This is a genomic window from Bacillus cereus group sp. BfR-BA-01349, from assembly GCF_022663795.1.
Taxonomy (GTDB): Bacteria; Bacillota; Bacilli; order Bacillales; family Bacillaceae_G; genus Bacillus_A; species Bacillus_A cereus.
Window position 1 is genome coordinate 1 of record NZ_JAKUGE010000041.1, and the last position, 48,728, is coordinate 48,728.

A 48,728-nucleotide genomic window follows, 5' to 3' on the forward strand; every position below is an offset into this window, starting at 1 on the left:
TCTTTAGGCTTTACTATTTCTTGCACTTTCGCTTCTTCTTTGACTTTTGCCTCTTCTTTAGGCTTTACTATTTCTTGCGCTTTTACTTCTTCTTTGACTTTTGCTTCTTCTTTAGGCTTTACTATTTCTTGCACTTTCGCTTCTTCTTTGACTTTTACCTCTTCTTTAGGCTTTACTATTTCTTGTGCTTTCGTTGTTTCTTTCGCTTTTGCTACTTTCTGCGTCTTTACTTCTTTCTTTTCTTTAACTGATTTGTGTACTTTCGCTACTTGCTTCGTTTTCTCTTCAGTTTTCTTTTCAGTTGGTGCTGTACTTGATAGGAAAGAAACGTTTGCATAAGCAATTTTTCCTTTATACTCAAATTGCAGCCATCCGTCTTTTACTTGATGCGTTGATTCAATTACATCATCTTTTTTTAGTCTGCCAAGAATTTCTGAATCCGTGTTTGCTTCAGTACGTACATTTAACAAATTCGCCGTTACATGATACACATCTTTTGTAAACTCCGAACTTACAAACACTTCTTTACCGTTCAATTCAATTTTTGACCAGCCATCTTCGGTATTTATGACTTTTAACTCTTGCCCATTCTTTACTTTTTCGACCACTTTTGATTCTGTAGTCGGTTTTTCACGTACGTTAAGTACATCTGCTGTTACGATTGTTTCTGCGGTAGCAGTTGAGGTAAACGCCCCCAATCCAAAAATAGTTGCTGTTGCTGCGCCAATTACTTTTTTCATATTAGCCTCCATTATATTTTTTCGAATTTTATCAAATGTCTCCGTAAAATAGTATAATTTTACATAATATCAAAACATTTGCAACGGTATATTAATATTGTTTAATATACCGCTATTAAAACTCCTTACTCCAATACTATCAAATTCTCATTTCTAATTCTATATATTATAAATCTCCTTATCTTTTATAAAAGCTCCATGCTCTTCTTCACACTAAATAGTTGTAGCAATTCCCGCCAAAAATAAACTTACGATTGCTAAAATTTGAGTAGCGACAATAGCCCCTCTTAAATGAAACTTATAATCTTTATATCCTTTCATACCTTCCGTACTAGGAATCACAACAAACCTTGGAGTAATCCAGCAAAAAATTAGCCAATCAATTATAAGTAAATCTACTAAATTGAAAATCATTAAAATACCAAAATTGTGTAAATAGGCATCCATATACATTAACTTTTCATGCTTATGTAGTATATATGTAGAAACGAAAGGACTACCGAAAAGAATAGTATTATATACAATATTAAAATAAATGCTTTGCTTTTTTTCATGAATCGATTTTGGAAAAACTACTTTTTGAATATCTTTCGGATAATCAGTTAACGAAAGTCGAGGATTATAATATAAGGACCCTAAAATCATTACAGATAGTACAATAGACATGATGACACCAACGTACATCATTTGTTCAAATTGATTCATATACTGTATTCACCCTTTTCTGTAATTACTATGATGGTCATTCACTTAATTACATATTGTATGTACGTACACAATCAAAAATTAACAACTAGCTTTAATAGCAAAGCAAAATTGTTGCAATGCAAATGCAAATTTAATACAGTGGAAGCCTAATTGATACAGATAGGATTGGTGAAACCTATGAAAATTGAACATATTGCAATTTGGGTAAATGACTTAAAATGTATGCGTGATTTTTATATAAAATACTTTAATGGTAAAGCAAACTCGTTATACCATAGTGAAATGAAACAATTTGAATCTTATTTTATTACGTTCGAATCTGGAGCAAGGCTTGAACTTATGCGTAAAAAAGGGATTGAAAATAAGCCTAATTTAAACATAACCGGCTATGCTCATATGGCTTTTTCTGTCGGTAGTGAAGAACGTGTGAATGAACTAACAAAGGTGATAAAAGATGCTGGTTATCCTTTATTAAATGGACCACGTTTTACTGGAGATGGCTATTATGAAAGTGTAATAGGCGATCCAGAAGGCAATCAAATAGAAATTACGATTTAACTTACCCTTTTCCACCACCTCCGTATTTTTCCACGGATTAGGCGGTGCTGTTGCTGAGGTGCCAAATGAGCAACTGCTTACTTTTACCGAAAAGCACTATCAAACATATCAATATTCGCTACTTGGGAGCAACCAGAAGGTGCTGGTGGAAGTATTCGATGGGTGAAGACTTCCGTTTGGCAATACTCCCCTTTACAAAAGGTGTCTATGTTAATACTCCTGACCTATCCATTAAAAATTGGCCAGATGCATACTTCAGTTGCAACTTTGACCGATTAATGGAAGTAAAAGCGGAATACTTTGCGAAAAATGTCTTTAACTTTCCGCAAAGTATTCCGCTTTTTTAAACTATATATTCCACCTAATATATCAAAATATAAAACATCCATTTTTTATGGGTGTTTTACAAAAAGAATTTACATAATATAATTATTAGTTGCTTTTTTTACTAAATATCTATTCAGCAATCGAAAGTAACACTTTCTCAAGGTCTTTTTTAGATAACATACTTTCGTTTATATAGCCATTCTTTTAATTGTACTTCATCCAAAGCTCCGTTCCCCTCTCATAATCCTTCACACTATATTCGCTCGTTTTTCACAAAAGGTTCATTTTACATGAAAATTTATTTATTACAATAAAAATATAAGGTATATTTTTATGAAAAGGAGGAATTCAATAATGAATACAGAGGATAAAATTCACGCTGAAAAAGTGTTAAAAAATCTATTCATCGGATCACAAGTTGATGGATTACAATTTGGTATTTCTCCAGGCGCTATAAAGATTCATTTCACAAACTTTCACGACTCAGTTGATTATGACGGACAATTATATATCAATATCGAATCCAAATGGTGTTTATTTAATAAACCTCAAAAAAGCTACCCATTAAATGAAGATGAATTTGAAGTTTATTCTGAGAAAGAAGAATATGAAAGAATATGTAAGATAAGAAGACAAAAAGTTACCGATATACAACTTGGCTTAGAAAGCCCTCATTTAATTATTACATTAGAGAGTGGACAAATTATTTTTTTAAATGGTTTTCATGATTATTATGAATGTTGGCAAGCTGGTGTCCTATGTGAGCAATGGCTTGTAGTCGCTGCACCTGGGAATGAAATCGCCACTTGGGCTCCCGATGAGTTTACCGATAAGTAAACTGTCTTCACGAAGAAGAAACGAAGATATTTTATGAAGTACTATACTAATGAACTACATAATCATTTCTATTACACGTAAACAAAATGACGATTTTACTTCTCAAAAAAATTACGAAGATTATACACCAGAGAAATATCATTGTATATCTGTTGATGATGATATTATCAGTAGTTTAAATCAAAATTTATCAATTATGAAAACCTACTTCCATACAGTCAAAAATCAGAAATACGGTTTAGCTTATTGTGGTATTACAATTATCCCGCCTGAATCATTAGCAATTTTCTATGAAACAGTTACATCCTCAAAGTTCTTCAGAAAATCTGATGAGCTGAATGAGTTAGCTTCAAAAATTGTACAAGCTGCAGCAGAACAGAAGTACATGATCCATTATGGGGTTTAAATGTAATTCAAAAAATGCTTAGGATTTCTCCGAAGCATTTTTTGTATGTTACTAATACATTTATTCCTTAACCATTTAGTCAATGCTTGAGCCTATGGTCCCTTCTTTTACAAGTGAGGGCGCCCCTATTAATCTAAATAAGCGTCTCGTTTCCAATCTTCCAGCTAAACCATCTCCCGTGTCCTTCTGTTTCTCCAACCGTTTCACGATATTCGTTTCCGTTAATATAATAATCAATATGAAGGTCACGATCCCACATATTGTTATACAGGTGGAATACATCACGTTTTGCGCCGATTTCTTGTATTTGTTTTTCTAATTTATGTTTAACTTGTTCTGGTATTTGATTTGCGACGTGTGTATGGAAAATACAAATAACAGCTTCTTCACTTATTTGTTCAATAATAGATGATAATAGCTCTACACCGTCTCCTTCTATTAATTGGACAGATTCATTTTTCACTAAAGATGCAGCTTGATCAAACATCTCAAGCCTTTCTTTATGTTCTGGCCAAATTAAAGCACGTAACCATAAATAATCTTCCTCATTATGTAAATCATTCACATGTAAGTCCAGTCCGATTCTTTCTACGACAGATGGGCTTTCTTTTAGAAAATGCGGTACATTCTCCCCTCTTATTTCAGAAGTTACATGCACATTTGAATTTATATTTCCGTACATTTCATCCGTCCCGTACGAATAACGATATTGGTCCCAGAACAGTTGCAACCCAGAACTTGTCCCAATTTCAATTAACGCTAACGGCTTCTTCACTTTGTTAAATATGTAGCAGAAACTTGGGTATAAGTATGCGCACCGTCTTACTTCATTTGTTTGAACGAGTTTCGTTTGTAACAAAGTAATGATTTCTTCTCGGTACTCTTTACAGAAATCTTTAAAATGATTAAAAGCTTTATCTAAATTTGTATCAGCATTTTCAACTAAACTACTATAATACGTTTTTAAATGATGTTCTTTCCCTGCTAGCAATAAATAATGTACTGCACCCAATAGTAAGTTTGGGACTGGTTGACCTACCTGAGCATAGGACGATAGTGTAAGTACTTCCTCATCTTCAGCAATTTTCATTGATAAATATTCATATAAATCACTTGACCCTTTACATTCCTTTATTGAAAAGTTTCGAAATAAGTTTGAAATTTGTTCTTTTGTACACATTAGAGTCCCTCCTTTTTATTTTTCAGAATAATCTTACCATTACAGAAAGAATAATCCCATAAAAAGGTACTCGATTTAGTCACTTAAGGATACGTAAGCTTTTTCGAGATAATTTCAAACTGTATTTTTTTTTCATTTACCACCTTAAAAGAGCTTGTTAAATAAGATTTTTAGCGAATAAAACGTTAAATAGTTTAAAATTATCAGATAACACTAGATATTTTAGTCTATTAATTATTATAATAGAGTATGAGATGGTTATATAATTGAGACAAAAAAGTATACACCTAGGTGGGGCCTAGGCGGTGTTTCTCTTTTACGGCTTAGACATAGAAAACACCTACACTTTTTTGCCAATATAGGGGATGGAGAGATTATCATGAGCAACATGCAGCAAAAAACAGACGTTATCTTAATTGGTGCAGGAATTATGAGTGCAACGTTAGGCTCATTACTAAAAGAATTAGCACCAGAATGGGAAATTAAAGTTTTTGAAAAACTCGCAAGTGCCGGGGAAGAAAGCTCTAACGAATGGAATAATGCAGGTACAGGGCATTCTGCGCTATGCGAACTGAACTATACTTCCGAAAAAGCTGACGGATCTATAGATATTAGTAAAGCTGTAAAAGTGAATGAGCAATTCCAGCTTTCAAGACAATTTTGGGCATATCTTGTAAAGAGCAAATTAATTCGTAATCCACAAGATTTTATTATGCCACTACCTCATATGAGTTTAGTACAAGGGGAAAAAAATGTTGAGTTTCTAAAAAACCGTTTTGAAGCGCTTTCAAAAAATCCACTGTTTCAAGGAATGGAATTTTCTGATGCTCCTGAAACATTAAAAAAATGGCTTCCACTCATTATGGAAGGTCGCACATCTAATGAACCGATGGCGGCAACGAAGATTGACTCTGGAACAGATGTTAACTTCGGTGCATTAACACGTATGTTGTTTGATTACTTAAAAACAAAAAATGTCGAGCTAAACTACAAGCATAGTGTCGAAAATATTAAGCGCACGAAAAATGGTTTGTGGGAAGTAAAAGTACACGATATGAATAGTGGTAAAATTGAGCATCATACTGCTAAATTCGTCTTTATTGGCGGCGGTGGCGGTAGCCTACCTCTACTTCAAAAGACTGGTATCCCTGAATCAAAGCATATCGGTGGCTTCCCAGTAAGTGGACTATTTATGGTATGTAAAAACCAAAAAGTTGTAGAGCAGCATCATGCGAAAGTGTACGGTAAAGCTAAAGTTGGCGCTCCGCCAATGTCTGTACCTCATCTAGATACGAGATATATAGACAATAAAAAAGCTTTACTGTTTGGACCATTCGCAGGCTTCTCACCTAAATTCTTAAAAACTGGCTCAAATCTTGACTTAATCGGTTCTGTAAAACCGAATAACGTCTTAACGATGTTAGCCGCTGGTGTAAAAGAAATGGGACTTACAAAATACTTAATTCAGCAAGTTATGTTATCACATGAAAAACGTATGGAAGAATTACGCGAATTCATTCCGAACGCGAAAAGTGAAGATTGGGATATTGTAGTTGCTGGACAACGTGTACAAGTAATTAAAGATACTGATGCTGGCGGTAAAGGAACACTTCAATTTGGTACAGAAGTAGTAAGTGCAGCTGACGGCTCAATCGCCGCATTACTAGGCGCATCACCAGGTGCTTCTACTGCTGTTCACGTCATGCTTGAAGTATTAGAAAAATGTTTCCCAAGCCGCATGGTAGAATGGGAAGAAAAAATAAAAGAAATGATTCCTTCATATGGCATTTCACTAACTGAAAATCCAAGATTGTTCCAAGACCTTCACACTTCTACTGGTCGTACACTTGGATTAAACGAAAAAGAAACTGTTCATAATTAATGCAGAAATAAAAAAACGTCCGATATATTCGGACGTTTTTTTGTCTACTAAAAATTATACTTATCAATATTATCTTTCGTAAATACAACTCGTTCTGGTAATACGATAATTCCGTTCCCTTCTGCCTCATAATCATATCCTTGAATGGAGTTTGGCTCTACTTTCACTTTTCCAATTCCTTTTACTTCGAAGCTATCCCCTACTTTTAACTTCTTACCTTTTACAACAATTTCATTTGCTACATACGTTGCGAGAGCACCTTGTTGTTTTACATCCCATAAACCAAATTGTTGTACTGTTCCTCGTTTTACATAATCACGCATAACGTTCGGTGTAGAAAATCCAGTTACCACTACTTTTTTATCCATTTTTAAGTTTTCAGCTGCCTGCGCCATTGCTGGGAGTGCTGTTGCATCTGAACAAATAACTGCGTTAATATCTGGATACGTTTTTAATATGCTCTCCCCTACGGATAAAGATTTTTGTGCATTATTTTCACCGTACTGCGTCGTTACAATTTCCCAGTTCGGATATTTCTTTTTAATAATTTCTTTCGCTTTCGTTACCCATTGGTTTTGATCCGTTACTGTCGGGCTAGAATAAAAGAATGCTACTTTTCCTTTATCTCCAATTTGCTTAGAAGTCATTTCTATTAATAAGTTAGCAAGTTGGTCTGGTGTTCCTTGGCTTATATAAAAAGAACGATCTTTCGGATTCACATCAGAATCCCATGTTAAGACGGTCATTCCTTTTTTCTTAGCACGTTGTAGTGATTGCGATAAACCATCAACTGATGTAGAGGAAACCATAAGTGCATCATAGTTTTGGTTAATAAAATTATTTATATACTTTACTTGCCCTGATACACTCGCTTCAGACGGCCCATCATATTTCACTTGTACGCCTAGCTTCTCTCCCATCTCCTCTGCTCCTTCACCTCCCGATGTGAAGAAACCAATTCCTGTTAATTTCGGAATAAATGCAAATTTCACATCATCAGCCTTTTTCTTATCTGCCGTTTGGCTAGAACACGCAATTAAACCGATTAAACAAATACATACAATCAATACAATCCCTAGTTTTCTCTTCATGACATTTCCCCCTTATGCAAACTCTGTCTTTTCCCCGCTAAAAATTGATGTAATTTGAAATGTCTCATAATAACTGAAAGAATAAGGATAATACCTATTACTACATTGGATTGTTCATTTGTTAAACCCGTCATTTGCAAGCCATACTGCATGAGCCCAATGAAAATACTCGCCAGTACAGTACCGAAAATACTTCCTTTTCCACCTGTAATAAGTGTCCCGCCTAATACTACTGCTGTAATGATTGGTAATATTGTTTCGCTTCCTATATCAGCACGTGCAGAACCGAAATATGCAGTTAAGAAAGCTCCTCCTAATCCACCTCCTAACCCAGAAAGTATGTAAGCAATGATTACTACTTTCTTCGTCTTAATCCCGGTGTATTTTGCTGCATTTTCATTCGCGCCTGTTAATTTTACGTGGCGCCCATATATCGTTCGGTGAAACAAAATCGTGCATACAATTGTTAATAAAATAAGTAGCCATAATAAATTGGGTATTCCTATAAAACTACCATTTGCTAGTTGTACATAAGTATCAGGTAAACCGCTTATCCCTTCATATCCAGAAGCACCTGCCCCTCCTGAAATAACGAGTGCAATTCCTCCGTATAAAAACATCGTTCCGAGTGTAACGACTAGTGGTTCTACATCTGTCAATTTTATAATAAGCCCATTTAAAGCTCCTGCTAAGCAACTGACTATAAGTGCCATTATTACTGCTAGTAAAATATGAATCCCATTCATCCAAAACACACCAATTAAAATCGAGGTTAGCCCCATAATTGATCCTACAGATACGTCAATTCCTCCTGTTACAATAACGAAAGTCATTGGAATTGCCGCGATTGCTATGAATAGAAAATCATTTGTACTAAAAAGGAGATTACTAATATTTAAGAAATTGCTGTTTATAAAACTAAAGAGAATGAATTCTATAAGAAGTAATATGATTAACACACCTTCCCATCTGTAAAAATACTTCATAGATTCATTCTCCTTTCTGCTTTCCACTTCTTCATGACGCTATCTAATATGATAATAAGTAATAGTAAAAAACCTGAAATAGCATTATTCCAAAATGCTGGTATTTTTAAAAAGATAAGTGAACTGCTTATCACTTCTAAAAACAATGCTCCTAGTGCAGCTCCAAATATAGAACCTGTTCCTCCTTTTAGATGAATTCCTCCTAGCACAGCAGCTGCAATCACCTGTAGTTCCATTCCTGTACCAGTTTGATTTGGAACGAACCCGATATTCATAACAAATATGCAACCAGCGAGCGCAGCGCTTATGCCTGAAATCATAAACGCATATATCTTCACTTTATTAACAGGTATACCAATAAGCCTCGCGCCATCTTCATTATCACCTACCGCATAAAAGTATCTTCCCAATGGCACTTTTCTTAAAAAGAAGTATAGTAGTAGTAAAATAATAAGAACGAACCATACAGTTATAGGTAAACCAAGAATGATGATAGATGACAGCTGCTTAAAATCGTTTGGAATATCTTCAATCCACTTCCCGCCTGTGAAAATTAACATTGCACCTCTAACAATTCCTAACATGCCTAATGTCATAATAATGGCTGGTACCCGAAACTTCGCAACTCCAATACCATTTACGAAACCGATAATGGCCCCAAGTATAATAGCTACAAATATCGACAAGAATGCACTATACCCATTCGTTAACATCATTCCGCAAACTGCTGCACTTAATCCCATGCTTGAACCAACTGATACATCTATATTTTTCGTAAATAAGACGAACGATTGACCGATTGCTAGCACGACTAAAATAACGCTTGATTTCATCAGTAAAGATAACGAGGTAAATTGAATAAAACTAGGGTTTATCATCCCTACAATAGCTATATAAATTAGTAGTAACATTATGATAGACGTTTCGTGCATTTTATACATACGTTTCATTCCGTTACACCTCCGTATGCAAGGCGTGTAACTTCATTCACACTCAGTTGTTCTTTTTCCATATGAGAAACAAATCGCCCATTTCTCATTACATATACACGGTTTACTAATTGGATAATTTCTTCAACATCTGAAGAGATTAATAAAATTGCGAGTCCTTCCCTTTTCATTTTTTTTATCGTCTCATACACTTCAAGCCTTGCTTTCGCATCAATTCCGCGAGTCGGCTCATCAAGAATAATAATTTTAGGATTACATGCAAGATACTTCGCAAGCACGACCTTCTGCTGATTACCTCCTGATAAAGATGCCAATTCTTTATTCATATTCTGTACAACAATTCGGAACTGTTCTATAAACGAATTAACTAAAGCGCTTTCTTTTTCTTGATTTATAAAAAAGCGATTATTTTGATATAAACTTGCTGCTGCAATATTTTCTTTAACAGAAGCAATTGAGAAAATTCCATTCCTCGCCCTATCCTCTGGCACATAAACTAGGCCTTCGTCTAGCCTTTTATGCAAAGAACACGTATCAATTGATTTTCCACCCAATAAGATAGACCCTGATTTTATAGTTTTCAATCCAAATATCGCTTCTGCTAATTCCGTTCTGCCAGATCCTATAATGCCAGCAACACCTACAACCTCACCCGCATGTACAGTGAATGATATATTTTCGAATGCGTGACCATTTATATCAACCACTTCTAATATTTTTTTCGTCTTTGCTGTCTCTTGAACTACTTCTATTTTCTCTTTCTGTTTATATCCTTTTGGCAATAGTCCCTCCATCAGCATGTCATATGTATAGTCACATACATCACCTTGGCTTACAACCATTCCATCACGTAGTATTGCTACTTTGTTGGCAATTTCAAATATTTCTGGAAAACGATGCGTAATATAAATCATCCCAATTCCTTTTTCTTGTAAACTTTTCATCAACACAAAAAGACTCTTAATTTCGTGTGTTGTTAATGTCGATGTTGGCTCATCTAGAATAAGAATCTCAGCTTCTCTTATTAATCCTCTAACGATTTCTACTAACTGTTGTTGCGCAATCGATAATGTTCCTCCTAGTTTATTAAGGTCAATATCCCATCCTAAGCTGCTAATCAATTGCTGAATCTGTACTTTTAGTTTCTTTTTCTTTTCTTTTAACCCGATACATATATTTTCTTCAATAGTCATATGCGGAAAAATGAGTGGTTCTTGCGGTATTAAATAAATACCTTTTCGGTGTGCTTCTGATGGATTTGAAAACTGTTGCTTCTTTCCTTTTACATACATCTCTCCATCATCATACGAATATAACCCCGTTAATATTTTCATTAATGTCGATTTCCCGGCGCCATTTCCACCAACTAAAGCGTATATATCACCATGCTCTACTTGTAAGTTCACTTCCTTTAGCACAAGTTGATTCGAAAACGCCTTACTCATTTTCTTCACTTGTAATAAGGGCACATTCTCCACATGATGTCACCTGCCTTTACCCAGAACATTTTTTGAGAAAATGATTATTTGTTCTACTTGTTTTGTAGCATTGTATATTCCTTTTTTTATATCTAGAACACTTTTTTCTACGTACTATTAATCGTTCCAACTGGAATAAACAAAATATATGGTACATATGTTTAAGCTGTGGTCAATTGTTGAAAGGGATGAAGAGTATGACTCAGCTGAACTTTGAAGAAAATTTATTAACTAAAGTAGCTTGGTACTATTATAAAGACCAATTAACACAACAGGAGATCGCGTCGCTTCTTCATATTTCAAGAAATAAAGTCGTCCGGTTATTAGATAAAGCGCGCAGTGAAGGTATCGTTACATTTCACGTAAAAGGAACCGGTTTGCATTGCTTGAGCATTGAACGTGACTTAATGAAAAAGTTCCACTTAAAAGATGCTTTCATTATCCCTACTCCAATAAACAATTATGCTACTTCTCTCGGAAAAGCCGCTGCACAATATTTAGAGACTCATCTCCAACAAGGTGATTTACTCGGCATCGGCTGGGGTGAAACGATAAGTAAAATGCTAGAAAACATTCATTTTGAAAGTTCTATCAACCTTTCAATCGTAACGCTAACAGGCGGGGTAAATCACTATCTCCCGAGAAAACAAAACTATTTACACTACATGCAAGGCGAACTTCACATTATCCCTACGCCGTTTCTAGCGTCTACAACCGAAATGGCACAAAGTATTCTATCAGAACCGAGTGTAAAAGATATGCTTCAAGTCGCTTCACTTGCTCATACGGCTGTTGTCGGTATTGGGGGATTATCTCAAGACGCTACGATTGTAAAAGAAGAAAAATTAACACTACGTGAGATGACATATATTCGTAGTCAAAACGGTGCTGGCGATATTTTAGGACAGTTTTATAATACAAATGGCGATTTATTAGAGCTCTCGCATCACAATCGTCTAATTGGCACGCCCCTCTCTATTTTGCGCAATATGAATCATGTCGTCGGTGTTGCTGGAGGTACTGAAAAGATAGATGCAATTTATGGTGCCTTAAAAGGAAAGTTTATTCATTCATTAATTACCGATGAGGAAACTGCCCTCTCCTTATTACGAAAGGATGGTGATTGTTAATGTCCCATTTATTAGCTTTCGATGCTGGTACAGGGAGCATTCGAGCAGTTCTTTTTGATTTACATGGTAATCAAATTGCAGTAAGTCAAAAAGAATGGATTCACAAATCTGACCCTCGTTATCCAGGCTCTATGAACTTTGATGTAATAGAAAATTGGAAGCTAGTACAAGAATGCACGAAAGAGGTTCTTCAAAAAAGCAATACCCCTGCCTCTTCTATTCTTGCTATTAGCGCTACAAGTATGCGAGAAGGTTTTGTTTTATATGATAAACATGGGCAAGAAATATGGGCATGTGCAAATGTTGATGGCCGTGCATCCGCTGAAGTTAGTGAGCTAAAAGAAATCCGCTCACATCTTGAAAAAGATTTATACAGAAAATCTGGGCAAACTTTTTCATTGGGTGCTTTACCACGTCTACTTTGGATTAAAAAACATGAACCAGACGTCTATAGCAATATTCACTCCTTTACGATGTTAAATGATTGGATTTTGTATAAATTAAGCGGCGTACTGCAAATCGACCCTTCCAACGGTTGTACGTCCGGAATCTTTGATTTACAAAATAGGAATTGGGATAACGATGTCGCTAAAGAGTGTGGTATAAATTTGCCATTTTCACCAAAAGTAAATGAAGCTGGCACTGTGATTGGTAATGTTTCAAAAGAGTGTGCAACACTAACTGGTTTACTTGAAGGGATTCCTGTCGTCGCTGGCGGCGGTGATGCTCAAATGGCAGCACTCGGGACTGGAGTCGTAAACCCAAATCAAACTTTAATATGCGGCGGCAGCTTTTGGCAACAAGAAGTGAATGTTACTGAGCCAATAACAGATCCACATGCTGCAATTCGAGTAAATTGTCACGTCGTTCCGAACCTATGGCAATATGAAACAATCGCCTTTTTCCCAGGTCTCGTTATGCGCTGGTTTCGAGACGCTTTTTGCCAAGAAGAAAAGAAACTTGCTGACAAACTCGGTGTAGATGCTTATGAATTATTAGAAGAACAAGCGAAAGACGTACCTGTCGGTTCATATGGTATTATCCCTACTTTTTCAAACGTTATGAACTACATTTCTTGGCGTCATGCCGCACCTTCTTTTTTAAATTTAAGTTTAGACGCTGACAAATGCGGAAAAAAAGAACTGTTTCGTGCTATTGAAGAAAATGCTGCCTTCGTTACACTTGGTAACTTAAAATTAATAGAAAATCTCACAGGAACATTCCCTTCTGAAGTCATTTTTGCTGGCGGTGCTGCTAAAGGAAAACTATGGCCACAAATTCTAGCGGACGTCCTTGGTATTCCTGTAAAAGTACCCGTTGTGAAAGAAGCAGCTTCTTTAGGAACTGCGATTGCTGCTGGAGTTGGCGCTGGAATATATACATCTCTGGAAGAGACTGCCGAACAATTTGTACAGTGGGAAAATACATTTGAACCAATCACTGAAAATCACGAGCTATACAAGGAATTCTATGAAACATGGAAAACCGTGTATAGCAGTCAACTCGTATTAGCTGATAAAGGACTTACAACACATATGTGGATTGCGCCTGGTGCACTGTAACACATTTACATAAAGGAGTGAACTGTATGTTAAAAGCGAATGAAAATGATTTCTCCTATCGCTTCGGTGATAACGGGCCGAAATATTTAATACAAGGCCCGAGTATTGATCTTGGTCTTGTTGTCATTCAGCCTGGGCAAGAGTTTCAAAATCATTACCATACAACGTGTGAAGAAGTTTTTTATGCGTTAGAAGGTGAAATAGACTTCTATGTAAATAACGAAAGAGTTCCGATTAAACAAGGTGATGTCCTGCAAGTTCGCCCTCATGAATCTCACTATCTGATTAACCATTCTGACAAACCTTTTAAAGCTGTTTTTATAAAGTCACCACATTTACCAAATAAAGATACAGTACAAACGGAAAATCCAACATTAACGAAGGAGTGATTTGGAATGACTTGGGGATTTAAAAATCGATTAAATACAATTTTACCTGATGGCAGAGCGGTAATGTTAGCGATAGATCACGGCTACTTTTTAGGGCCAATTCACGGGCTTGAACAGCCACTTGAAACTGTTAAAAACTTACTTCCTTACACGGATTCTCTCTTTTTAACGCGTGGTGTACTTAGCTCCTGTATTCCTGAAAACTGCAGCACACCGATGGTTATGCGTGTATCTGGCGGCGCTACTGTCGTCGGTAAAGATTTAGCGAATGAAACAATTGTTACACCTGTGAAAGAAGCAGTAAAACAAAACGCAATTGGCGTCGGCGTTTCTGTTTTCATTGGATCAGACTATGAAACACAAACTGTTACAAATCTCGCAAATGTAGTTTCTGAAGCTCATGATTACGGCCTGCCAGTACTCGGCATTACCGCAGTCGCAAAAGAATTACAAAAACGTGAAGCTCGCTTTCTAGCACTTGCTTCCCGCGTATGTGTTGAAATGGGTGCTGATATCATTAAAACGTATTACTGCGAAGGATTCGAAAAAATAACGAGCACATGCCCTGCCCCAGTAGTCATCGCGGGCGGCCCCAAACTAGATTCAATTGAAGACGCATTAAACATTACGTACAATGCGTTGCAAGAAGGCGCAATTGGAGTAGACATGGGCCGAAACATATGGCAATCCGAGCACCCAGCTGCGATGATCCAAGCAATACATGGCATTGTAAAAAATGGATTGAATGTGAAAGAGGCACTCCAATTATTCGAAGATGTAAAAAATTAAGCTAAAATATAAACAAAATCAATATTTACCATAAAGAAAAGCCCATATGTTAGATTACTTAGTAATCTAACATATGGGCTTTCTTGTATATTTTTTATCGTTCCGAATTTGATCAGATTTCTACAGGTAGCGCACATTCCAAACAATCTCACCGCGTTCGCCAAACGTACGTACTATGATGCCGCTTAAAGCCTATCTTTTCTAACACCCGAAAAGACGCAGTATTCCAAGCACCTACAGTAGACCAAAGTCTTTGGCGCGCCGTAGCAATCGCTGCCTCTAGCACTGCTGATGCTGCCTCTGTCGCATAACCTTTGCGATGAGCATGTTGAAACAACTCATATGCAATCTCTGGCTCTTCAAGCGTGGAACGACCAATGATTAAGCCACAGTATCCGATAAAATCCCCTTCTTCTCGCCTACGTATAGTAAGAAGAGAAATGCCATTTTCAGTTGCTTTCTTGCGCATTTCGATAAGAGAGCTACGAACAGATTCAATGGTTGGCATGTCCACCCCACGTTCACCAATTAATTTTCTCAGCCAGACTGCATCAGATTCCTCCCACATATTCAGATCGAGTCGTTCCGTTTTTAACTGGAACGCCATATCTTTAAAAACAGCTGTCATAGCGGTAACCTCCTATTTATATCACTGTACTACTTATAATAGTTTCGTACTTTACCATATGGGAAACCTGCTTGATTCATACATTATTATTATTTTATGCATAAGCAATTTCTTTGCAAAATAGAACTTGTTTTCAAACTTCATTTTAAGTCTATAACATTTGATTTACACTTAATATTTAAAAATGTATTGCCCTTTCTTTTTTGCTAAAATAAAGAAAAGGAGGAATGATTATGCAACGAATGAATTTTGAACGCCCTACTGATTATTACGATGAAAGATTATATACTATCGATGAAAAAATTTGTGCCCTATTAAAAGAACGGAAAGAACTTTCAGGTGGTGATCCAGGTTTTCCACATGATGAAGCTATTTATAAATGGGCAAAGCAATACGGATTTTATCCAAACTATTTAAATTCACTGTTCTCTTCTATGATGGACGAAGGTGAATTTAAACCTCGCGTCGAACCAACTACATTCAAAAAACATATACCTGTTTTTAAAACGTATGAACATAAAGGTATCATGTATACCGTAACTTTTATTCGGCAATATGCAAATGCTAGTGTAGTTTATTTATATAGCGATTGGGATTCTACGAATGATGCTTTTAATGAAAATAAGCCTCATAGTTTCTTTCAATTATCAATAGATGATACATATGACTGCTGGTCAGAAGGTGGTGGCGGCACTGATGGACATTTTAGTCATCATTTCGTTATATCTCCTGCCCTTCCTGATAATTTGTCTGGAATAAGCTTACGATTTAAAGAACTCAATATGCCGTTTAGAAAAGATCAAGCTGTACTTGAGTTTGAAATTCAATTGGATTAAAAAGAGCGTAATCTAGCTGGAAATTAGACTAGATTACGCTCTTTTAGTTGCTAGTTATGTAGTATATGAAATTTATATCAACGATTTTTCCAATATATCGGATCTTAGAAACGAGATATCGATTTACCAACAACATTAGACACTATTATTTATGTAACACCCACTCCATTAACACGATTGCCGATTCAATACGTTCTTTCGTATCGCCTAAAAATAATTTATGAAGTAATGCTTCCAAATGAATTGGCTTATTCGGCAACGTTTGAATATATCTTAAAACAGATCCAGCTGGCGGTGTAGGTTTGTTATTAATGGCCCATATCCCTTCTAACAATGTCCAAATTGACGTATAAACGATGTATGAAGCCTTTAACTCATCATTTGCTTTCAAAGCAGACTGAATTTTAATGAGCGAACTATGTAACCAATGAGAAATACCTTTCACTTTGTCGCTAGAAACACGATAGTTTTCAAATTCATATGCAGCTATTTCCTTTAACTTTTTTAACTCACCGCTTTTATCAAACAAAATTTCCCCTTCTAAAAATGAGTATAGTTCCATTGGATTATTTTTAAAGTTTACTAGTATTTGATTAACGTCTGCATACTTATATTCAACTAAAATATCTTCTCTCGTTTCAGAATGAAATTTCTTCTTTTGTCCGTCCTCTAACAGAATATATAAGTCTAAATCCGACTCAGGATATGCATCACCTCTTGCGACAGAACCGATAAGCATACATCCAGTTACCTTATCTATTGATAAGATTTCAGCTACTATTGCTTGCACTAATTTTTTATGTTGCTCATGTTTAATAGATGTTTGTGCTTCTAACATTTGTAACCTCCAAACATTTTTTTCACTTCATTTCCCTCCATTTATAACGAAACAATAAAACATATGTCACATCCATATTTTACCACACATCAAAAAAAGAGGATATTCGTTTATTACTAAACAAATATCCTCTACCTTACATATATATTACGATTGTTGATAAGCCGCTTTCGATGATTTTACATAATAAACGGCGTGATCCACGTTAATGATATGATCTGGTTTTGGTTTACCACGACTCGCTCTATGACCTGCTAAATGTTCTTCGCTTGTTTCCCAGTTTTTCCATGCTTCTTCAGATTCCCAGCGAATCATAACGACAACTTCTTCGTCGCCGCGTCTTACTTTTTTCACAAGAACACTTAAATCGATGAAGCCTTCAAATTTTTCAATAATACCTTCGCCAGTGAAACGTTCTACAACTATATTTGATGTACCTTCTTTTACTGTAAATGTTTTCGTTTCAATAAACATATATCCCACTCCCTCTTTATAATACGAATACTACTATTCTTCCATTATAATTGATTATGATAATTATTTTCAATTATAAAGTTTGCATTATGCTGTTTTCTCTTTAACCGCTTCATCTAAAAATTTGAAATATGGAAGTAATAGTCCTATTAAAGAAGTAATACATATAATCGCACAGATGATAAAGTAAAGTGATCTTACTCCCCACATTTCACTTAGTATGCCTCCTAATAACACACCTAACGGCATAGCGGATCTTATGAAAAATAAACGCACTGAAAATATTTGTCCTATCATATTGTTTGGTACTGTTTGTTGGCATATTGTTGTGTTATGAACATTGAAAAATGAAATACAAATACCTGCAACAACTTCAATGGACACCGCAATTACTATACTATGATTGAACGCTAGAGAAATGTATGTGAGTCCTCCTATAAACAATCCACCAAGCATAAGTATACGCCGGCTTTTATATGTTACTTTTCCAACTAGTATAGATCCAACTACATAGCCAAACGGGAAACCAGCCATAAAATAACCAAACTCTGCATACCCTGCTGACAGCTCATCTTTTATATAAGGAAGGTTTGTAACTAGCGTAACCCCAACTCCAAATGGCACGAAAGTAAGAAAGACACTGAGCCAAACGATAACTGGTTTTGTGAAAAAATATGTAAAGCCGTGAAGAAACTGTTCTAGCCACGTTTTCCGAATGAATTGTGTTGTTCTCTTTTCTTTTATATTCCTCCCTTTATGTACATTCCCGTTGTTAATTATCTATTCAAAAACATATCTAATTCTTTCGCTAAAGACTGTACTGCTTTCTTTCTTAATACATATTTTCCGTCATGTATATCAACTAACTTCGCTGCACGTAACAATTTCAAATGATGGTGTACAGTCGATTTACCAAGCTGTAATCTTTCCGTTATTTCCTGTAATGTACGTTCTTTTTCAAACAACATTTTTACAATTCGCAATCTCGCTTCATCTCCAAGAGCCTTATGTTTTTGAACTAAAAAATAATTCGGTTCATACGGATCTTCAGGATGAATACTTTCATTCGCAACTGGATAATGAAATACTTTTGTATCATCAATATCCGCTTCAATATTCCACGGTCTGTACGTCATTTGCGGGATAAGAAGCACGTGATGAACACTTGGTTCTGGCATATAGTTAATGCCACCAGTAGCCCACTCAACAAACTCTTCTGGTTTCATCTTTTTATTCATTTCATTTTTTGCTTCATAATCTCGTTTTAATATAGAAAGTATTTGTTCTTCCTCTCTTTTAATAACACTCTCATACCAACCTGTCATAACAGCGATTAAATGCGATTTCAGCACTTGTACATCTACATTACATATAAAGCTAATATAAGTAGAAAAAAACTGATGATTATCTGTTAGTTCCTTTAGTTCGTGTATTGCACATACAACTCCCGTTGCAGCTAAACGTCTTTTCTCTTCATACTTCTTTCCTAAAAACGGTAAACATATAAATTTCAAATCTTCTTCTGAAAGTGAATCAATTTTAAACTTAAACTGCGATAAATCTTGAAAATCCTCTTCATACAATAACTGGAGTAATGCTTTCCACGTATTATGTTCTTCTACAAACTGTAAGTGTTCTCTCATTTCTTCTGTTAATGCTTCCTTAATTTCTTCCCATTCACTTTGAGTCTTTTCAAGTGTATCAATTAACCTTTTATGAGTAATCGCAGCAATGCCAAGTGCACATTCGAAAAGTATCGAATATTTCACCTGAACGTTGTATGTTTCCCTTTTTCTGCTCGTTATGTGATAGACCTCCATTTTTATCCCCTCCTTGTTTGCTATATAACATATTCTATTTTTATCGAATTTTACCTTCTATATTTTTAGAACCGTTTTGCAATTTTAAAAAAACTTTGATCAATGAGCAAACAGAAAAAGGTTCATACTCTTTTCATTCTGACTCAATGAAAGCCTTGATTATTAAATATCATATTAAAAATGAGATTTTTTAATGGCTCAATTATACGTTGTATTTCACTCTCTTGTTCAACTATAGAGAAGGTTTATTGAAGAGAAAAGCGAATTGATTTTATTAAGAAAAATGAACAGGAGGCTATAAGAATGGGAAGAAAAGAAATGTTGCAAAATGGAGTCCAACAAGTTTTTTACGAGGAAGAATGGTACCCACCGATATCTGAAGCGTTAAAAAATCTTACTGCTGAACAAGCATGTTGGAAACCAGAAGGTGCTGCCAGTAATACGATTTGGGAAAATGTGAACCATTTATTAATTTTTAAAGAGCGCTTACTTTCCCGCTTACATGAAGATAATACATTTGTTGCTCCACAAAATAATGATGAAACCTTTATCCAAGGTGAGCCTAATGATGATAACGCTTGGCAACAAACAGTAAAGCGAACACTTCAAGTACATGATGCCTTACAATCTTCATTAACCGCCCTTCAAGAAGCAGAACTAGATCAACTAAGTCCTTCTCTACCAGTTTGGCAACAATATATGAATATCCTTTTGCATGATGCTTATCATACAGGACAAATTATACAGCTTCGGAAACTTCAAGGTTCATGGCCAACTCACCGTTCTTATTTATAAAGTGAAACTTTAATCAGCTCTTACCAATCGGGATTTTGCGGGCAGCCCACTCCCACCTAACTTCTTTGCTTTCCCTGAATTTTGAGGTAAAAGTCTTACTGCCCGTTAATCCGAGATAAACGATGTTTAAAATCGCATACGTTTAATATCCAACAAAGCAATTGAAAATAGCTACTTGTTTTGTAATTACTGCGATTGCTCAAAATACAGCAAAATAAAATACGTGAATCCCAAACATCATTTACCCTCTTCATAACTTCTGATCATAATCCAAATTTGGAAGAATAGAGGCTTTTTTATATACAAATAATAAGCCTCAAGGAGTTGTTGACATGTATTTCATATTGAATATGTTAGGGATTTTCGTTGTCATATTAATCGTTTTCTTATGTTCGCCTAATAAAAAACATATAAAATGGAGACCAATTGTAATTCTCATCCTATTGGAGCTTTTTATTACATGGTTTATGTTAGGCACAAAGCTCGGCAGTATTATCATTAATAAAATTGCGTCATTTTTCAGTTGGCTACTAGCATGTGCGAATGAAGGTATTCGATTTGCATTTCCTTCAGCTATGGAAAGTCAGCACATTGATTTCTTCTTTAGTGCGTTACTTCCTATCATTTTTGTTATTACTTTTTTCGATATTCTATCTTATTTCGGAATCTTAACTTGGATTATTGATAAAGTAGGTGCAGTTATTTCAAAGATTTCTCGTTTACCAAAGTTAGAAAGTTTCTTTTCGATTCAAATGATGTTTTTAGGAAACACCGAAGCACTTGCGGTTGTTCGTGATCAATTATCTGTGTTAAAAGAAAATCGATTATTAACTTTTGGAATTATGAGTATGAGTAGCGTTAGCGGATCCATTCTTGGCGCTTATTTATCAATGGTGCCAGCAACATATATTTTCAGCGCCATTCCATTAAATTGTATTAACGCATTAATTTTAGCCAATGTATTAAATCCTGTGGAAGTTTCGAAAGAAGAAGACGTTGTTTACACACCTTCAAAACATGAAAAAAAGGATTTCTTTTCTACTATTTCAAACAGTATGTTAGTTGGGATGAATATGGTTATCGTTATTTTAGCTATGGTAATTGGTTATGTAGCTTTAACAGCATGTTTAAATGGGATTTTAGGATTTTTTGTAACGGGGTTAACAATTCAAAAAATCTTCTCCATTATCTTTAGTCCTTTTGCATTTTTACTCGGTTTATCAGGCAGTGATGCTATGTATGTAGCTGAATTAATGGGGATCAAAATAACGACGAATGAATTTGTTGCAATGATGGATTTAAAATCAAACTTAAAGTCGTTACAACCGCATACGGTTGCGGTTGCAACGACATTTCTAGCTTCTTTTGCTAACTTTAGTACAGTAGGTATGATTTACGGAACTTACAATTCATTATTTGGCGGAGAAAAATCATCAGTCATCGGTAAAAATGTTTGGAAGCTTCTTGTTAGCGGGATGGCTGTTTCTTTATTAAGTGCTATGCTCGTTGGGCTATTTGTATGGTAAATAATTTTTATAATAAAAGACACCCAAGCCAATTGAGTGTCTTTTATTATTATTTTCGAATTTGCCCATTTCCACGAATCACATATTTTGTAGAAGTTAATGCTGGAAGCCCCATTGGTCCTCTTACGTGTAACTTTTGTGTACTGATACCAATTTCCGCTCCGAATCCAAATTCGGATCCATCTGTAAAACGAGTCGATGCATTATGATAAAGTGCCGCGGCATCTACAGAAGTAAAAAACTTGCTGACGTTTTCCTCGTTTTCAGTAATAATTGCTTCAGAATGCATAGATCCATACGTATTTATATGATGAATCGCTTCTTCAACAGTGGAAACCACTTTCACTGCTAGTGTGAGAGATAAAAACTCAGTTTCCCAGTCTTCTTCTGTCGCAAGTAAGATAGAAGGATCAATCTCCACTGCTTTATTATCACCACGTAGCTCCACTCCTCTTTCCTTCAAGGAAGAAAACAACTCGCTACCATATTGCTCTGCCCACTTCTCATGAAGTACAATCGTTTCAATTGCATTACATACAGATGGACGCTGCGTTTTTGCGTTTATAATAATATCAAATGCCATTTGTTTATCCGCTGTTTCATCAATGAAAATATGACAATTCCCCGCACCTGTTTCAAGTACTGGAACAGACGCTTCCCTCACAACAGTATCGATTAATTGTTTGCCACCTCTTGGAATAAGAACGTCTAGATAATCATTCATTGTAAACAACTGCTTCGCGCTATCTCGCGTTGTATCTTCTATAAGCTGTACACTTTCTTGAGGTAAGCTTGTTTGTTTGAGCGCTCTGTGAATAACGGCAACGATGGCTTTATTAGAATGAATAGCAGAAGAACTACCACGTAATATGACTGCGTTTCCTGTCTTCAAACAAATTGTAGCAGCATCCACTGTTACATTCGGTCTTGCCTCGTAAATCATCCCAACAACACCAAGTGGTACGCGCATTTCCTGAATAGATAGTCCATTTGGCCTTTCCCATGCACTTACACATTCTCCTACAGGATCACGTAATTTAATTAGCTGCTTAATCCCTTCTGTCATATCAACAATACGCTGTTCATTCAGCATAAGGCGATCAAGGAGTGAATGAGAAAATCCTTTCTCCTTACCTTCTTCAATATCCCGTTTGTTTTCTTCTAAAATATAAGCTGTTTCTACTATCAGCTGATTAGCAATTGCAGCAAGTGCTTCATTTTTTTGATCTGTAGTTTTAAGCACAAGTTCTCTAGCAACCTCTTTTGCTTTTATCCCCTTTGCCAACACTTCATTCATTTTTATTTCCTCCTTTTTAAAGTGAAACCCAATGATCCCTATGGATGACTTCATAACTATGTCTCTCGCCTCTTACTTGAATATGTTGGCTTTGCATACCTTTTACATCTCTTAGTTCCTCTGCACTATATGTGCATTGTCCTTTTCCTATTACGCGCCCTTGTTGCGTTACAACCTCTACAACTTCACCCACTTGGAAAAATCCTGATACATTCGTAACACCAGCTGGAAGTAAACTCTTCCCATGCTGAATGATGGCAGTAGCTGCCCCAGCATCTACTTCGATTTGTCCGCTAACAAGCGAATGCAAGGCAATCCATTGCTTGTTCATCTTCATTTCTTTTTGAGGAGCATTACCAACATACGTTCCATCACCCTTACCCTTCAAAACATCTACAAACTTTTCCTGTCCACGTCCTGTTCCGATAAATACACTCACACCAAGAGAGAGTGCTGTCTTTGCAGCATCGATTTTTGATTTCATACCGCCAGTCCCAAGTTTTGAGCCAGCATCTCCTGCAAGAGAAGAAATTTCTTCCGTAACTTCAGGAAGAAAATAATATTTTTTTGCATCCGCATTTTTCTGAGGATTTTTGTCATATAACCCGTTCACATCCGTAAAGATCATAAGCATATCCGCCGAAACAAGCCCGCTTACTAAAGCTGACAGCATATCATTATCACCGAACGTTAGCTCCTCTAAAGAGATGGAATCATTCTCATTAATAATTGGAAGAGCGGAACGGTTTAATAATTCTCCTAACGTAGCGTAAGCATTACTATATTGTTCTTTTCTAGAAAAATCACTTCTCGTCAGCAAAAGTTGCGCAGTAACGATGCCATATTTACGGAATTCCTCCGTGTACGCCTGCATTAACAAACTTTGTCCGACAGCTGCTGCAGCCTGTTTCCCTTTAATCGTTACAGGTCTGCTAGGATATCCTAGCGCTGAAAAACCTGCAGCGACGGCTCCAGATGTAATTAACACAACCTCGTGCCCATCTTCTTTCAACCGAGCCAATGCGGCAACGTGATCTGAAAGCTGTTCTGTAGAGATGCCTCCGTGACTATCTGCCAAGGAACTACTCCCAATCTTTACAACAACTCGTTGTTTTTTCACTTTTTTATCCCCCAAGTCTAAAATCAAAGTTTTTTATAAATTACACTTCATTCACTTTGTAACTATATCTATTCTCATCAATGCTGCACTGAAGTATTTAAGCGCAAAATAAAAATGACCGCCTCGCCCTTAATAAAATAAAAAGGACGAAACGGTCATTGTTCCGCGGTACCACCTTAATTGATATACATAGATATCCACTTGGTGCCTATAACGCAGGCGAACGCCTAAACTTTCATTTAAGACTCAGGGATAGGTTCGATATATTCTATACGAGGAATCTTTCAGCCGGTGAATTCCACTCTCTTTCGCAAGAAGACATATGTACTAATTCCCTTCAACGATTTTCAATCTAATTTTTTTATATTATGCGATATAGTTCGATTCGGTGTCAAGAGGTATTTTTAAAAATAAATAGAGCCACAAGTTATTTGTATGAAATTATTGCCCTACTGAATGAAAATACAAAATGATATAAGTTTAACTCATATTCATAAACATAAAACCTTACATTATAGTGTATATATTTACATAATGTCGAATATAATTAATTTTTATCTTTTAGTGTTGCAAAAAGGAATATATTCTCTTAAAATGTTTCTTTATATTGCACAGGGATGTTATTCTTATTCTAAGAAAATAATATCAAACCGATATAATTGATTATAAAAGGAGCAAGATTGAGTTATTATGGATAAACAAATTGGATTCATCGGTTGCGGAAATATGGGAATGGCTATGATTGGCGGAATGATAAACAAAAATATAGTGTCTTCAAATCAAATTATTTGTTCAGATTTAAACACTGCTAATTTAAAAAATGCTAGTGAAAAATATGGGCTAACTACAACTACCGACAACAATAAAGTAGCTAAAAATGCTGATATTTTAATTTTATCAATCAAACCAGACCTATACGCATCAATAATTAATGAAATAAAAGAAGTAATCAAAAACGATGCTATCATCGTTACGATCGCTGCTGGGAAAAGTATTAAAAGTACTGAAAATGCATTTAATAAAAAAGTAAAGGTTGTAAGAGTAATGCCTAATACTCCTGCTCTTGTTGGAGAAGGAATGTCTGCATTATGCCCTAATGAAATGGTGACAGAAAAAGATTTAGAAGATGTACTAAACATTTTCAATAGTTTTGGTCAAACAGAGATCGTAAGTGAAAAATTAATGGATGTTGTAACATCTGTAAGTGGTTCTTCACCAGCTTATGTATATATGATTATAGAAGCGATGGCAGATGCTGCTGTACTAGATGGTATGCCAAGAAATCAAGCATATAAATTCGCTGCTCAAGCTGTGTTAGGCTCTGCAAAAATGGTACTAGAAACAGGAATACATCCAGGTGAATTGAAAGATATGGTTTGTTCTCCTGGCGGAACGACAATAGAAGCTGTTGCAACATTAGAGGAAAAAGGATTACGAACAGCGATTATTTCAGCTATGCAGCGTTGTACGCAAAAGTCTGTTGAACTATCTGGTCAAACTAAAAAATAAAACTATAAAAGAGATTACGTTAGCTATGAATTCACATAATTTTAATTAAAAATTCACTACATGATAAACGGCCAAACTCATATAAAATTGAGCTTGGCCGTTCCACTTTTTAATTATATTAAAATAATTTCATTCGAATTTTCTTTAAAGGTTCTGTTTTATCCCTTACCTATTCCCTACTATGATTGTGTAATTTTATTAGAAACTAATAATTTTTCAATGCATTTGGGTAACATATCTAATAGTGTTTCAAATGCGTAGTTTACATCTAGACGTTCTGTCCATTGATGTGCATCTTTTCCTACCGGCCCCATATTTAATACTGGAACATCAAACTCTTCTAATTCCTGAAGCGGAATTGAATAACCTTTATCCCATAATGGCATATTGTCTACAAGCGAACTCATTGAATCTAGTGGATACTGCAAGCCTACATAGCTTAAATCTGAAATCCCCCCAAAATAATTTTGGTTTTCAAATGTAATCTTATGATTGTAGTGTGCATACTTTTCCATTTCTACAACTACCTCTTTTATTAAAGGATTGTTGCGTGAACTCACAGCTGGATAGTACGGCGGAGCGAAGAAAAGTACAATCATCGGTGCCTTTTCTTTACATAAAATCGCTAATTTATCTACTAAATCAATCGTTACCGCACGATCATCTTTATCTTCTCTATTTTTTATAATATTAGATTGAATATGATTTATTTTTTCTTGTCCATGTTGCTCAATTGCATATGTGATAAGCTCTTCATACGTTAATACATTTACTTTGAGATTAGGTGGTATAAATGGATTATATTTAGAAAAACGATATGCATGTTTTTCATACGACTCTTCTATTTTCTCTGCTACTTTCGTTACTTTTTGACGTAACAATGAAACTACATCTATCATTGATTTTTCTAATAAAAACAAATTAAATAATGTAACTGCACGATGCGGAATTTGTACAGAATAATCCTCCTTTAAGTCCCTTTGAAGTAAGTTAGTTGGCGGAGGACTCGCTTCCCCTTCTACAATATCACAAAGGTCTGTGTTTAACTCTAATTCTGCTGTTATTAATGAAGCCATATAACTCCCATTTAAGCCTGCAAAAGGTTCACCTACATGTGTCTCTTTTCCATAGCAAAGAAAACCAGGTAACACTTTACCAATAGAGCCAGTGTAAATATACTTATTTTGGTCACCAGGATGTCTTGAAAACATAGGCTCTGAGTTTAAGACCGTTTTATAATCTAAGTTATGCTCTCTAGCTAAATCTAACAGTCTCGGAACAGCGGCCCTCATCCCTACAGATTTCACTTCTTCATCTGGTACAGCCAATAAAAGAACATTCCCATCGAATCTTCCTTCACATGCTTGTTCAATCATTGCCATTTGTAATGCTAGACCGCATTTCATATCCATTGTTCCTCTACCAAACAGCCATTCCCCATGTTCTATATCTTCACGCACATGGTCTGGAAGTTCATCTTTATGAGAATAAAACATAGATGTTAACTTTTTAGGATTAAATGCATCTTCTTTCCACACTCCGTAATCTTGTACATCTACAACATCAAAGTGACTTACTAGAATTACAGTATTTTTTGTACTATCTTTTTTCTTTACTAGTGCTGTAACAAAATATCGTCCGTCCCCTGTCGGATTTTTTTGTAAATGATGCGGGTTTTCTTTGAAATACTGTAATTCAGATAATTGTTCCACAACAAAGCCTGGCAATATTACTTCAGCTTCTGAACCGGTAATACTAGGAATTTCAACAAGACTGCTTAATAATTGAATCAATTGTTCTTTTGATTGCCACTTTGACATATAAATCCCCCTATTTTTCCGCATTATGAAAACGAATTCCAGTATATGAATAAAAAATGACGACAGCTATCAAAATTATAGTTCTGATGTACTGCCGATTTTTATTGATATTTCATGAGCTGCTTGTTTTACCTTGCTAATAAGAAAAGATAGTCGATCATCATTAATACGATGACTAATTAACCCAACACTTAATGCTCCTACTACTTTATGATTAAATCCGATAATAGGTGCAGCTACTGAAGCTGTCCCTTCTGTTTTTTCACCATAACTGACAGCATATCCTTCATTTTTTATTTGCTTTATTTGATTAAGAAGAATTTGCTTTTGTTCTGGTAATGAAGAAAGTAAATGTTCTACAATATGTTCCATTTCATTCGTTTTCATATTGGCAAGCATCGTTTTATTTGCGGCACCAATTGAAAGTGGAATTTGTTCCCCTAGATTATCGATAACTCGAATTTTTAAAGGCCTATCAATTCTTTCAATGATAATAGAATGTGTTCCGTTTGGAATATTTAAATAGACACTTTCTTCGACTTCAAAGGCCAACCGCTTCATCACTTCTCTTGCAACTGATCTGTAGTCTACCTTCTCCAATTGACGTAACCCTATTTCCATCCACATTGGTCCAATTTTGTACTGTTTTGTCTCTGGTATTTGTGTAACTAACCCATGCTCCATTAGAGAGTTAAGTAATCTATGTACTGTACTAACTGGGAGATGTGTTCCATCTGCTATATCAGAAATAGCCCAATACTCTTTTTCATTTGTAGAATTCAATAATTTAATAATACTTATCGCTCGATCAATGGACTGTACCATAACTCGCCTCAACTTTACTCGTAGTATGTTAGTACGTTTAATTAACTATCAATTTAGCAAACATTCGAAATGAAATCAATCTATTTATTCAATTTTCTAACAATAAAAATATATCACTAACAACGAATTGAAAACGCAAACAAAAAAATATTGACTTTTCTTTTTAATTATCTGAAAATTATAACAAGATTTCACATCACGGAATACATTCCATAATACGGAAAAACATCAAACTTTATTCTATCAACTACGAAAGTGAGGAAAACAATGGCGCAAGTAAACAATACAAACAATGAATTAAAACGTACGATGAAAAGTAGACACTTATTCATGATTGCACTCGGTGGTGTGATTGGAACGGGGTTATTTAACGGATCTGGCTTTATAATAAGTCAAGCTGGACCTGGTGGATCCGTACTTGCCTTTATGGCCGGTGGATTATTAATGTATTTCGTTATGCTATGTCTTGGTGAACTCGCTGTAGCCATGCCTGTTTCGGGTTCTTTCCAGGAATATGCCACTAAATTCATCAATCCTGCAACTGGCTTTACAATCGGATGGTTGTATTGGTTAAGCTGGGCGAATACGACCGGTCTTGAATTTACAACTGCCGGTATTACAATGCAGCGCTGGTTTCCTGATATTCCTGTTTGGGTTTGGTGTTTAATATTTGGCGTTACAATCTTTACTATTAACGCATTATCTGCTCGTAGTTATGCAGAAACAGAATTTTGGTTTTCAAGTATAAAAGTATCTGCCATTATAGCTTTTATAATTCTTGGTGGCGCCGCTATGTTCGGCTTTATTGATTTAAAAGGCGACGAACCAGCTCCACTCCTTTCAAATTTCGTAAATCATGGTGGTTTATTTCCGAATGGACTTGCAGCTATTCTATTAACAATGGTTACAGTCAATTAGTCCTTCCAAGGTACAGAGCTTGTCGGAATCGCAGCAGGTGAAAGTGAAGATCCAGCAAAAACTTTACCTCGTTCTATTAGAAATATTATATGGCGCACAATGTTTTTCTTCGTCTTAGCAATCTTTGTTCTTGTTGCTTTAATTCCTTGGGAAGAAGCAGGACTCACAAAGAGCCCATTCGTTGCTGTTTTTGATAATATCGGTATTCCATATGCAGCTGATATTATGAACTTTGTTATTCTTACTGCTGTTCTTTCTGTTGCAAACTCAGGACTATACGCTGCTACTCGAATGCTTTGGTCTTTATCAAAAAACGAAATGGCTCCAGCATTTTTAAAGAAATTATCATCACGTGGGATTCCTCTCAACGCTTTAATCATGACAATAGCTATTTCTGCTTTTTCTCTTTTAACAAGCGTCGTAGCTGCTGAAACGGTTTACTTATGGTTAATTTCCATTTCTGGAGTCATAACAATCATTGTTTGGATGTCAATTTGTGTTTCTCAATTCTTTTTCCGCAAACACTATTTAGCTGAAGGTGGAAAATTAGAAGACTTGAAGTTCAGAACTCCACTCTATCCCCTTGTACCAATTCTTGGTTTTGGATTGTATGGCATTATATTAGTAAGTCTTATCTTTATCCCAGATCAAAGACTAGGCATTTATTGTACTGTACCATTTATCATCTTTTGCTATACCTACTATCACTTTAAAGTTAAGAAAAGAATTGCAACTAACACTCAAAGTGAAACTAAAATTAGCGAAACTTCGTAATATTGCACGATACAAAAAAGACAACACGTGGCGTTTCACTTCATGTGTGGTCTTTTTTTCATTATTTAAATATGAGTTCACCTGAATTTAATGGATTTTTCTCTTCTCCTACAAAAGTAGTAAAAATTTCATTTGAACTTGCTACCTCAGTTGGATTTATCGTATTTCAATTTCGATATAATAATAAATAGGTATATCAGATATAGCTGTACATTATTAGAATTACATTCATTACTCAACTGGTAGTTACCAAGAAAGAAAGGAATGATCATAATGATACAGAACATATACGAGACTCATTTACATGTAAGAAATTTAGAAAAAGCGATAAATTTCTATCAAAACAAGCTAGGATTAACGTTAGCAAGAAAACTCTCCAAAAGAAGAGTGGCTTTCTTTTGGGTCGGAGAAAATAAAAAACAAATGCTTGGACTATGGGAAGTAAATAATATCGAAGACTTTGAGCTGAAACATTTTGCTTTTGGTGTAAATTTAGAGTTTTTAATGACTTCTAAAGCGTGGTTAGAGGAGCGTGGAATAGAAGTGATAGGAAGTCAAGGAAAAGGAAATCAAGAGCCAATTGTCCAAAGGTGGATGCCCGCTGCAAGTGTATACTTTCTAGATTGTGATAGAAATAAATTAGAATTCATTTCTATGTTACATGACAATCCAGATGAATTAGAATATGCATCCTATTTAAGTGTATGGAATGCGGAACACCAAGAAAAATGAATGAAATTTCCGTTCAAGTCTTTTCTAATTTTTTAGATATACTGTTGTACGATCCCCCTTTTGCTATTAATTTTCGTCGGATTTATGAACAGTTATCGTAATAGAAAATTCATGATAACTCCACTTGTTAACATAATGCATTTATTGTCATCTTGCATTTGTACTTACGTACGAGCAATTCCTAATCTGCTTCAATTATAATTTGAATCATTTAATTTTTCTTCTTATCTGGCATCTACTTTTGAAACAAAAACTCCCCTTAAATCGAAAATGATTAAGGGGAATTTTATATACGATGCAATTATAGTTCAGATTTCACCCGAACAGAAACATTATTTTTAATTATATTTTTGACATCTTTAAAGCTAACAAAATTGTTACTTTTCTCATCCCAAAGACGGAAACGGAGTGAACGCAAGCTTGTAGCAAGCGTAATCGTTGGTACATTTTTTAAAGGAAGGGTATTGTTGTGTGCCTCTTCTAGTTTATAGTTAGGTACTCTTGGACTTAAATGGTGAACATGATGAAATCCAATATTACCCGTTAGAAATTGCAAAATTTTTGGAAGTTTATAAAAAGAACTTCCCTCCACTGCCGCTTTCACATATTCCCACTCTTTATCTTCTTCAAAATAAGAATCCTCGAATGTGTGCTGTACGTAAAACAGCCAAATCCCTATTGAACCTGCTATTAAAAATATAGAACCATGTACTAAAAGAAACGATTGCCATCCAATTGCCCAGCAAAGCATCCCTATAATAGCAACGATCAAAATATTCGTTAAATAAGTGTTCATACGTTCTTTTTTTCTAGCACCTTTTCGGTTAAATCTATTTTTAAGCAAGAAAACATAAATCGGGCCTAACCCAAACATAACGAATGGATTGCGATATAAACGATATGCTAAACGGAGTCTAAATGGTGCTGCTACATATTCATCTACTGTAAGCGTCCAAATATCCCCTGTACCCCTCTTATCCAAATTACCACTCGTAGCGTGGTGAATAGAATGCTCATGCCCCCACTGATCAAATGGGAATAATGTTAAAACACCCATACACGTTCCAACTATTCTATTTGCACGTCGACTTTTAAAGAATGAATAATGGGTACAATCATGAAAAATAATGAAAATCCTTGTCATAAATCCAGCGGCTAACAGTGCTGGAACTAATGTTAACCAATAAGAAACTGACAAACTTTTATAAGCAAGGTACCATAAAATAATAAATGGCACGATTGTGTTAATCAGTTGCCAAACACTTTTTTTAATCGTTGATTTTTCAAAAGGAGCAACTTGTTTTTTTAAATTTTTAGTATTTTCTAAGGTCATTGTTCTAATTCCTTTCCTTTTTGTTGCTAATTCATATTATAGCACACTATTAGTATCAGGTGTTAAAAGTAGCTATAATAAATATTTTATACTATGAAAATCTCTTTTTTCTTACTCATTACTTACAAATTTCTTACGTCCAAAATAGCTTCTATAATTGGACAGACGGAACATTTTATGTATCAAAGAAACTTCGTATTTTTCCAATAAGTACATAAAAAACAGCGAGTTTTTTCACAAGAAGAAAAAAGCTGCAATCAGTCAGTTTCACCGACTTATCGCAGCTTCTCTTCTTTTTACCTTATTTTATCGATGAAGCCAAACTGCACCTGCAGACTTGTCTTCAGCTTGGCCTACCACTTCAAACTTCAGTCCTAGCTTCGGTAACTTACGTCCTGCATCAGGAATAACGCTGTTGATGTATTGCTTAGAATCATCAAATTTTGCCACTCCTGGTAATCCTTTATAATCGAAGATACCGCGTGTTGGTGAATTTACTTTCCATGCTGGCGTTTGATCAAATGAGAATGCCGCATCGGCAATTTGATAACGTGTACTGCTCTTCACAGTAGGTTGTCCGTTTAATGTCCCTACAATTGCCTCTGGATGAGAATCTACTACTCCTAAGAACCCTTCACCTGGATGAACGCCTACCCAGTTATCTGTAAAGCTTTGATCCGCATACCATACAACCATTCCTGTATTAAACACTGGGCCACGTGCATGTTGTAACGCAGTGTCAGACCCAGCGTAATTTCTCCACTCTACATAGTAATTATGTTTTTTCTGTTCAAATCCATTAGACACAGTAAAGCCTTTTAGCGTCATTGCTGGCTGACCTTCTGCATCATCAGAGAAAACAACTTTTCCATCTACAGTTAAGGCTGCATTATCTAACGCAAATCCTTTATAAGCTACTGCAATATCTGTTAAGTACTCAAATTGCAGTTTTACTTTTTTTCCTTTGAATTGGCTTAAATCGTATGATTTATCAACCCACTTACCATCAGTTGTATCCGCGCCGCCTTTTATATCTTTTTCGCCCATTCTATCAATGCGTGTCTTCGTTCCATCTTCTGCAATCGCATATACGTCAAGGAAATCATACTTCGCTTCAAGTTCGTAAAATGCCTTATAATCGAACTTAGCATCCTTTGCATTTGTTAAGTCAAATACTGGTGTCTCAAGTGTTGTATGAATGTCATTTCCTTTTGTACTGTAATAGAACTTCTTACCAAACGCTGATTCGATATTTTTTATATCTTTGTCCGGCAAGTTAACACGAACAATTCCAGGTCGTTTAGATTTTGTAGTACTTTGATCTACATATGTTGCAACACCGATTCCTTTGCTAAGTTTGTCATAATCTACTTCAAGAATATTCGCCCAGTTCCCCTTCATATTCTTTTGGAAAAACTCTTTATTTTGTGGCGAGAAACTCGTTGGCTCTGTTCCTGCAATTTTTCCAGCCCAGCTACCACCACTCATAATAGACCATGACTCAACAGGTTCACCTTGTCCTGAGTACTTTGTATCATATTCATCTGGTAAGCCTAAATCATGGCCATACTCATGTGCAAACACACCAACTGCTCCGTCTTCAGGCTCGATTGTATAATCATATGCAGCCATCTTTCCGCCCCAGTTCGAAACAGAAGATTTCGTGCCATCAATTGCATATGGTTTTGAACCTAGTTTTGAACGATGTGACCAAATCGCATCATCTTTCAATTTACCGCCGCCAGCTTCTTGACCAACGCCAGCATGTACAACCATTAAATGATCAATAATGCCATCTGGCTCATTTTTATTTCCATCACCATCTTGATCGTATTGATCAAATTGGTCATAGTCTGCTAAATTGATTCCTTTTGCTACCGCTGCTTTTAATGCTTCTTTCACAAAATCTTTTGGTCCTAAAGGCCCCTTGTTATCATGCCCAGTACCCGCATCAGCACCATAATCTGATGCTTTTCCTGGAACAGTAAGCCATTCTGTTACAGTCCCATCAACTGTATAGCTACCACCAGATTGTTCTTCATAATATTGCTTAAATGTGTTAATTTTCGATCCATCAAATAAAGTAAATGGTTCATCACCAAATAACATTTTTTGATAATGTTCACGATTAAAGTCCTTAGAATACATGTATCCTGGCTCTTGATCAATATTGTTATGCTTAAAATCGCTAAATTCTACAAGTAAAACAAGTACTTTATCTTTTCGAACAGCTCCATTGTATTCTTCTTGCTTCGCTGATGTAGTAGGTACTTTTCCATTTAATTTCCCAGGGTTCAATGCTGCACCTTGTCCAGCTACTGGGCCTACTTCAGGCTGCTGCGCCTGTTCATTTTCCCTCATTTTTGCATCTTTTACTTTTTTCATAAAGTCAGAGGCTTCTTGCGTAAGACTATCTCCTGTTAAGATTTCTTTCCCAGGGTTTTCCCCTTTCTTTTTCTCAACATATTTTTCGACAGCCTTTGAAGTCTCAGCTTGTGATGCAGATTGATCAATTACCCCCCGTTGTTTTAGCGCTTCAGCCAAACGCTCCTCCGGTATTAAGTGCTCATCTATTGGTAGAGATGATGTTGGTGTCTCAGCATACGCTGCGTGACCTCCAAAAGCAAACGTACTACTTAGTACTGCTGCTGTTGTTAATACCGCTAATGGTTTTAATTTCTTTTTCTTTTTCAATGTATGTCCTCCCCAGTGTCTGCAAATTATCGTTTTTTGCCGATAACAACATAATATTCGTTATAATACGAATATTCAATCTTTTTCAACAAATAAAATGTTGAGAAATATTTTTTTATGCAGGGTGAAATACATAAGATATAAAAACAAACAGACTCTCCTATAAATAACAGTGAACTTTTATATGTTCTTAGTTACAATCAAAATCCAGTAAATCTGGGATTCATACTTTTTTAATAAAAATAAGAATTAAATATTTTCTATACTATTTAATCTATGGATTACCATATTACTCACTATTCTCATTATTACAAGCTAATAGTGGTTCGTACATCATTATAGCGTGATTCTCTGTTACATATTGATCTTCTATTAACTGTTTCTGTTGATTATATACTTTACGTTGAATCACATTATGTCGTATATAACCGCCCCAGTATGCAGGTTGAATTGAGTGTTCTTTCTCATACACTTCATATTGATAAAGTTGCGGATAGACTGTTCTCCATTCACCAACTAAATGTTCATCTGTCATATAAAGGTGAAGTTGATACGGTTGGTCCGTTTCATTTTTAATTTGTAAATCCAAATAGTTATAGGAACAAGTCGCCCCACTCCCAAACGGTTGAGTGCGCCTAGAGTCAGGAAAGACATCAAAGCTATGACGATATCGTTCTGTTACTGTCAGTGGTGTATGTAAAGTCATCCAATATATTAAATTCGAAAGCTGACAAAGACCTCCTCCAATACCTGTTTGAAAAGATCCGTAATGTAATACCATACCTTCTACATACCCTTTTTTCCTCGTTGGCTTACCTATTAAACGCCAGTAAGAAAATGTTTCTCCCGGTCTAATGACGATACCATTTAGTTTTTTAACAGCAATTTTCAAATTAACAACCTTATTCTGTTGATACCACATATCTACATCTTTGAGCTTACGAAGTAATATCGTTCGGTGCTGAATTGCTGTACAAGGTAGCTTTTCTTGTTGGAACCTTTTTGCATATGTTTTTCCGTCTGCCAACCACTGAATGTACCTCTTTGTAGAGTAATACCACTTCCCTAGCATAATGCGATACTTAGACCGCTGTTTAGGACGTAAGTGCACTATATTCATTTTATTCCCTCTCTCTTTCTTCAAGTAAATCCTAATATATTTCTAATCCAATAAACTACAGTTTTCTTAGCTGCATAATAATTTCCGCAAAAAAATAATAAATTTACTCTAGTGGAGATTTTATTTTGATGATTGCTTTATAATTATATAAAACTGAGCTTCAATACAATAAATTGAAATAAACATATTATAAATATAACGGATAACCTTAAATAAAAAATAATGAACATTAAAGAAATTCTAAAGTATTAATATATTTTTCGTAAATATTAATTGATAACACATTAGACTTTACTATATGTATAACTTCTTATTCTACAAAATGAAATTTTTTAATGTAAGAAAAAATATAATTTCCCTTTAACATTTATACAAGTCTCATATGGAAAACTTTACAAAACAATTCGAACACTTACATTTAGAATAAACACAAAAAATTGCCACCAGTTAGCTTAACTGGTTGGCAATTTTTTAACGAGAATGCTTTACAAATAGTTGAATTGCTTCTTCTGGTACATAGCACTTTCCATTACTCTCTACAATAATACTTCTTAATTCATACCCTTTACCATTGATACGAATTATATTTTTGTTACCAAATAATTGTGCTTCTACTTTATTATGTTTTACTACGAGTAACGGGTTTGCTCCTTCGATTTTGTCGGCTGTTACAGTTGCACCGATTTTCTTAAAGGCTTGTTCACTCTCTAAAAATATTTTATTCGTTACTTCTTCTAAGTTAAAGCCCATCGCTTTCGCCATCGTCTTCGCAATGTCTGTATTTTGGATTAAGCCTTCTGGTTTTTGAGGTCCATAAGAATGTAAGAATACATCCTCACCTGTATGTCCTCCTGTCGTAAAGCCGATATTTGCACGATTAGCCAATAATGTAGTAAGAATTCGTCCTACATCCATTTTCTTTTTTGCCACTTTTAATTTTTCTTTTTCATCATGAGTTAGATTATCCAAACCGTATAGTTTAGCTACATCTTCTACATTTGATAAATCAGATTTCAGTTTATTTATAGTTCCTTCAAGTGTCATTTTCGCCTTTTTCAATGGATCAATGTATGCAGAAACCGGTGTAGTATTGTATCCTTTTGTCGTATTCCTATTCCCTATAGAGATGCCGCTGTTACCATGATCAGTTAAAGCGATGAGCATCGTATCCCCATCTTTCTTCGCAAATTGTAACGCCTTTGCTACCGCTTCATCAAATGCCAATACATCACTAATCATCCCAATTGGATCATTAGCATGAGCTGCCCAATCAGGCTTACTACCTTCTACGAATAAAAAGAAGCCATCTTTATCTTTTGATAATGTTTGAATTGCTTTTTCTGTCATTTGAGAAAGTGTTGGTTGTTCTGGATTTGTTGCTATACGATCCATATCAAACGCAAGAGCATGATGTGAGAAAGAGCCCCAAATTTTATTAGATTTGGAGTTCAATAATGCATCTTTCGTTTCAACGAAATCGTATCCTTTGTCTTGAATCACCTTTACTAAATTTTCACCATCTTTTCGGATTCCATTACTTTTCATAGGTAACAGCGCCGCTTTTCCCCCGCCTAATACGACATCTATATTTTGATATACTTGCTGCTTCGCAATTACGTCAAAATGTTTGCGATTGACATGGTGAGCGGAGAATCCGGCTGGAGTAGCATGCTGAATTTCAGATGTAGCAACAATGCCAGTTGCACGACCAGTACATTTTGCGCCTTCTAATACGTTTGCGACCGGCCGTAACTTTTCTTCTTCTTTTATTGGCTGTAAGCTAGGCGAACTTACAATAGAAGGTAATACACCTACATATCCTGAATTCGATTTATTTCCAGTTGCTAAAGCTGTTGCTGCTGGCGCTGAGTCTGTAATAGCTGATTCCGCCGAAAACGTACGAACACCTCCTGTTATAATTTGATCTAACGTAAGCGGTGCCCCTTTATACCAGCGAGCCATTGTTGTCGCCGTTGAACTCGTTCCGTCCATAACCACCATAATTATATTTTTAGGCTGGTGTTCTACTTTTTTCACCTTAGCTTTGGCCGCATGATAATTCATCATACTTTCCATACTTAATACGCTTACTATTATAGCTCCCACCAATAGTAACTTTTTCATCTTCACACCATAATTCAACATGATTGTTCCTCCATAAACTTTGCATTCATTTCAATACACCTTATTTCCTTTTCCATACCAAAACCTACATATGTTTTATTAGTTCCCAATTCTCATAAAGCTAACAATAGTTACTTTCTCTTTCTTTAATTAAATATCGATATGTATCATTTATCTTATAAAAAAGATTTAACATCCTTTTCATTAATTACTTGTTTAACAATAAATCCTCGATTAAAAGAAATAAAGATTTATTGTTAAACAATAAATTTCATGTTAAATTAATAAGATATTAAATAAATGAGGTGCTTTTTATGAAACAAGGATCCACACTCTTTTTAAAGACCGTTGTAATTCTGATCGGAATCCCCGTTCTTGCTATGTGCATTTTTTTAGTCCCTAAAATAGGAAATTTTGCCGCAGAATTATATCCAGATATTGCATATATTAAATATCTTGTATTTATCAATTTATACGCAACAGCAATACCTTATTACTTCGCACTGTACCAAACATTTAAGCTTTTAAACTATATTGATAAAAATAACGCATTCTCAGAGCTATCTGTTCAAGCTTTAAAAAATATTAAGTACAGCGCATTGGCAATTAGTGTATTATATGTATTAGGTATGCCACTTTTCTATCTCGTGGCAGAGAGAGATGACGCCCCTGGCATTATTATTATCGGAATGATTATGATTTTTGCTTCAATGGTAATCGCGGTCTTTGCTGCCGTTCTCCAAAGACTATTAAAAGATGCTATAGATATAAAATCAGAAAATGATTTAACGGTCTGAGGTGAATAATATGGCAATTATTATTAATATTGATGTAATGTTAGCAAAAAGAAAAATGAGTGTAACAGAACTTTCGGAGAAGGTTGAAATTACAATGGCTAACCTTTCTATCTTGAAAAATGGAAAAGCAAAAGCAGTCCGTTTTTCAACTTTAGAAGCAATATGTAAAGCATTAGAATGCCAACCGGGGGATATTTTAGAATATCAACCTGAAGATACCGAGTAAAAAGAGTCCTTCATATGAGTAATGGGTTCAGTGTAGGAAGAGAAAAATGCTAATAACCATTAGGAATAACAAACTAAAACGCTCAGAAGATATTCTGAGCGTTTTTATTTCCTTCTTCAACTAAAGCACCAGTTAGTGTAAAAAGCTATTTCACCATTTGCATGGCTAACTTATCTTTTAACATTGACCTATATGAGTCAATTTCATATTTTGTATTATTGATTTTTTCTTTTTTCATTTTTAACATATCGAATATTTCTAATTCTAAATTCCTTCTAGCTTCAAGAACTTTTATCGCTCCTTCTACACCTGAATGGTTATGTTCTTTCCCATAGCCTTGGTTAGTGTAATAGTCAATAATTCCTGTGGACCATTCTGGAGTTCTTTCTTTTAACGCCTTCCTAAATGAAAATTCAAGATTATCTTGTTCTACATACAATAACATTGGATTTAAATTCTCTATGATTTTTGCAACTTTCATTACATAATTTATTATTTTTTCTTTTTGTTCACCATATTTAATCATCCCAATAGTTAATGGATTTTGTATGAAACAACATTCAAAGATATAAACCTTATTGTCTTCTAGAGCGGTTTCAGCAAAGTCATTCCATTTGTCAGCAATTAATTCAACATTTTTATCGAATGGTAATTCGTATATATCATTTTTTAAAATAATGTTAAATAATTCGTCCGAAAACTGGTCACCAAACTCATTTTTTATCTTTCTGTATGGTAATAAATAATTGCTTCCTTTTTTTAGAACTTTCTTAAGGAGCACTTCTTTAAAATCCCCACTGTTAGATAATAATCTATCGAACTCAAATTTATTAAAACAAGATACACCATCATAGTCGGCTGGGTGGTTCAAATTTCCTTCTAAAAATAGTTCAACCTCAATTTTATTTTGGCTTAGAATTTCATTTATTAGCTTTGCAGTGGTTGATTTTCCAAATCCAGGTAACCCTTCTACTATTATTAGTTTTGTATTCATAGTTATAAATGCCTTCCTTCAAAGTATTTAACTAAGATTAAAAAAATCACTTACTCCACTGCAATCACCCCTTCAAAATATGATATTTACCATTTCCTTTGAAAAAACCTTCTTAAAGTAACCTGACTGTTAGTTTAAGAACATTTTTTCATAATCTCTACAACTATTTTAACATAAATTTTCCATTTATCTTTTTATTTAGAACACTATTTAACTATATAAAAGTGCTTAAACACTATAATAACAATAAAAAAAGGGTGCTAAATCATATGTGATTTACATCCCTAATTTGTGTGTTATTTTATATTTTCTCTCCCGTAACTGAACCCGATATCATACGAGAAGGACTCTTTTTATTACACATTACGGCGCAAAACTAATTTGACCAGTAAACAATAGGATAATTGCTATGATCCAAAATATAAAAAATGATGAGGACAGTATTAATGAAAGAATAGCAATTCCCTTCTTCTCTGTTCTTTTCGTCATTGTGATTATTGAAAGCATGATACCTACACCTGTCAGGGCAATTGTAATATAATCTCCAACTATATTACCTGCATTGGCTATCCTTGTTGGCGTTATAAAAACGAATAGAAAACACAAAATGCCGATGAGTAAAGATACATAACTTATTATACTATACTTCTTTTTAGGAACTATTTCAGTTTTCATACTAACCCCACCCCTTCTATATAGCTATGAGTTCATATTAACATGAATAACCATAATTTGGTTAAAATAAACTGACCACTTCCTTATTAAAGATGGACGATTATCCTTTAATCTCTAGTAATTATTATATACAGAAAATAAAGTGAAACTTTAATCAGTGGAGGTTTTGTTCACCCTCCACTGATTATTAGTTGAAGCAATCAGGCTGCCCGTTATTGCGGAATAAAATGAAAGAGTTCTAAAAAATAAAGACTGTACCTTTAAAATGAAAGATTCAGTCTTTATTAATAACTTTTTTTATAAAGAAAACTCTCTATCACTCACTATCTTAAAAAACTCCGAGTAATGTGATAAAGAATAATCCACTACATCACAATCACCTTGAAACATACATGTTGAAATACCTAATTCTTTTGCAGGTAATAAATCTAATTCTCTATCTCCAATAGCTAAATCAATATTATGTTTTTTATGTAAATGATTATGAGCTAAAGAGTTGGGCTTTCGGGGAAAGCCATCGTCAATTGTAATCATATCTACAAAGTATTTTTCCCAGCCGTAATATTTTAAAATGTCCATAACCCCTGTCCTATGTTTATGGGTCATAATCACATTTTTATCTGCAAATTTCAAAACCTCTTCGACACCTGCAAAAGGTTTCATATCTTTTGGCGTGAATTTCTCCTTCAAAACTTTAATCTTTTCTTCTTGCTCGCATGAAATATTATAATACTGAATTGCATGAGAGTATGATATTTTTAAGTTTTTGTATATTTCTTGTTTTTCTACTAAGTCACCTAATATTTCAGAAAGCATCATTGTATATGCAGGATACGTATCAAATAACGTCCCATCAAAATCCCATAAAATATTCATTCTATTCACCTTCTATTTTCAAATCATTCAATGACTAAATCCGCCCTATCCCTCGGCAATTCCGTTTCTAAGTAATAATCCTCTGCTTTCCAATACCTATTTTCAAATTTTGAAAGGTTTTTCTGTGTCTCCTCACTCTCACGTAGAAACCTTGTCTCTCTTGGACAGTCCAAATAGACCATATAATGAAAGAAATCTCTCCATTCTTTTCGCTGCAGAAAAACTCCTTCAATAACAATTACCCCTACAATAGGAATCTGTACTTTTTCCATTTCACATATATCTGTTTCTTCATGAAAGAAAGGTAATTTCAATTTTGTTTCATGTTGTAGCTTTTGAAAAAATTTCTGCCTTAGCCATTCAATGTCCCATTGTAAATAATAATACTCGTACCATTCTTCATATCCAGTATGATATCGTTTATTACGCTCCACTATGTGATCATCAATATGGAAAATATGAAACGGAATGCCTTCTTGTTTCATATTTTCTTTTAAATTGGTTACGAATGTTGTTTTTCCAGATCGACTTAAACCATCTATACCTAAAATGAATCTATTTTCCCTATGCTTCTTCATAATCGTTATAAGTTCGTTTGTGCTCATTACTTCTTCCACTCTTCTTTTAATAAAGAATATAAAATAGTATCATGAGCAACTCCATTTTGAATCATATGTTTTCGAAGTAATCCTTCTTCTTGAAATCCTGCTTTTATTAACAATTTTTGAGAAGATTTATTTTCTACATATACAACCGCTGCGATTCTTATTAGTTGCAGCATTTCAAATCCGTAAGCTAAAATCGCTTGTAATGCTTCCGATGCATATCCTTGTCCCCAATATGTATCATCTAATTCATAACCAATTTCAGCTCGTTTATGATTATTATTAATTAAATGAAATCCGCACGTTCCGATTAATTGGCCCGTCCCTTTTTTCTCGATTCCCCAGCGAAATACACTGCCCTCTTCATAACGATTTTTAAACGTTTGAATCGTTGTTTTCGCTTGCTCAATATTTTCAAAAGAATCCATTCCGAAATAACGTATAACTGATTCTTTCGAAAAATATTGGAACATCGTTTCTGCATCTAATAGTGTAAGTTCTCTTAATCGTAAACGTTCTGTTTCTAGTTTCGGAAATCCCATCTCTCTTTCTCCCTCTATTCTAATGAACTGCAAATTTCAATATAATTTCCATCTGGATCAGCAATGTAGGCAATTGTTTGCCCCCACGGTTTTACAATTGGTTCAACTAAAACCTTAATACCTTGTCCTCTAAATTGCTCAATCGTTTCTAATACATTCTCAACAACGAATCCTAATTCGAAATGAGAAGACTGTAATTTACCTTCTGTAAGCGGTAGTCCTGTTAATTCTTTCACATCTTGCCGCGTATTCATCGCTAAAATGGTAGTTCCAGTATTAAATTCAATATATGTACCGTGCTCTGCTTTTATAGGTAACTGTAAAATATCTTTATAGAATTTTAAACATTCCTCAAACTTTTCTACATATAAAATGATGTACTTCATTTTCAAATCCATTTTACATCCCCCTTTGTATCTATCCCTAAAATTTCGACAAAAGTCTCACAAAAACCTTGTTCCTTGTAGTAATGAGCAAAAAAAATGAGGCCGATTTCTCGGCCCCCCAGCTTATTGGCATAAAACAGGAGATTTGGTTTGGACATAACCAGTTCGTACTTTTATTATATTTTATTTTTTCTGAATTTTAAATACATTAAACACCTATTTATATTGAGAAAGTTTTTTGCTTGCATAAAATTAAAGATTTTAAGAAATGATACAAATGGAGGTGTATACATATGGAACCAATGCTATGTCCAAGCTGTAAAACGAATCGTACTCGCTTTAATATTCTTGAGCAACAAGTAAAACCAGTCAAAATAAATCCACAAACTGGTCAAGCAGAAGAAGAATACACAAATGAAACGATGAATGCTTTTCATATGGCCTATCAAGGACCTACATACCGTGTCCAATGTGCTGTATGCGGACTTGTTGAAAACCCTGAACAATTTATTAAACCTGCGCAAAATCAGTCTTTCTAATAAAAACATGATTATCCCTTGTAGAAATAGATTTTTCTATAAGGGATTTTTCCGTTTAATAACTTAATTAAAAATGTATTTCTTCCTTATTATATGTTAAACTTCGCACTCTTTTGGAAATGTTTACATAAGCGAGGTAAAACAAATAATAAAAAAATAACGCTTCTATCAATATTTCTACTATTAACTTGCCATATAGTCATCTTTTACTTTTGGATCTTCGATTGGGAGAAAATAACGACTCCTTACGGTCTAACAATATGGTTTGTTTCTACTATTTATAGTCTTTTACTTTACTACCATTTTAAAAATTAAAAATCTAATAAATTAATATTAATTGCTAGTTCGTTATTATTGATTATTTCTTCTTCATTTATGATTTTTTTAGGTGTTGTTACTGGTATTATGGTATTATCTTTGTAACTGTTAGTTCTATGAATTAAAAAGTTGGTCTTTTATTATATAAAAAAGAATGAACAAAATAAATATATATAGAAATTAGAGAAGTTGATTCCCATCAATATCTTCTCTAAGAATATCACTCTTTGTTAAAATATTTCCTTTTTCAACTTTTTAATCTTCCTAAATAAATTAATAAACGCATATAAAAATATACAAACTAAAAACCCAACCATACCTTTATATAATCCTGATTCTGATACTCCAAGAAAACATAAGTAAAGCACTGGAATTAACATTACAAACATAATTGCAACGAACTGTATCAATTCAACAAATTTTTGTATCTTCGTTTCTTTGTCTGAATAAATATCAGGTAACTCATTTTCCTCGTCTACTTCTTTACAAAAATAATTCCACTTCGCAAAACTCGTTACATGTTTCCATCCACACATTTCATATATTTCAATATATTCTTTTTGTTTTTCTTTTGAATCTTTATAATCCAGTCTAAAATCCGCTTTATATACTACATCTTTTAGTTCAGTTTTCTTAAACGTATACATTACATTATACTTTTGTAAAGCCCATCCTTTTTGATGCATTTTTCTTAAAAAAGCTTCTTCTTTTTCCAAGCTCCATATCGCAAAAGGTTTGAATACCTTCTTTGTCTCCATTTCCCATTCACTCCCCTAATATACTATTTCCATTCCTTACAGATCTCTGCAATCTGTTATATTCTAGCTCTAACACTTCTCTCCCAAACGGCGTTAACTTATAGCACTTCTTTCTATCTGTAGAGGCAACTTCAACAATTAATTTTTCTTTAAGTAATTTCGTCGTATTCCCGTATAAAGTACCAGGACCGAGCTTTACTTCCCCATTTGTCATCTCTTCTACCATTTGCATAATTCCATATCCGTGCATTGGTTTCACTAGTGATAACAGTATGTAATATGTCGCCTCAGTTAACGGAATATATTTTTGCGCCTTCGCATTCATTATAACTACCTCCGATACATCGCCTTATGATATATCGACTAGCGATACATAGTATATCGATATTTTATAATCATATTCCAAAATATGCAAGAGTAATTTAATAATTAAATATCCATTTCTTTGAATTAAAAAATGATACAAACTTTCTGAATAATTTGTTAAAATATAGGAATATTAGCTCTTTTATAATGAAAGGAATGGTACATATGATACATAAATTGAAAGAAAACATCGGATCTGTGTTTGTTGGGAAAGAAAATGTTATTGATCTACTGCTCGTTTCACTTCTTGCTGATGGACATGTACTGCTCGAAGACGTGCCTGGTACTGGGAAGACGTTACTGGCGAAAACCATTTCCAAAAGTATTGGTGGTAGTTTTTCTCGCGTTCAATTCACCCCTGATGTACTTCCAAGTGATGTAACAGGTATTGAATACTTCAACCCAAAAACAAGCGAATTCGAATTAAGAATTGGACCAGTTATGACAAACATTTTGCTAGCAGATGAAATTAACCGTGCAATGCCGAGAACGCAGTCGAGTTTGTTAGAAGCGATGGAAGAACGACAAGTGACGCTTGAGAAGCAGTCAACTCCTCTGCCGAAACCGTTCTTTGTTATTGCGACGCAAAACCCAATTGAATCACAAGGGACTTTCCCTCTTCCAGATGCACAGCTTGATCGCTTTTTAATGACGATTTCAATCGGTTATCCTACTCCTAAAGATGAGCTACAAATGATGCGACGTTTTCAGAACGATTTACCATTAGAAAGTGTCACATCTGTCATCTCATTAGAAGATATTTTAGAATCTCAAAAACGAGTAAAAGAAATATTTGTTTCGGAACCGTTAGAACATTACATTATTAAACTTGCTCATGCTACAAGAAATCATGATTATATCGCTAACGGTGTAAGCCCACGTGCCACATTAGCTTTAGTACGTGCTGTTCAAGCTTTAGCCTTTTTACATGGGAGAGAATATTGCACACCAGAAGATATACAATTGTTAGTTCCTTCTGTTTGGAATCACCGTATCGTCTTATCAATGGAAGGTGCATTACGTACGACAAAAAATGATATTATGAAAAGTATTTTAAAAGAAGTTGACGTACCTGTGGAGATTGAGCAAGCATGAATGGACAGCGTGTTGTAACTGTACCTTTATTTTTTCAACTCCATATTATTCAACTAACCGTTCCAATCGCGTTACTTTTCACATTCTTTTTCCCGCAACGAATGCTTATGTTTCTCTTTTTCTTCTATTATATATTTGCGATTTTTATTTATAAATATGTGGCTTTCATAGAGAAGAAGTTTCAAATCATAAATGAGAAACAAACTACACGGCTTTTTCCTGAGGAATCTGGACAGTTTTTTATTCATTTAAAAAATGGAGCCAGCATACCGCTCGTTAATGGTGTTTGTTACTTTCATTTAAATTCGTCCCTTATACCGCATAAAGAGCAAGGCATTGAACAAATATCAAAAACATTATTCTCTTTCCCATTTTCACAACCTGCACATTCGGCACAAAAATGGGGTTTAACATTAACCGCAACGAAGCGTGGTGTGTTTCAAATTGAACAGTTTGAATGTGTATTAAAAGATCCATTTCATCTATTAACTGTACATTTACCTGTTTTTGATAAATTAAGGACTGAAATTATTGTGTATCCTTCTCCTAAAGAAGTAGCAGGTTTGCAAGAACTTCAGCAACTTTTGAATGGATTTTATCGAACGAATTTTTCTTTTTACAATGATGAAACATCTATTATCGGTGTAAAGCGATATGAGCGTGAGTCTTTCCGCTCTATTCATTGGAAGGCATCTGCTAAAATGCAGGAATTACAAGCGAAGCAATATGAACCTGTAAAAAATTATAGTTGGACGATTTGTCTTTCTTTAGCTGCCGATCGTGGATTTGGTTGGAAAGATAATGTAGAAGAACTTATTTCATATGCAACATACATTTTCCAGTACACAACGAAGCACCACATTCCGTTTGAATTGTTTATTAGTGTATTAGCAGAAGGCGGTGCATTACATGTACCGTTAAATGAAGGACAAACACAATATGCAAAAGCTTTAGAAGAATTAGCTCGTATTTCAGATGATAGTACGTTACTTCCGAAACAAGGATTCCTTCATTATGTAAAGAGAAAGAGAGAACGATCGTCTACAATGATATACATTGGTTTACAAAGAAATGAACTCCCTCTTCTCTCGCAGCCAACGTTTCTCATTACTAGTGAAGGGATGGTGGAATCGGTTGAAAACTTGGCTATATCACATTCATGATTTCATTCTGCTCCTCCTGCTTTCATTATTAACAGAAAGAGATGAACTAATTAGTATTGCAATATTTTTAACAACAGGCTATATTGGAGTATTTCTTATTCATAAATTTATGCAGAAAAAAACAACAGGATTTGTAATACTTTTAGTTCTTCAAATCGTTCTTTTCTCTTTATTTTTACCTTTTTCTCTTTTTGGCACAATCATATTACCACTATTTTTCTTTATCGTACATGTGGTCGGACCTGGATATCCAGTTCAAAAATCTTTAGGTGGTATTGTATGGTTTGTCGTTTCAGTTATATTTTATGCACCCTTTCCACCGTTGTGGAAACTATTAATGTTAGCCTTGCATCTTATGATTACATTTTGGTTAACCGGGGCAAATCGCAAACAACAACTATTACGTTTTGCTTCTATCATTACGATTGGCTTAATGAGTATATTAATTGTTCAAATATTTCCTTTCATTCGACTTATTTTTGGTTTTATAACGGAAGTAGTCGCATTAGGCGTCGGCTATGCTTTAATGCCATTAATTAAAGCAGCGGAATTAAAAGATACTGAAGATGTTTGGGCAAATAAAGGACATCTCTTAAAACCCAAAATTGAAGACGGAAAAAAATTCCTGATTTTGATCCAATACTCATAAATAGCGCTACAATAATAGTCTGTACAGCTATCGCTATTTACGTCGTTTGGAAAATAGTAAAAAAACGAAAACATTTAAGTTTACCAAATATGCCCGCCTTCGAATCTACTATCATTACTGATAAAGAAGGAATGAGCCAAAATCCTTTTAAACGAAATAAACCGCCACATAACGAAATTCGGAAGGAAATTTTCAAGCTAGAGAGTAAGTTAACCCCTCCTTTAAATAGAAAACGGGGAGAAACTGTTGAGACTTGGCTAGAAAGAATAAACGATGAAGAAGATGTAAATATTCAAAGTGATATTATTATAGATGCTTATAATACTGTGCGTTATTCAAATGGTGCAAACACTGTACTTCTACATGAATTTAAGGAAGAGATTCATAAGCTTTATGCATATCAAAAAAGTTTGAAGAAACGAAAGAAATAACGTAATAAAAAGACTCCTATTTTGAAGTGCACCCCAATTGTTAGACACATAACTAACAATTGGAGGTGCATTTTTTATGGCTAAATTTTCTTCAAAAGATAAAATAAAAGCA

The 48,728-nt window shown here is 34.7% G+C and carries 44 protein-coding genes, 6 pseudogenes and 1 other annotated feature; of the genes and pseudogenes, 22 read left to right on the top strand and 28 right to left on the bottom strand.

Annotation, left to right across the window (positions count from 1 at the left end):
• Positions 1-740 (bottom strand): SH3 domain-containing protein (locus tag MR169_RS20205; protein ID WP_242319931.1); only part of this gene is annotated, 740 nt, incomplete at its 3' end.
• Between the two features lie 213 nt (positions 741-953).
• Positions 954-1,445, bottom strand: a complete 492-nt coding sequence (locus tag MR169_RS20210) for a hypothetical protein (RefSeq protein ID WP_001071231.1) — start codon at positions 1,443-1,445, stop codon at positions 954-956.
• A gap of 180 nt (positions 1,446-1,625) precedes the next feature.
• Here MR169_RS20210 and MR169_RS20215 point away from each other — a divergent pair, with 180 nt between their 5' ends.
• The 4 genes and pseudogenes from MR169_RS20215 (at position 1,626) to MR169_RS20230 (ending at position 3,576) form a co-directional block, all read left to right on the top strand.
• Complete coding sequence (locus MR169_RS20215) at positions 1,626-2,006, top strand: VOC family protein (protein ID WP_242319932.1); 381 nt, start codon at positions 1,626-1,628, stop codon at positions 2,004-2,006.
• A 4-nt stretch (positions 2,007-2,010) separates the two neighbouring features.
• Positions 2,011-2,353: pseudogene (locus MR169_RS20220) on the top strand (BBE domain-containing protein); the annotation flags it as partial.
• Between the two features lie 334 nt (positions 2,354-2,687).
• A complete protein-coding gene (locus MR169_RS20225; RefSeq protein ID WP_001090913.1) occupies positions 2,688-3,170 on the top strand; it encodes a hypothetical protein in 483 nt (160 codons plus the stop codon).
• A 49-nt stretch (positions 3,171-3,219) separates the two neighbouring features.
• Complete coding sequence (locus MR169_RS20230; protein ID WP_001106576.1) at positions 3,220-3,576, top strand: hypothetical protein; 357 nt, start codon at positions 3,220-3,222, stop codon at positions 3,574-3,576.
• 133 nt (positions 3,577-3,709) lie between these two features.
• Here MR169_RS20230 and MR169_RS20235 read toward each other — a convergent pair whose 3' ends face one another.
• Positions 3,710-4,756: a DUF2332 domain-containing protein gene (locus tag MR169_RS20235; RefSeq protein WP_016118113.1), complete on the bottom strand. Its 1,047-nt coding sequence runs from the start codon at positions 4,754-4,756 to the stop codon at positions 3,710-3,712.
• Between the two features lie 379 nt (positions 4,757-5,135).
• On the opposite strand from MR169_RS20235, the gene MR169_RS20240 reads away from it, so the two are divergent.
• Positions 5,136-6,638 (top strand): malate:quinone oxidoreductase, encoded by a 1,503-nt coding sequence (locus MR169_RS20240; protein ID WP_000069138.1) that lies wholly within the window; start codon positions 5,136-5,138, stop codon positions 6,636-6,638.
• 47 nt (positions 6,639-6,685) lie between these two features.
• On the opposite strand, the gene lsrB is transcribed toward MR169_RS20240, so the two are convergent.
• From lsrB to MR169_RS20260, 4 genes are read right to left on the bottom strand one after another with little or no spacing between them, the layout of a single operon-like run.
• Positions 6,686-7,729 carry an autoinducer 2 ABC transporter substrate-binding protein LsrB gene (gene lsrB, locus MR169_RS20245; RefSeq protein WP_242319933.1) on the bottom strand — a complete coding sequence of 348 codons (1,044 nt, stop codon included), beginning with the start codon at positions 7,727-7,729 and terminating at the stop codon, positions 6,686-6,688.
• Complete coding sequence (locus MR169_RS20250; protein WP_000873530.1) at positions 7,726-8,715, bottom strand: ABC transporter permease; 990 nt, start codon at positions 8,713-8,715, stop codon at positions 7,726-7,728. Before MR169_RS20250 ends, lsrB begins: the two co-directional genes overlap by 4 nt.
• Entirely contained in the window at positions 8,712-9,665 is a 954-nt protein-coding gene (locus MR169_RS20255; RefSeq protein ID WP_025117862.1) for an ABC transporter permease subunit, read from the bottom strand. The genes MR169_RS20250 and MR169_RS20255 overlap by 4 nt, the downstream gene beginning before the upstream one ends.
• Positions 9,662-11,143 (bottom strand): sugar ABC transporter ATP-binding protein, encoded by a 1,482-nt coding sequence (locus MR169_RS20260; protein ID WP_137074978.1) that lies wholly within the window; start codon positions 11,141-11,143, stop codon positions 9,662-9,664. The genes MR169_RS20255 and MR169_RS20260 overlap by 4 nt, the downstream gene beginning before the upstream one ends.
• A 197-nt stretch (positions 11,144-11,340) precedes the next feature.
• Here MR169_RS20260 and MR169_RS20265 point away from each other — a divergent pair, with 197 nt between their 5' ends.
• The 4 genes from MR169_RS20265 to lsrF are packed head-to-tail and all read left to right on the top strand — an operon-like array spanning position 11,341 to position 15,013.
• Entirely contained in the window at positions 11,341-12,273 is a 933-nt protein-coding gene (locus MR169_RS20265; protein WP_000192702.1) for a sugar-binding transcriptional regulator, read from the top strand.
• Positions 12,273-13,835 (top strand): autoinducer-2 kinase, encoded by a 1,563-nt coding sequence (gene lsrK, locus MR169_RS20270; RefSeq protein WP_000018818.1) that lies wholly within the window; start codon positions 12,273-12,275, stop codon positions 13,833-13,835. The genes MR169_RS20265 and lsrK overlap by 1 nt, the downstream gene beginning before the upstream one ends.
• A gap of 26 nt (positions 13,836-13,861) precedes the next feature.
• Positions 13,862-14,224, top strand: a complete 363-nt coding sequence (locus tag MR169_RS20275) for a cupin domain-containing protein (protein WP_242319934.1) — start codon at positions 13,862-13,864, stop codon at positions 14,222-14,224.
• Positions 14,225-14,230: 6 nt separating this feature from the next.
• Entirely contained in the window at positions 14,231-15,013 is a 783-nt protein-coding gene (gene lsrF, locus MR169_RS20280) for a 3-hydroxy-5-phosphonooxypentane-2,4-dione thiolase (RefSeq protein ID WP_044797288.1), read from the top strand.
• 120 nt (positions 15,014-15,133) lie between these two features.
• Here lsrF and MR169_RS20285 read toward each other — a convergent pair.
• Positions 15,134-15,641, bottom strand: a pseudogene (locus MR169_RS20285) (GNAT family N-acetyltransferase).
• Positions 15,642-15,874: 233 nt separating this feature from the next.
• Here MR169_RS20285 and MR169_RS20290 point away from each other — a divergent pair.
• A complete protein-coding gene (locus MR169_RS20290) occupies positions 15,875-16,477 on the top strand; it encodes a hypothetical protein (RefSeq protein ID WP_242319935.1) in 603 nt (200 codons plus the stop codon).
• Between the two features lie 145 nt (positions 16,478-16,622).
• Here MR169_RS20290 and MR169_RS20295 read toward each other — a convergent pair whose 3' ends face one another.
• The 4 genes and pseudogenes from MR169_RS20295 to MR169_RS20310 form a co-directional block, all read right to left on the bottom strand.
• Positions 16,623-17,315 carry a nucleotidyltransferase domain-containing protein gene (locus tag MR169_RS20295; protein ID WP_098520502.1) on the bottom strand — a complete coding sequence of 231 codons (693 nt, stop codon included), beginning with the start codon at positions 17,313-17,315 and terminating at the stop codon, positions 16,623-16,625.
• 147 nt (positions 17,316-17,462) lie between these two features.
• The gene (gene hmoA / locus MR169_RS20300; protein ID WP_000469503.1) at positions 17,463-17,789 is read right to left on the bottom strand and encodes a heme-degrading monooxygenase HmoA; all 327 of its coding nucleotides are present in this window, start codon (positions 17,787-17,789) and stop codon (positions 17,463-17,465) included.
• An 87-nt stretch (positions 17,790-17,876) separates the two neighbouring features.
• Positions 17,877-18,533 (bottom strand): annotated as a pseudogene (locus MR169_RS20305) (MFS transporter); the annotation flags it as partial.
• A 32-nt stretch (positions 18,534-18,565) separates the two neighbouring features.
• The gene (locus MR169_RS20310) at positions 18,566-19,609 is read right to left on the bottom strand and encodes an ArsR/SmtB family transcription factor (RefSeq protein ID WP_000454577.1); all 1,044 of its coding nucleotides are present in this window, start codon (positions 19,607-19,609) and stop codon (positions 18,566-18,568) included.
• Between the two features lie 303 nt (positions 19,610-19,912).
• Here MR169_RS20310 and MR169_RS20315 point away from each other — a divergent pair, with 303 nt between their 5' ends.
• Both MR169_RS20315 and MR169_RS20320 read left to right on the top strand, forming a co-directional pair.
• Positions 19,913-20,404 (top strand): DinB family protein, encoded by a 492-nt coding sequence (locus MR169_RS20315; RefSeq protein WP_000532722.1) that lies wholly within the window; start codon positions 19,913-19,915, stop codon positions 20,402-20,404.
• A 332-nt stretch (positions 20,405-20,736) separates the two neighbouring features.
• Entirely contained in the window at positions 20,737-21,930 is a 1,194-nt protein-coding gene (locus tag MR169_RS20320; protein ID WP_000273603.1) for a NupC/NupG family nucleoside CNT transporter, read from the top strand.
• Between the two features lie 49 nt (positions 21,931-21,979).
• On the opposite strand, the gene MR169_RS20325 is transcribed toward MR169_RS20320, so the two are convergent.
• Positions 21,980-23,227, bottom strand: a complete 1,248-nt coding sequence (locus MR169_RS20325) for a glutamate-5-semialdehyde dehydrogenase (RefSeq protein ID WP_001006622.1) — start codon at positions 23,225-23,227, stop codon at positions 21,980-21,982.
• A gap of 16 nt (positions 23,228-23,243) precedes the next feature.
• On the bottom strand, positions 23,244-24,347 hold the full coding sequence (gene proB / locus MR169_RS20330; protein ID WP_137074929.1) for a glutamate 5-kinase: 1,104 nt from the start codon (positions 24,345-24,347) through the stop codon (positions 23,244-23,246).
• Positions 24,348-24,486: 139 nt separating this feature from the next.
• Positions 24,487-24,697, bottom strand: a binding site (T-box leader).
• 340 nt (positions 24,698-25,037) lie between these two features.
• Here proB and proC point away from each other — a divergent pair.
• Entirely contained in the window at positions 25,038-25,856 is an 819-nt protein-coding gene (gene proC, locus MR169_RS20335) for a pyrroline-5-carboxylate reductase (RefSeq protein ID WP_242319936.1), read from the top strand.
• A 179-nt stretch (positions 25,857-26,035) separates the two neighbouring features.
• On the opposite strand, the gene MR169_RS20340 is transcribed toward proC, so the two are convergent.
• Together MR169_RS20340 and MR169_RS20345 are read right to left on the bottom strand one after the other, a co-directional pair.
• Positions 26,036-27,700, bottom strand: a complete 1,665-nt coding sequence (locus MR169_RS20340; RefSeq protein WP_242319937.1) for a M20/M25/M40 family metallo-hydrolase — start codon at positions 27,698-27,700, stop codon at positions 26,036-26,038.
• Between the two features lie 51 nt (positions 27,701-27,751).
• Positions 27,752-28,501: an IclR family transcriptional regulator gene (locus MR169_RS20345; RefSeq protein WP_242319938.1), complete on the bottom strand. Its 750-nt coding sequence runs from the start codon at positions 28,499-28,501 to the stop codon at positions 27,752-27,754.
• 267 nt (positions 28,502-28,768) lie between these two features.
• Between MR169_RS20345 and MR169_RS20350 the strand changes: the two are divergent.
• Positions 28,769-30,193: pseudogene (locus MR169_RS20350) on the top strand (amino acid permease).
• A 273-nt stretch (positions 30,194-30,466) separates the two neighbouring features.
• Positions 30,467-30,925: a VOC family protein gene (locus tag MR169_RS20355; RefSeq protein ID WP_000615638.1), complete on the top strand. Its 459-nt coding sequence runs from the start codon at positions 30,467-30,469 to the stop codon at positions 30,923-30,925.
• Between the two features lie 301 nt (positions 30,926-31,226).
• Here the strand turns inward: MR169_RS20355 and desA are convergent, their stop codons facing one another.
• The 4 genes from desA to MR169_RS20375 all read right to left on the bottom strand — a co-directional run bounded on the left by desA (position 31,227) and on the right by MR169_RS20375 (position 38,217).
• Complete coding sequence (desA, locus tag MR169_RS20360) at positions 31,227-32,258, bottom strand: Delta(5) desaturase DesA (RefSeq protein ID WP_000171497.1); 1,032 nt, start codon at positions 32,256-32,258, stop codon at positions 31,227-31,229.
• 306 nt (positions 32,259-32,564) lie between these two features.
• Positions 32,565-34,952, bottom strand: coding sequence for an immune inhibitor A domain-containing protein (locus MR169_RS20365; protein WP_000727448.1), 2,388 nt, complete (start codon positions 34,950-34,952; stop codon positions 32,565-32,567).
• A gap of 289 nt (positions 34,953-35,241) precedes the next feature.
• The gene (locus MR169_RS20370; RefSeq protein WP_001028242.1) at positions 35,242-36,072 is read right to left on the bottom strand and encodes a VanW family protein; all 831 of its coding nucleotides are present in this window, start codon (positions 36,070-36,072) and stop codon (positions 35,242-35,244) included.
• Positions 36,073-36,543: 471 nt separating this feature from the next.
• Positions 36,544-38,217, bottom strand: a complete 1,674-nt coding sequence (locus tag MR169_RS20375; protein WP_242319939.1) for an alkaline phosphatase — start codon at positions 38,215-38,217, stop codon at positions 36,544-36,546.
• Positions 38,218-38,510: 293 nt separating this feature from the next.
• On the opposite strand from MR169_RS20375, the gene MR169_RS20380 reads away from it, so the two are divergent.
• Both MR169_RS20380 and MR169_RS20385 read left to right on the top strand, forming a co-directional pair.
• Positions 38,511-38,993, top strand: coding sequence for a DUF2975 domain-containing protein (locus MR169_RS20380; RefSeq protein ID WP_000809118.1), 483 nt, complete (start codon positions 38,511-38,513; stop codon positions 38,991-38,993).
• A gap of 10 nt (positions 38,994-39,003) precedes the next feature.
• Positions 39,004-39,219: a helix-turn-helix domain-containing protein gene (locus MR169_RS20385; protein WP_242319940.1), complete on the top strand. Its 216-nt coding sequence runs from the start codon at positions 39,004-39,006 to the stop codon at positions 39,217-39,219.
• Between the two features lie 145 nt (positions 39,220-39,364).
• Here MR169_RS20385 and MR169_RS20390 read toward each other — a convergent pair whose 3' ends face one another.
• The 6 genes from MR169_RS20390 to MR169_RS20415 all read right to left on the bottom strand — a co-directional run bounded on the left by MR169_RS20390 (position 39,365) and on the right by MR169_RS20415 (position 43,309).
• Entirely contained in the window at positions 39,365-40,213 is an 849-nt protein-coding gene (locus MR169_RS20390) for a P-loop NTPase family protein (protein WP_242319941.1), read from the bottom strand.
• A gap of 363 nt (positions 40,214-40,576) precedes the next feature.
• A complete protein-coding gene (locus tag MR169_RS20395) occupies positions 40,577-40,888 on the bottom strand; it encodes a hypothetical protein (RefSeq protein ID WP_000845560.1) in 312 nt (103 codons plus the stop codon).
• A gap of 297 nt (positions 40,889-41,185) precedes the next feature.
• Positions 41,186-41,764 (bottom strand): HAD-IA family hydrolase, encoded by a 579-nt coding sequence (locus MR169_RS20400; protein WP_242319942.1) that lies wholly within the window; start codon positions 41,762-41,764, stop codon positions 41,186-41,188.
• Between the two features lie 23 nt (positions 41,765-41,787).
• Positions 41,788-42,369 (bottom strand): kinase, encoded by a 582-nt coding sequence (locus MR169_RS20405; protein WP_000106120.1) that lies wholly within the window; start codon positions 42,367-42,369, stop codon positions 41,788-41,790.
• On the bottom strand, positions 42,369-42,911 hold the full coding sequence (locus MR169_RS20410) for a GNAT family N-acetyltransferase (protein WP_000506678.1): 543 nt from the start codon (positions 42,909-42,911) through the stop codon (positions 42,369-42,371). Before MR169_RS20410 ends, MR169_RS20405 begins: the two co-directional genes overlap by 1 nt.
• Before the next feature lie 14 nt (positions 42,912-42,925).
• Positions 42,926-43,309: a VOC family protein gene (locus tag MR169_RS20415; RefSeq protein WP_000364503.1), complete on the bottom strand. Its 384-nt coding sequence runs from the start codon at positions 43,307-43,309 to the stop codon at positions 42,926-42,928.
• A gap of 281 nt (positions 43,310-43,590) precedes the next feature.
• Here MR169_RS20415 and MR169_RS20420 point away from each other — a divergent pair, with 281 nt between their 5' ends.
• Positions 43,591-43,836 carry a DNA alkylation repair protein gene (locus MR169_RS20420; RefSeq protein WP_242319943.1) on the top strand — a complete coding sequence of 82 codons (246 nt, stop codon included), beginning with the start codon at positions 43,591-43,593 and terminating at the stop codon, positions 43,834-43,836.
• Positions 43,837-43,929: 93 nt separating this feature from the next.
• Positions 43,930-44,279, top strand: a pseudogene (locus MR169_RS20425) (hypothetical protein).
• Positions 44,280-44,384: 105 nt separating this feature from the next.
• On the opposite strand, the gene MR169_RS20430 reads toward MR169_RS20425, so the two are convergent.
• Complete coding sequence (locus MR169_RS20430; RefSeq protein ID WP_242319944.1) at positions 44,385-44,912, bottom strand: DUF2812 domain-containing protein; 528 nt, start codon at positions 44,910-44,912, stop codon at positions 44,385-44,387.
• A gap of 7 nt (positions 44,913-44,919) precedes the next feature.
• Positions 44,920-45,237 (bottom strand): PadR family transcriptional regulator, encoded by a 318-nt coding sequence (locus MR169_RS20435; RefSeq protein ID WP_016118125.1) that lies wholly within the window; start codon positions 45,235-45,237, stop codon positions 44,920-44,922.
• Positions 45,238-45,443: 206 nt separating this feature from the next.
• Here MR169_RS20435 and MR169_RS20440 point away from each other — a divergent pair, with 206 nt between their 5' ends.
• The 3 genes and pseudogenes from MR169_RS20440 to MR169_RS20450 all read left to right on the top strand — a co-directional run bounded on the left by MR169_RS20440 (position 45,444) and on the right by MR169_RS20450 (position 48,616).
• Positions 45,444-46,373 carry an AAA family ATPase gene (locus tag MR169_RS20440; RefSeq protein WP_242319945.1) on the top strand — a complete coding sequence of 310 codons (930 nt, stop codon included), beginning with the start codon at positions 45,444-45,446 and terminating at the stop codon, positions 46,371-46,373.
• Positions 46,370-47,536, top strand: coding sequence for a DUF58 domain-containing protein (locus tag MR169_RS20445; protein ID WP_016118127.1), 1,167 nt, complete (start codon positions 46,370-46,372; stop codon positions 47,534-47,536). The genes MR169_RS20440 and MR169_RS20445 overlap by 4 nt, the downstream gene beginning before the upstream one ends.
• Positions 47,508-48,616 (top strand): annotated as a pseudogene (locus MR169_RS20450) (DUF4018 domain-containing protein). The gene MR169_RS20445 and the pseudogene MR169_RS20450 overlap by 29 nt, the downstream one beginning before the upstream one ends.
• The last annotated feature ends 112 nt before the right edge of the window (positions 48,617-48,728 follow it).

What these genes read in the sequence shown, in the direction of transcription:
- MR169_RS20390 (WP_242319941.1), bottom strand. Translation starts at nt 40,213, where the DNA reads ATGAATACAAAACTAATAATAGTAGAAGGGTTACCTGGATTTGGAAAA.
- MR169_RS20310 (WP_000454577.1), bottom strand. Translation starts at nt 19,609, where the DNA reads ATGGAGGTCTATCACATAACGAGCAGAAAAAGGGAAACATACAACGTT.
- MR169_RS20385 (WP_242319940.1), top strand. Translation starts at nt 39,004, where the DNA reads ATGGCAATTATTATTAATATTGATGTAATGTTAGCAAAAAGAAAAATG.
- MR169_RS20410 (WP_000506678.1), bottom strand. Translation starts at nt 42,911, where the DNA reads ATGGGATTTCCGAAACTAGAAACAGAACGTTTACGATTAAGAGAACTT.
- MR169_RS20255 (WP_025117862.1), bottom strand. Translation starts at nt 9,665, where the DNA reads ATGAAACGTATGTATAAAATGCACGAAACGTCTATCATAATGTTACTA.
- MR169_RS20430 (WP_242319944.1), bottom strand. Translation starts at nt 44,912, where the DNA reads ATGGAGACAAAGAAGGTATTCAAACCTTTTGCGATATGGAGCTTGGAA.
- MR169_RS20265 (WP_000192702.1), top strand. Translation starts at nt 11,341, where the DNA reads ATGACTCAGCTGAACTTTGAAGAAAATTTATTAACTAAAGTAGCTTGG.
- MR169_RS20415 (WP_000364503.1), bottom strand. Translation starts at nt 43,309, where the DNA reads ATGGATTTGAAAATGAAGTACATCATTTTATATGTAGAAAAGTTTGAG.
- hmoA (WP_000469503.1), bottom strand. Translation starts at nt 17,789, where the DNA reads ATGTTTATTGAAACGAAAACATTTACAGTAAAAGAAGGTACATCAAAT.
- MR169_RS20395 (WP_000845560.1), bottom strand. Translation starts at nt 40,888, where the DNA reads ATGAAAACTGAAATAGTTCCTAAAAAGAAGTATAGTATAATAAGTTAT.
- MR169_RS20275 (WP_242319934.1), top strand. Translation starts at nt 13,862, where the DNA reads ATGTTAAAAGCGAATGAAAATGATTTCTCCTATCGCTTCGGTGATAAC.
- MR169_RS20290 (WP_242319935.1), top strand. Translation starts at nt 15,875, where the DNA reads ATGCAACGAATGAATTTTGAACGCCCTACTGATTATTACGATGAAAGA.
- MR169_RS20375 (WP_242319939.1), bottom strand. Translation starts at nt 38,217, where the DNA reads ATGTTGAATTATGGTGTGAAGATGAAAAAGTTACTATTGGTGGGAGCT.
- lsrF (WP_044797288.1), top strand. Translation starts at nt 14,231, where the DNA reads ATGACTTGGGGATTTAAAAATCGATTAAATACAATTTTACCTGATGGC.
- MR169_RS20225 (WP_001090913.1), top strand. Translation starts at nt 2,688, where the DNA reads ATGAATACAGAGGATAAAATTCACGCTGAAAAAGTGTTAAAAAATCTA.
- MR169_RS20420 (WP_242319943.1), top strand. Translation starts at nt 43,591, where the DNA reads ATGGAACCAATGCTATGTCCAAGCTGTAAAACGAATCGTACTCGCTTT.
- MR169_RS20295 (WP_098520502.1), bottom strand. Translation starts at nt 17,315, where the DNA reads ATGTTAGAAGCACAAACATCTATTAAACATGAGCAACATAAAAAATTA.
- MR169_RS20250 (WP_000873530.1), bottom strand. Translation starts at nt 8,715, where the DNA reads ATGAAGTATTTTTACAGATGGGAAGGTGTGTTAATCATATTACTTCTT.
- MR169_RS20400 (WP_242319942.1), bottom strand. Translation starts at nt 41,764, where the DNA reads ATGAATATTTTATGGGATTTTGATGGGACGTTATTTGATACGTATCCT.
- MR169_RS20445 (WP_016118127.1), top strand. Translation starts at nt 46,370, where the DNA reads ATGAATGGACAGCGTGTTGTAACTGTACCTTTATTTTTTCAACTCCAT.
- desA (WP_000171497.1), bottom strand. Translation starts at nt 32,258, where the DNA reads ATGACCTTAGAAAATACTAAAAATTTAAAAAAACAAGTTGCTCCTTTT.
- MR169_RS20380 (WP_000809118.1), top strand. Translation starts at nt 38,511, where the DNA reads ATGAAACAAGGATCCACACTCTTTTTAAAGACCGTTGTAATTCTGATC.
- MR169_RS20355 (WP_000615638.1), top strand. Translation starts at nt 30,467, where the DNA reads ATGATACAGAACATATACGAGACTCATTTACATGTAAGAAATTTAGAA.
- MR169_RS20325 (WP_001006622.1), bottom strand. Translation starts at nt 23,227, where the DNA reads ATGAATGAAGTGTTGGCAAAGGGGATAAAAGCAAAAGAGGTTGCTAGA.
- MR169_RS20345 (WP_242319938.1), bottom strand. Translation starts at nt 28,501, where the DNA reads ATGGTACAGTCCATTGATCGAGCGATAAGTATTATTAAATTATTGAAT.
- MR169_RS20405 (WP_000106120.1), bottom strand. Translation starts at nt 42,369, where the DNA reads ATGAGCACAAACGAACTTATAACGATTATGAAGAAGCATAGGGAAAAT.
- MR169_RS20320 (WP_000273603.1), top strand. Translation starts at nt 20,737, where the DNA reads ATGTATTTCATATTGAATATGTTAGGGATTTTCGTTGTCATATTAATC.
- MR169_RS20370 (WP_001028242.1), bottom strand. Translation starts at nt 36,072, where the DNA reads ATGAATATAGTGCACTTACGTCCTAAACAGCGGTCTAAGTATCGCATT.
- MR169_RS20240 (WP_000069138.1), top strand. Translation starts at nt 5,136, where the DNA reads ATGAGCAACATGCAGCAAAAAACAGACGTTATCTTAATTGGTGCAGGA.
- MR169_RS20435 (WP_016118125.1), bottom strand. Translation starts at nt 45,237, where the DNA reads ATGAATGCGAAGGCGCAAAAATATATTCCGTTAACTGAGGCGACATAT.
- lsrB (WP_242319933.1), bottom strand. Translation starts at nt 7,729, where the DNA reads ATGAAGAGAAAACTAGGGATTGTATTGATTGTATGTATTTGTTTAATC.
- MR169_RS20230 (WP_001106576.1), top strand. Translation starts at nt 3,220, where the DNA reads ATGAACTACATAATCATTTCTATTACACGTAAACAAAATGACGATTTT.
- MR169_RS20210 (WP_001071231.1), bottom strand. Translation starts at nt 1,445, where the DNA reads ATGAATCAATTTGAACAAATGATGTACGTTGGTGTCATCATGTCTATT.
- MR169_RS20440 (WP_242319945.1), top strand. Translation starts at nt 45,444, where the DNA reads ATGATACATAAATTGAAAGAAAACATCGGATCTGTGTTTGTTGGGAAA.
- proC (WP_242319936.1), top strand. Translation starts at nt 25,038, where the DNA reads ATGGATAAACAAATTGGATTCATCGGTTGCGGAAATATGGGAATGGCT.
- MR169_RS20315 (WP_000532722.1), top strand. Translation starts at nt 19,913, where the DNA reads ATGGGAAGAAAAGAAATGTTGCAAAATGGAGTCCAACAAGTTTTTTAC.
- MR169_RS20235 (WP_016118113.1), bottom strand. Translation starts at nt 4,756, where the DNA reads ATGTGTACAAAAGAACAAATTTCAAACTTATTTCGAAACTTTTCAATA.
- lsrK (WP_000018818.1), top strand. Translation starts at nt 12,273, where the DNA reads ATGTCCCATTTATTAGCTTTCGATGCTGGTACAGGGAGCATTCGAGCA.
- MR169_RS20340 (WP_242319937.1), bottom strand. Translation starts at nt 27,700, where the DNA reads ATGCGGAAAAATAGGGGGATTTATATGTCAAAGTGGCAATCAAAAGAA.
- MR169_RS20215 (WP_242319932.1), top strand. Translation starts at nt 1,626, where the DNA reads ATGAAAATTGAACATATTGCAATTTGGGTAAATGACTTAAAATGTATG.